Raw genomic sequence first — 56,760 nt, forward strand, 5'->3', positions numbered from 1 at the left:
TCACATCACCTATCTGGACGCCGGCCGGATCGCCGCCGAGGAGGGCGTGACCGCGATCGCACTGCACGGGCGCACGGCGGCCCAGCACTACGGCGCCCGCCCGGAGACGGGCGGGTGCACGTCCGGCGTGGCTCAGGCGGGCCGCTCGCTGCGGTCGCCGCCCCAGAGCGTGTGGAACGACCCCTCGCGGTCGACGCGCCGGTAGGTGTGCGCGCCGAAGAAGTCCCGCTGCCCCTGAATGAGCGCTGCGGGCAGCCGCTCGGAGCGCAGCGCGTCGTAGTACGCCAGCGCCGCCGAGAAGCCCGGGGCCGGCACACCCAGCTCGGCCGACGTGGCCACCACCCGCCGCCAGGAATCCTGCGCCGCGCCCAGGGCCACGGCGAAGTAGTCGGCGGTCAGCAGCGTCACGGGCTTGCGCTCCTGCGCGTACGCCTCGGTGATCCGGTTCAGGAACCGGGCGCGGATGATGCATCCGCCGCGCCAGATCCTCGCGACCGCGCCCGGGTCGATGTTCCAGTCGTACTCCTGGCTGCCCGCCTGGATCTGGTGGATGCCCTGCGCGTACGCCACGATCTTCGACGCGTACAGCGCCTGCTCCACATCGTCGGCGAACCGCTTCGCGTCCGCGCCCGTCAGCGCCTTCCCCGACGGCCCCGGCAGCCCCTGGGAGGCGTTCCGCAGATCCGCGTGGCCCGACAGCGAACGGGCGAACACCGCCTCGGCGATACCGCTCACCGGTACGCCCAGGTCCAGCGCGGTCTGGACGGTCCAGCGGCCGGTGCCCTTCTGCTCGGCCTGGTCGAGCACCACATCCACGAAGGGCTTGCCGGTCGCGGCGTCGGTGTGCCCCAGCACCTCCGCGGTGATCTCGATCAGATAGGACTCCAGCCGGCCGCGGTTCCAGGTGCGGAACACCTCGGCGATCTCGCCCGGCGCCAGCCCCAGCCCCCGCCGCAGCAGGTCGTAGGACTCCGCGATGAGCTGCATATCCGCGTACTCGATGCCGTTGTGCACCATCTTCACGAAGTGGCCGGAGCCGTCCGGGCCGATATGGGTGCAGCACGGGGTGCCGTCCACCTTGGCGGCGATGTCCTCCAGCAGCGGGCCCAGCGACTCGTACGACTCCTTGGAACCGCCCGGCATGATGCTCGGGCCGTGGAGCGCGCCCTCCTCACCGCCGGAGATCCCGGTGCCCACGAAGTGCAGCCCGCGCTCGCGCAGCGCGGCCTCCCGGCGCCGGGTGTCCTCGAAATGCGCGTTGCCACCGTCGACGATCATGTCGCCCGGCTCCAGCAGCGGGGCGAACTCGTCGATCACCGCATCGGTGGGCGCCCCCGCCTTGACCATCATCACCAGGCGGCGCGGACGCTCCAGCGAGGCCACGAACTGTTCGGGCGTCTCGGCGGGCACGAAGTGGCCCTCGTGACCGAACTCCTCCACGAGGGCCTTCGTGCGCCCGTACGTCCGGTTGTGCACGGCCACGGTGTGGCCGTGCCGGGCGAAGTTACGGGCCAGATTGCTGCCCATCACCGCCAGTCCGGTCACACCGATGCGAGCCTGCTCCGCCATGGTTGCCCACTCCTGCCTGTCGGTCGTCGTCAATGCCAGGACTGCCGGATCACCGGAAACGTGATCGTAACGGGCGCCGGTTCCTGTCGTGGTGCTGTGCGTGGTGCTGTCGGTCAACTCGGTATGCGCTGTGCGCTCGGCCTCTCGGGTACCCCGCCCGGCCGGGGCTCACGACCCGGATGCGGTGCGGGGTCGGTGCCGCGCGTACGAGGGTGGCGTCCCGGCCCGGACGGCACCCTCGTACGCGCGGCTGTCCCGTCGGCTCTCCTATCTCGGCATCTCCGCCGCCGTGCCGTTGACGGTGCCCGTGGCCCTGGTGGGGCGCTCCAGGATTCCCCGGGTGTCGGCGGGGGGTGGTTCGGAGGCGGTGGTGTGCTGCGGCGCCGAGGGCTCGGCGGAGCCGTTGGCGGTGCCGCCCGGCGGATGCGACGAGCCGTTGATCTTCTCGATCGCCTGCCGGGCCTGCTCACCGGGGGAGCGGGCCGCGAGCGGCGGCGGCGTGTGCGGGGCGGTCGCCGCGGGCTGGCTCCGCTCCTGCATGGGCTTGGCGTGGGCGCCGACGGCATGGGCCTGGGTGCGCAGCCGATGGCTGACCGCCTCGTCGAGGCTCACCGGCCGCTGCAACTGAGCCGCCAGCCGGCCGGCTTCCTGACCCAGCGCGGCGACGACGTCCCAGGGCAGATGGAGCACCAGACGGACTTCGGCATCGCCGTCCGGGAGCGCTTGGATGGGAGGGGTGAACCGATCGTTCATGTACGGGTCCTCCGGTCTCGGGGGTCGGCCCGTGCGGGACGACACGCGTCCGACTGCCAGGACGCACAGAGCCATACGGAGGACCGGTCCGTCGCGTTCACCCGTTACCACAAGGACTGACGCGGCTCCGCGTCAGGTCTTGCTGAGCAGGATCGTCACCGTGGCCAGGATGGCTGCGAGTACCAGCGCCGCGATGCCGTAGACCAGCCGCTGCGACCGCACGCCCGGAAGCAGTGCGTCGAGGGCGATCCGGCCCGATCCGGACAGCGCGAGTCCGGCCGCGCAGACGCCGATGAGCATCGGAAACTCAAAGCCGCCGAACCAGCCGAGCGGCCAGGCGGCGGCCACCGCGTTGGCCATCGTGCCCGCGACGGCGGCGCCGGCGAGCGGTGTGATCAGTCCCGCGGCGAGTGCGAGGCCGCCAAAGGTCTCGGCCAGCCCCGCGATCACGGCCATCGCCTTGGGGGCGGGGTATCCGAACTGGGCGAACGCCAGGGCCGTCTTGTTGATCCCCAGCCCGCCCCACCAGCCGAACAAATGCTGCGCGCCGCGCGCGGCGACGGTCAGCCCGACGGCGAGTCGTATGAGCAGCAGACCGGCGTCGTGGGCGGTGAACACGGCAGCCGAGGTTCTGGGCGAGGCCGGGGCCGAGGGGTATTCGTCCGGTGCGGAGGCGTTCTGGTGGTGGGATGCAGACATGGCGCCCTCGTCATGGTCGGGCTCGGCGTGACCGTCGAGCCGGATATCCGATATGCACCTTAAGTGTGTTTATTCCACCCGAATGGCGGGTTCAATCCGTATGCCACCTCCGGTCCGGTCCGGCCCGGTCCGGCGACCGGCCGCATCAGGCCACGCGCCGCCGGATGCCGAGACGCAGGGCCCCGGCCAGACGGCAGAGGCCGGCCGCCGTCAGGGCCGTGTCGGCGGCCGGGGCCGGGGCCGCGGCCGGGCCGCCGTGCGGGCCCGCGACCGGCCCCGACAGGACCACGCCCAGCGCCGCCGCGACCGTGATCGCCGTCTTGGTCACGCCGGACGCCTCGCCGGCGCGCTCGGGCCGGACGGCCCCGTGGGTGGCGATGAGCGTCAGGGCGCCCGCCACTCCGAGGGCCCGCCCCGCAGACCGCGGCGGCCGGCAGACAGGACAGCAGGGTCGTCATCGTGGCGCCGCGCACAGCCCCGCCGCGCCGGGGGCCAGGCATCCCGCCATCGCCCTGACCGCCCCCTCCGTACGGATCCGCCCGGCCACCGGCCTCGCCAGAGCCATCGCCGTGGCGGGGGGGGCGAGGAAGGCCGTCCGGGCGGCCGTCGCCGACAGCCCCCACGGGCCCTGGAGCGACAGGGGGACGACGAACAGGAAGACCACGGTCGCGGCGTTGGCCGCCGCCCCGGCGACAGCCCGGAGGAACGGCGATCGATCAGCGGCGGGGCGGCAGCCGGTGCAACTCCACGGCGGTGAGCCGCCCGTCCTCGATCGCGGCCGTCATCAACGTACAGTAGGGCTGTCTGCGCCGGTCGGTGGGGGAGCCGGGGTTGAGCAGCCGCAGCCGTCCGTCGGCCGTCGTGGAGTCCCAGGGGATATGGCTGTGGCCGAACACCAGCACATCCAGATCGGGGAACCGCTCCGCGCAGCGCCGCTCCCGCCCCTGCGCCGGCCCGGTCTCATGCACCACGCCGAGGCGCACCCCGCCCAGCTCGGCGTAGGCCACCTCCGGCAGCCGCGCCCGTAGCTCGGGCGCGTCGTTGTTGCCGTAGACGCCGATCAGCCGCCGCGACCGCGCCTCCAGGAGGTCGAGGGTGGCGGTGTCGACCCAGTCGCCCGCGTGGATGACGACATCGGCGCGCGGCAGCCGCTCGAGCAGTTCCTCGGGAAGCGCTTTGGCGCGCCGGGGCAGATGGGTGTCGGACATCAGCAGAAGACGCACGCGGTGACCGTACCGTGTGGATCACCATCGCCCCACACCGCGCAGGGAGAGACCATGGCCAAGCGCCCACCGCTTCCGCCCTTCACCCGGGAAACCGCCATCCAAAAGGTCCGCCAGGCGGAGGACGGCTGGAATTCCCGCGACCCCGAAAAGGTGGCGCTCGCCTACAGCGTGGACTCGCGCTGGCGCAACCGCTCGGAATTCCTTCAGGGCCGAACGGACATCGTCGCCTTTCTCGCCCGCAAGTGGGCGAGGGAGCTGGACTACCGGCTCATCAAGGAGCTCTGGGCATTCGAGGGCCATCGCATCGCGGTGCGCTTCGCCTATGAATGCCATGACGACTCCGGAAACTGGTTCCGTTCCTTCGGCAATGAGAACTGGCAGTTCGACGCCGACGGGCTGATGACACACCGCCATGCCTCCATCAACGACCTGCCCATCAAGGAGGCGGACCGCACATTCCACTGGCCGCTCGGGCCCCGCCCGGAGGATCACCCGGGTTTGAGCGACCTGGGATGGTGAGTTCCCCATCAAAAGGTCAATGTTGACGCGACGCGTGCCGCTACCACATCCAGGGAGCCGATCCCGTGCCGGCCCACGTGGCGAGCTCCTGCCCGTCGACACACAGGATTCCGCACTGAGCGGCGTAGTCGATGGCGGGACGTGGTCGAGGGCCGAGAGTGGTCATGGGCGGCAGTCCCTCTCACATGGCGGCATCAAGATCATTCATGCCACGTGCCCCGCCATGCCGCTTCCACACCGGACGCTCGGCGGCCACCTCCTCCAACGAGCGCCAGATGAGACGATGTCGTGGCGAAGGGTGGGTGACAGCGTGACAGCGGACGCGGTGAGCGACCGGTATCCACGGCCGCTGGTGACGGCGGAGGAGGCCGAGGGGATCTGGCGGCTGCTGTCCGTCGAGGCGCTGGAGGAGGGGGCGAAACCGGAGACCGTGCGGCTGGCCGTGGTGGTCGGCCTCGCCCGCGCCAGCGGCGCCCGGTACGGGGGTCTGCTGCGCTGCACCCTGCCGGCGCTGGATCTGGACGCCGGATGGGTGACGCTCGAACACGGCAAGCACCGCGTCCCGCGCCGACACGGTCTGGACCGGGGCGCGATCCTGGTCCTCCGCCGCTGGCTGCGGGTGCGTGAGGAGCTCTGCGCCGAGCTGGAGGGTTCGGTGCCGGACGCGCTGCTGCTGACCGTCCACCACACCCATGACAGCGGCGTGACCGTGGCCGCCGGGCTGCCCATCACCCGGCAGGGCCTGGTGCTCTCCTGGCGCCGCTTCGTCCACCGCACCAACGCCGCCCACGCCGCCCGCCGTCCCCCGCTGCCCACCCGCTTCGAACAGGTCCGCCGCGTCTGGGACGCCTGACGCCCGCCCCGGAGCGGGACGGAGGGCGGAGCGCTCGCGCGGCCCCGCCCTCGTGCCCGGTCGCCTACGCCGCGTCGGATCCCGCCGCCGCGCCGCGCGCCGTGACGGTGAAACGCGCCTGTGTGGACGCGCCGTTCACGGTCACCGCGAGGGTGGCCGTCCCCGGGCGCAGCGCGGTGAGCTTGCCGCTCACCGGGTCGAACGCCGCCATATAGCGCGGTCTGTGCCCGGCCTGGGCCGGGTCACCGATGTACAGATTCGGCGAACCGGTCCAGTCCGCGCTCACTGGGAAGCCGACCGGCACCCGGCGGGCGGCGGCCCCCTCGCCCTGGATGACGGTCGCCGTGACCCCGGAGGTCTGCCCGGCGCGCAGTTCGGCCGGGGCGGTGACCGTCAGCCCGTCCACATGCGCCCGGGTCTGCACGGACACCCAGTCCGGCCCGCCTCTCCACGGCGCGTGGCGGGCCTTTTCCTGCTCCCTCGCCGGGACATGGTCGACGCCGACCATCGACCAGCCGGTGAAGCCGCCCTGGTCGGCCGGGGTGGCCGGGTTCTTGCCCGAGTTGCCGTTGATCAGATAGGGGACGCCGTCCACACGCGAGGCATGGAAGGTGCCGACGTGGCTGCCGATGAACGCCGCACCCTTGCCCGTCGTACGGCGGAAGTCGGCGAGCCAGTCCTCCAGCAGGGCGGCCTCCTTACGGTCGCTCAGCCGGCTGCCCTGCTGCGGGGTGGGGTCGCGCGGCGGAACATGTTCGATCACCATGACCGAACCGATACCCGGGTCCGTGGCGGCCGCGTCCAGCTGCTTGCGCAACTCCTTGATCTGGTCGAAGCCGCCGCCGCGCAGTCCGAGGCTCGAGGTGTCGAGGGTGAGAAAGCGGGTGCCCCGGTGGTCGAACGTACGGTGCGCGGGCCCGAATTCGGCCGTGAAGTTGTCGATCCTGCCGCCCATCACCTCATGGTTGCCCGGCACGTAGTACCAGGGCAGGTCGTCGCCCAGCTCCTCCGTGAGCACGGTGCGGGCGAAGGAGAGGTCGGCGGGGGAGCCCTCGTCGACCAGATCCCCGTTGATCACCAGGAAGTCGGGGGTCGCCGCCTTGATCTCCCGCAGGGTGCGGCGGGCCTGGGCGACGATCGGGCTGTTCGGCTCGCGGGCCACGAACTGCGCGTCCGACATCACCGCGAACCGCCAGTCCCGCCCTTCGGTCCGCGCCGCCGTGCCGATGAGCGGATCCGGACGCACCGTCTCCGTGGGGAGATCGACGGCGGGCGGGACCTGCGCGGTGAGGTCGTCGAGCACCACGCTGCCGGTGTACTGGCGGGTGGCGGCCGTCTCGGCGAGATAGAAGCGGCTCACCTTCAGCGGATACGCGACCCCGGCCGGTACGGTGAAGTCGACATGTCGCCAGCCGGTCCAGGTCACATAAGGGCCGCGCAGCAACTGGTCCGAGCCCGCCGCGTCCTTCAGCTGCAGCGTGGGCCACGCCCCGTTCCCATCGCCCTTGATCCACAGGCCGAACGACTGCGGCTGCCCGTCCACCGCGATCTGCTGCGGCGGGGTGACATAGGCGGCGCGGGTGGCCGTGGACTGGGTGAAGTCGTACGTCAGCTTCAGCCCGGTGCCGGTGTGGCCGTCGGAGGTGGCCGCCGCCGAGCCGGAGGCGCGGGCCTGGCTGAAGGTCCACCGGTCGGCGTCGTCGAAGGACGCCTCCTGGCGCTCGGTCAGTCCGACGGTGATGGCCAGCACGGTGCTGACGCCCCCGACGGTGACCTTGACCTGCTTTGCGGCCTCGTCGCCCCGCGCGGTGACGGTGAAGTTCCCCGTCTTCGCGTCCGGGGCGATGTCGAACAGGGCGTGGTCGTAGTCGAGTCGGACATCGGACGGCTCGATGGGCGCGCTGGTGCCGTGCGCGTCCAGACCGACGATGCCGAAGCGGCCGGTGGCCTTGGCGTCGGCCAGACCGAGCAGCCGGGTGGTGGGCTGGATCCGGTCGAGTGCGTCCAGGACGGTCAGCTCAAGGGAGCCGTGGGCGGCGCCGCGCCGGGCCGAGACCGTGGTGCCGCCGCCGTGGCGTGCGGTGAAGGTGCCGTCCGCGTCGACCCGGCCGACCCCCGGATCGGCCGACCGCCAGTGCGGTGTGCCCGCGGCGGGGCCGTACGTCTCATCGTAACCGGCGGCGGTGAGACGGCGGGTGAGCCCCGGGAAGACCCGCTCGGGATGTCCGCCCCAGACGGGGTCGACGGTGGGCGCGGACCCGGCGTCGGTCGCCGTCTCCACCCAGAAGCCCTCGAGCCGGCCGCTGCCGTCGGGGGCGGTGAGGGCGAGGCCGTTGGGGACGGTGCGTTCGCTGCCGTCGGACGGGCTGTTCTCCACCCGCGCCGTATCGCTGCCGGGCGCGCGGGCGACAAGCGTGGACGAGCCGCCGCCGTCGAGGTTGAGCGCGCTGTAGGAGCCCGCGTCCTTCATCATCACGCCGAGTTCGGTGAGGGTGACCCCGCCGCTGTCGGCCTGCCGCCCGTCGACGGTGAGGATCCGCATCGTGCGGCCGTCCCGGGAGAAGCCGACGGCGGTGCGCGGGGCCGCGGTGTTGTTGCCCTCGCTCTCGTGGCCGACCGCCTTGCCGTCGACGACCAGCAGCTCCCGGCCGCCGACGGCGGTGCGCGGGATGTCGCCGCTGTCCGTCCGCGGCCGGTACTCCATCGTCACGGCGTCGCCGACGGCCAGCCGGGAGAGCGTGTCCGCCCCGGCGTCGCTACCCTCCAGCACGGTCGCCCCGGCCGGGATGGCGCCCTTGCCGGGCGCGGTGGCCGCCTGGGTGACCCTGCCGTCGACGACCGTGACCTCGGCGGTGCGCCGCGCGCCGTCCACGGTCTGGGCGCGGTCCGCCTCGCCCCACTGGGCGTTGTACGCCCCGATGCCACCGGCCGGGACGTTGGACGCGTTGAGCGCCGCGAGCGGATGCGGGCCGTCGGGGAGGGTCAGCGTGCCCTCGAAGTAGAGCTGGAGGACGCGGCCCGCCTCGGCCGGCCCCATGCCGACGGCCCGACTGGGCCCGGCCGCGGCGGCGGAGTTGACGATCCGTCCGTCGCTGATGCCGGTGCCTTCGGGGGCGCCGGTCTGGTTGATGTCGAAGAAGTCACCGTTGATCGCCGCGACCGTACGGCGCCCCGGCCCCGCGTCGTGCCCGGCGGCGAGCCGGGAGACGGCTTCGCGCTTGGCGACCTTGTCCGGGTGCAGATAGTCGACCTTCGTACCGCCGGCGAGATCCACCGACAGCGAGTCGACCCGCAGCCACTTGTCCGACTCCAGCCGGTCGTACGAGGTCAGCCGCACCCCGGGGGCGACGGGCCGCGAGGAGCGGGCGGTCTGTAACCCGTCGCCGTCGGCCACGGACAGGGGCCCGGGTGCGTGGCGGGCGGCGGGTGGTGCGATCGGCCGCAGCATCTCGGCCGAAGAGCGGGGCAGCGGTTCGGGCGCCGGGGCGGGGGTGTTGTTGGCGGTGGCCTGGCCGGCGGCGCCCAGCACAAGGGCGGACACCGCGGCCACAACCGCCATGGGTCTGGCGAACGCGACAGGAGGCACGGCAACTCCATGGGGCCATGGGACTCGCGTGGTTCACACGCACAGCGCCCCAGCATCGCGGCGGAGTTGACCGGGCACCAGAAGGCGTCGGCGACAATCATGGAGAACAAACGCCCGTTGCGGGCCGGGTCAGGGGAGGGAGTCCCCGTCCACGTACACCCACGCGCCCCCATCGCGCACAAAACGGCTGTTCTCGTGGAGCTCGCCCGTGCGGCCGCCCTCCGCGTAGTGCGCGCGGAATTCGACGGTGCCCGCCTGGTGGAACGCGGTGCCGTCCGTGCTGCCCAGGATCTCCAGCCGTACCCAGCGCAGCCCGGGGTCGAGCTCGACGCGCGGCGGCCGGGTGGTGGGGTGCCAACTGCGCAGCAGATACGCCTCGTCCCGGATGGCGAAGGCGCTGTAGCGCGAGCGCATCAGCTGTTCGGCGGTGGCCGCCTGCGCCTCACCGCGGTGCAGCCGGCCGCAGCAGGCGTCGTAGGTGGCGGGCAGCCCACAAGGGCAGGACGCCGGAGTGGGTCGGGCCGGCTGCGGGCGGCGCGTACGTCGGGACATGGCTCCATTGTGACGGGTGGGACGGGCGCGGTGGATGCGACGAGGACGTCCCGTGCGGCCGCGCCGCGAGACCGCCCGGCGCACCGCCTCCCGTGAGTACGGCTGACACGGCTGAGGGGCGGGCTCGCCGGAAAGAGGGGCGGCGGGGGGTGAGGGACGTCAGTAGTAGCCCTTTTCGCCGTCGATCAGTTCCCGGATCGCGTCCATGTGCCCGGCATGCCGAGCCGTCTCCTCGATCATATGGAGCAGGAGCCACCGCACATTGGCGGCCGCGGCGCGGAAGTCCGGGTGGCGGCCCACATCGTCCACGGAGTGGTCCGCGACGATCTCGTTGGACAGCGCGCACTGCCGGGTGTAGTCGGCGAGGAGTTGGGCGAGGGGGATGTCCTCGACCATCATGTCGGCGTCCTCGGGCCCCTCGAAATGCGGGCCCTCGGCCGGGCGGCCGAGAAGCATGATTTCGAACCACAGGTGTTCGACCCAGCGCATATGGGAGACGATGCCGGCCATGGTCATCAGGGGCGAGGCAGGGAGAAGGGCGCTGTGGGCATCCGCCTCCGACAGGCCCTCGCACTTCCACTGGATGATCGCGCGCTGCATATCGAGCCAGCCGACCAATTGAGTACGCTCATCGGCGGTGTACGGAGGGCGTATGCGGGGTGGCGTCATGGGCGGTGACGCTAGCTCAGGCAGCGGTCGGATCGCATCGGGTTATCGATGGCCCAGTACGTTGATCACGCGGCCGTTGGGATCGCGGACGAAGAAGCGGCGGACCCCCCACTCCTCGTCCTGCAGCGGATGCACGATCTCCGCGCCGCTCTCGCACATCACGGCATAGGCCGCGTCCACGTCGTCCACCTCGACGCTCATGTCGGGCGTGACCGGCGCGGTTTTGTCGCTGCTCATCAAGCTCGTCTGGGCGGTCGGGTGCGAGGGTGAGGCGAGGGTCATGATCCAACCGTGGTTCATCACCTCCTCGAAGCCCAGCAGCCCGTAGAACTCCCGGCTTTCCTCCATCGCTTCGGACCGGATGTTGGGCACGACACGGCGGATGGTCATCGAGGGCTCCTGGTGTCAGTCGTCGTTGGTGAGCACGGCGTCGAGATAGCCGGCTATGGCGTCCCGGTTGCGGGTCAGGCACCGGATGCGCTCGGTCATGCGATCACGCTCGTTCTCCAGCGTGGCGATCATCTCCGGTGGTATCGCGTCGGAGAAGTGGATGGTCCGGGGCTTGCCGAGGCACGGCAGGATCCGCTTGATGATCCGGGTCGGCAGTCCCGCGTCGAGCAGCCCCCTGATCTGGAGGACCCGGTCCACGAGCCGCTCGTCGTACGCACGGTAGCCGTTCGCACAGCGGTCGGGGATGATCAGCGCCTGCTCCTCGTAGTAGCGGAGCAGCCGGCGGGGTGTGCCGGTGCGCTCCGAGAGCTCTCCGATCCGCATGGGCTCGCCTCGTACCTTCCCGCTTGACCTTCAGAGCAATGTGATGGTTTGAGCGTACGCAGCATGCGAAACCACGAGCGGAAACTCTGCCGGCGCTCCTCGCGCCGGCCACGGCCGTCTTCATCACCAGTCTGACCGGGACGCTGCCCGCGGGTGTGCTTCCCGCGATGAGTGCCGATCTGAGGGTCGGCGAGTCCGTGATGGGGCAGTCGGTGACGATCTACGCCATCGGCACCGCGATGACGGCGATCCCGTTGTCACCGCATGAACGACTGCCCGCTGTACTGAGCGGGGAGTTTCCCGGGGAATAGGGCCAGGTGATTGAACGGAAGCCGCCGGTGCGCCGTACGGATAACGGCGGCTCCCACCTCCGGGCCGGGTCCGCCCTGCCACCACCGGGCCTCGCACGGAAGGATCTTCGGGTTGTCGCGCCACACGAGCTCTCGTCAGCTGCCGAATACGGACAAGGAAACCACCGAGGAGGGCACGCCGGAAGGGCCCTCGGACGACGGTGCCGCCGCGAGTGACGGCACCGGTGCGCGTGACGCCGCCGAGGGTGAGGCCGCCACGGGTGACGCCGTCGGGAGTGACGGTGCCGGCGTTGGTGAGGACGCCACCTCCAGTGGCGCCGCCGAGAGTGAGGCCCCCATGACTGAGGCTGCCTCAAGTGAGGCGGCCACGGGTGAGGCCACTTCGGGTGAGGCCACCGCCGGTGATGCCGCCGGGAGTGACGGTGCCGGCGTTCGTGAGGCCGCCTCGAATGAGCCGACCGAGGGTGAGGCCGAAACGGGTGAGGCCACCGCGGGAGATGCCGCCACGGGTGAGGCGACCGAGGGTGCGGCCGTCACGCGTGAGGCGGCCTCGGCTGAGGCAACTTCGGGTGACGCCGCCGCGAGTGACGGCACGGGTGAGGACGCCACCGGGGGTAAGGCAGCCTCGGGTGAGGACCCCACGGCTGAGGCCGCTACGGGTGAGGCCACCGCGGGTAAGGCTGCCTCGGGCGAGGCCGCCGCCGGTGAGGCCGCCACGGGTGATGCCACCGCCGGTGAGGTGGCCGACGGACGCCCGGACGACGATGTCGCGGTCGACATCACGGCAGCCGCCGGCGACGCCGGTGACGGGCCGGGCGAGGTCGTGGCGGGCGGCGGCTGGCGGCAGAGGTATCCGGTCGCGGCGCGGGCCGTGGCGTGGGGGACCACCGGCTTGGCCTGGGCGCTGGTGCTCTTCGCCCTTCTCATGCCGAACCAGCTCCCCGCCTTCAGGCCCGGCGAGTTCGCGCGTCTCCCGGGGGAGGCGATCTTCGGAGCCGGTCTGCTGCTCCTCCTGCCGCCGTTGGCACGGCGGGTGGCGGCGGTGCTCGCCGGAGGGTTCCTCGGCCTGCTGACCCTCCTGAACCTCCTCGACATCGGCTTCAACGAGTTCCTCGGACGCGGTTTCAACGTCGTGCTCGACTGGATACTTTTCGACGACGCCGAGTCGTACCTCGAGGACTCGATCGGCCACACGGCGGCGACCGGCGCCGTGATCGGGGTCGTGGTCCTTGTGCTCGCCGTGCTCGTCCTCATGGTGCTGGCGGTCCTCCGGCTCAGCAATGTCATGGCCCGGAACAGCGCCCTGGCGACCCGTACCACCCTGGTGCTCGGGACCGTCTGGGTCATGTTCGCGGCGCTCGGCGTGCAGGTGGCCGGGGTGCCGGTGGCTTCCAAGAGCACGGTCGCGCTCGTCAAGGACCGCGCCGAGCGGGTGCGCAAGACCCTGAAGGACGAGAAGGAGTTCGCCAAGGTGGCCGCCGTCGACGCGTACGGCGACACCCCGGGCGACCAGCTGCTGACCGGGCTGCGCGGCAAGGATGTCATCTTCACCTTCATCGAGAGCTACGGCCGCAGCGCGATCGAGGACCCGGGGATCGCACCCGGGGTCGACAAGACCCTCAAGAGCGCGACCAAGCGGCTGGGCGCGGCCGGGTACTCCGCCAAGAGCGGCTGGCTCACCTCGGCGACGTACGGCGGCAACAGCTGGCTGGGCCACTCCACCTTCCTGACCGGCCTGTGGATCGACAACCAGAACCGCTACCGCACCGTCACCGCGGGCAGTCATCTGTCCGTCACCAGCGCCTTCAAGCGCACCGGTGCCTGGCGGACGGTCGGCATCATGCCGGGCGTCCAGAAGAACTGGCCGGAGGGCAAGTTCTATGGCCTCGACCACGTCTACGACTCCCGGGAGCTCGGCTACAAGGGCCCGAAGTTCAGCTGGTCGACCATGCCCGACCAGTACGCCCTGACGGCCTTCCAACGCCTGGAGCACGGCAAGAAGCATGACAAGCCGCTGATGTCGGAGATCATCCTGACCTCCAGCCACCAGCCCTGGGCACCCATCCCCAAGACGATCCCCTGGAACAAGGTCGGGGACGGCTCGGTCTACAAGGGCATCCAGAAGGCGGGCAAGAAGCCCGCGGACGTGTTCTACGACTCCACCAAGGTGAAAACCGAGTACGGCAAGTCCATCCAGTACTCGGTGAAGAGCCTCACCGACTATGTGGTGAAGTACGGCAGCAAGAACACCGTGCTCGTCTTCCTCGGCGACCACCAGCCCCTCGCGAGGGTCAGCGGCAACCACGCCAGCCGCGACGTACCGGTCGCGATCGTCGCGCACGACAAGGCGGTGCTGGACCGGATCTCCGACTGGCACTGGCAGGACGGCCTGATGCCCGGTCCGAGCACCCCGGTCTGGAAGATGAGTTCCTTCCGCGACCGCTTCCTGACGGCCTACGGCCCGCATCCGGGGTCGAGCACCCCCGCGCCGAAGCGGTAGCTCCGAACGCGCGGAGGGGCCGGCCGTCAGTCCTCTTGAGTCTGGTGTGCCTGTTCTGCCTGTTGTCGTGCCTGCCGTGCCGCGATGCGCTCGCGCTGGGGAAGGACCGTGTACTTCGGATCCTCGGCCGAGCGCATTCCGGCGTGGAAGACACCGAAGCGCGTGCAGGCCGAGGCCGCCAGCAGCGCCGCGCCGCTGAGGGCCGCGGCGGTGCGGCCGCGGCGGCCGAGCAGGGCGCCGCCCAGGGCGCCCGCCACCGAGAGCGCCTCGGCCGCGCGCATGAGCCGGCCCGCCGTGCCCTCCCGGTAGGTCTCGGCGACCACCCCGAGGCGGTGTTTCATGGCCTGGACGGCGGCCGTCTCCAGCGCCGTGCCGAGCAGTGCGACATTCCGCGCCGGGGCGTTCTCGGCCACCGGCGAGGTGAGCAGGGCCATGCCGCCGGCCGCCGCCGCGGCCGAGCCGACGAACACGAAGGGCAGCTCGCGATAGCCGTCGTGCCAGCCGGGTACGGCCGTGTCGGCGGCCAGCACCGCCGTGTACGAGGCCACCGCCGGGCCCAGCAGCGCCGCCGCCGCGGTGGCCGCCCGGCCGGTACGTGGCAGCCTGCCGCCGAGGTCCAGCACGGCGGCGGCTCCGGCCGCCGGGCCGTACGCCGCCAGCAGCCATGAGCCGACGCTCATCGGCGAGGTCGGCTTGAACACCCGCAGCATGTTGGCGAAGCGCTCCGGGCGGCCGAGGTCGTGGACGAGGGCGGCGGCGGAGCCGGTGATGGCCACCAGCGAGGACACCTTGAGCGCGCGGGCCATGACCGGGCGGCCGGTCAGCTCGGCACCCGCCGCGGCCACCGACCCGGCCCCCGCGAGGCCGCCGAGGAAGAAGTAGCCCGCGATGTCCTGGGGCCGCCAGGTGGGCGGGTTGAGGACGGGCCTGCCGTAGTACGACGTGAACTCGGCCTGGGGAACCATCAGTTGCTCGCCCTTGCGGCCCCTGCGGCCCTTGCGCCCCTTGCGGTCACGCCGTGTTCCGCCGTCCCGCAGGCCCTGGCCGACCCGCGCGTCACGCCCCGGCCGCTCGCCGCGGATGCCGTCCCGGGTGACGTCCGACTCGCCCATCAGCGCTTCCTTCCCATGAGACCACGGCCGATACGGCGACGGCCCGTACGACCCTGGGCGGCGAACACGACGGCCACGCCACCGAGCAGGGTCAGCGCCGCGGCACCCGCGTGCCGCCACATCGAGGGCAGATCGCGGGTGGTGACGACCGGGTCCGGCGGCAGCCCGTACACCTCGGGCTCGTCCAGCAGCAGAAAGAAGGCGCCGTCGCCCCCGACGCCGTCCTCGGGGTCATGGCCGTACAGCCGGGCGTCGGAGACACCGACGCGGTGCAGCTCCTCCACCCGGGCGGCGGCGTGCTCGCGCAGCTCCTCCAGCGGACCGAACTGGATCGATTCGGTGGGACACGCCTTGGCGCACGCCGGTTCCTGGCCCGCGCCCAGCCGGTCGTAGCACAGGGTGCACTTGAAGACGCGGCCGTCCTCGGGGCGCTGGTCGATGACCCCGTACGGACAGGCCGGCACGCAGTACCCGCAGCCGTTGCAGATGTCCTCCTGGACCACGACGGTGCCGAACTCGGTGCGGAACAGCGAGCCGGTGGGGCAGACGTCCAGACAGGCGGCGTGGGTGCAGTGCTTGCACACGTCCGAGGCCATCAGCCAGCGCAGCTCGGTCCGCCCGTCCGGGGACGGCGGCGCGGGGGAGGTGGGTGTGATCGCCGCCTCCTCGGGCGGGGTGCCGGAGCCGCGCCCCGCGAGGGCGAGCACATCGACATCGCTGTGGTCGACGGCGGCCTCGGCATGGCCCAACGGCTTGTTCTGCTCGATGAAGGCGACATGGCGCCAAGTGGACGCGCCGAGGCCCTGGGAGTTGTCGTAACTCATCCCGGTGAACTCCAGCCCGTCCTCGGGGACGGCGTTCCACTCCTTGCACGCCACCTCGCAGGCCTTGCAGCCGATGCACACCGAGGTGTCGGTGAAGAAGCCGACGCGCGGCGGAGGTGACTGGTGTCCGGCGTCGCCGGCGGGGTCCGGTTCGCTACCGGCCAGCAGATTGCGGCCGATCAGCGAGCCCTTCGAGGAGTCGGTCATCCCCGGACCTCCGTTCCGGTGTGTTCCGTGATGCCGGCGCGCCGCCGATAGGTGTCGAGCAGGGTGGTCAGCTCGGGGCCGCGGGGGCGGCGGCCGGGGCGGATGTCGGCGGTCAGCGCCTTCACCTCCTGGATGTGCACATTCGGGTCGAGCGCGATGGCGGAGAGCTCATTGGCCGCGTCCCCGCGTGCGTAGCCATTGGGGCCCCAGTGGTAGGGCAGGCCGATCTGGTGCACCGTGCGGCCTCCGGCCCTCACCGGGGACATCCGCTCGGTGACCAGCACCCGCGCCTCGATCGCCCCGCGCGCGCTGACCACCGTCGCCCAGCCGGCGTGCTCAAGGTGCCGCTCGGCGGCCAGCTCGGGGGAGACCTCGCAGAACAACTCCGGCTGCAGCTCGGCGAGATACGGGGTCCAGCGGGTCATCCCGCCCGCCGTGAAGTGCTCGGTGAGCCGGTAGGTGGTGACCACGTACGGGAACACCTCGCTGCCCGGGTCGTCCCCGCTGGGGTGGAAGAGGTTGTGCTCATGCGGGAGGATCTCCCGTACGGGGCTGCGCTGCTGCTCGGGGTGGAGCGGATTGCGCACCGGTGAGTCCTGCGGCTCGTAGTGCACCGGCATCGGCCCGTCCACCAGCCCCGCCGGGGCGTACAGCCAGCCCTTGCCGTCGGCCTGCATGATGAACGGATCCACACCGCTGAGCGCGTCCGGGCCCTTGGCGTTCTTCGGCGGCCGGTACGAGGGCGCCCGGTCGGGGATGAAGTCGGGGATGTCATGGCCGGTCCATCGCCCCTCTTCGGCGTCCCACCACACCAGCGCCTTGCGCTCGCTCCATGGTTTTCCGGACGGATCGGCCGAGGCGCGGTTGTAGAGGATGCGGCGGTTGGCGGGCCAGGCCCAGGCCCATTCGGCGGCGATCCAGTCCTGCTCGGTGTGGGGCTTGCGCCGGGCGGCCTGGTTGACCCCGTCGGCGTAGACACCGCAGTAGATCCAGCAGCCACAGGAGGTGGAGCCGTCGTCCTTCAGCTCGGTGTAGGCGCTGAGCGGATCGCCTTCCGCCGTACGGCCGTTGATCTCGGCCAGGACCGCCTCGGCGCTGGGCTCGTCGAGCGGCCCCTCGGTGGGATAGGACCAGTTGAGATCCTGTACGAGGCGGTCCATCGGGTCGGCGGAGTCCCTCAGCCGCTCCTTGATCCGCCGGCCCAGGTGGTACATGAACCACAGATCGCTGCGCGCCTCGCCGTCCGGCTCCTTGGCGGCGAAATGCCACTGCAGCATGCGGTTGGTGTTGGTGAAGGAGCCCGCCTTCTCGGTGTGGGCGGCGGCGGGGAAGAAGAACACCTCGGTGGCGATGTCCTCGGTGCGCAGCTCCCCGGTGTCGATCTCCGGGCCGTCCTTCCACCAGGTGGCGGACTCGATGAGGGAGAAGTCGCGGACCACGAGCCATTCGAGGTTGGCCATCCCCAGCCGCTGCATCTTGGCGTTCGCCGAGCCCACGGCCGGATTCTCGCCCATCAGGAAGTAGCCCTTGCACACCCCCTCGAGCTGCGCCTTCACGGTCTCGTAGGTGCTGTGGGAGCCGGTCAGCCGGGGCAGATCGCCGAAGCAGAAGTCGTTGTCCGGGCGCGCCGCGTCGCCGAAATACGCCTTCAGCAGGCTCACGACGTAGGAGCGCATCTCGCCCCAGAAGCCCTTCTCGGTCTTTATGGCCCTGACGAACGTGTCCAGGTCCTCGTGCTGATGGGCATGCGGCATCGGGATATAGCCGGGGAGCACGTTGAAGAGGGTTGGGATGTCGCTGGAGCCCTGGATGCTGGCGTGGCCGCGCAGCGCCTGGATGCCGCCGCCGGGGCGGCCCATGTTGCCGAGGAGCAGCTGCAGGATGCAGGCGGTACGGATGTACTGGGCCCCCACCGTGTGCTGTGTCCAGCCGACCGCGTAGACGAACTCCGACGTGCGATCCGGGCCGGAGTTCTCCACCAGCGCGCGGCACACCTCCGAGAAGGTCTCGCGCGGAATGCCGCAGGTCTCCTCGACCAGCTCGGGTGTGTAGCGGGCGAAGTGGCGCTTGAGGATCTGATACACGCAGCGCGGATGCTGGAGGGTGCGGTCGGTGTGCGGATCGCCGTAGATGGCCGCGCCACCGGAGCCGTGGGACTCGGAGAGGGCCGCGGCGGCGACGCTCGCGCCGCGGCTGGTGCGCTCCTCGTACAGCTCGTCGGCCTCGCCCTGCGGCGCCTGGACCTGGGCGCCCTCGTAGTTCCAGCTGCCGATGTCGTAGTGGCCGGTCTCCTCGTTGAGGCCGGAGAAGATCCCGCCGAGGTCCTCGGTGTCCTGGAAGTCCTCACTGACGATCGTCGCGGCGTTGGTGTACTCCAGGACGTACTCGCGGAAGTCGTGGCCGCCCTCCAGCACATAGTTGATGATGCCGCCGAGGAAGGCGATGTCGCTGCCGGCCCGGATCGGCACATAGAGGTCGGCCAGCGCGCTGGTGCGGGTGAAGCGCGGATCGACGTGGATGACCTTGGCGCCGCGGGCCTTGGCCTCCATGACCCACTGGAAGCCCACGGGATGGGCCTCGGCGAAGTTGGATCCCTCGATGATGATGCAGTCCGCGTTCTGCAGATCCTGCAGAAAGGTGGTGGCGCCGCCCCGGCCGAAGGAGGTGCCGAGGCCTGCGACGGTGGAGCTGTGGCAGATCCGGGCCTGGTTCTCCACCTGGACCACGCCGAGCGCGGTCCACAACTTTTTGATGAGGTAGTTCTCCTCGTTGTCCAAGGTGGCGCCGCCGAGGCTGGCGAGGCCCAGGGTGCGGTTGACGCTGACGCCGTCCTGTTCCCACTGCCAGGTCTCGCGGCGGGTGCGGATCACCCGTTCGGCGACCATGTCCATCGCGGTCTCCAGGTCGAGCCGCTCCCATGCGGTGCCGTACGGGCGGCGGTAGAGCACCTGGTGGAGGCGGGAGTCGCCGGTGGTCAGCTGGAGCGTCGCCGACCCCTTGGGGCACAGCCGGCCGCGGCTGACCGGCGAGTCGGGGTCGCCCTCGATCTGCACGACCCGGTTGTCCTTGACATAGACGTTCTGGGCACAGCCCACCGCGCAGTACGGGCAGACGGACTTCACCACCTGGTCGGCGGTGACCGTGCGGGGCGCCAGGTTCCGGGTGGCCGCCGAGGTGGCGGCGGCGCCGCGCCCGAGCGGGTCGCTGCCGGTCAGCTGACGGTAGACGGGCCACTCCTGGACCCAGGTACGTACGCCCATGCCTGTCCTTTCGCGCCACTCGGCCCACGTCGGCCCGCCCGCGTGGTCAGATACGGCGCATGGGTTCCCCCGGCGATCTGTTTCACACCCCTCCCGCACCCGGATGCGCCGAATCGGCCGTCGTGGGGGTGGACGCCTGCCCCACCGGCTGGGTCGCCGTGACCCTGCGTGAGGGCGGCTTCGCCGGCGCCGATACGGCCAAGGGGCTGACCGAGCTGCTGCGCCGGGTGCCGGACGCCGCCGTGGTGGCGGTGGACATGCCGCTGGGGCTGCTGGCGGCCGGACGGCGGAGCGCGGACACGCTGGCCGTCGCCAAGCTGGCCCCGCACCGCTCCCGGGTCTTCCCGGTGCCGCCGCGTCAGGTCTGGGAGGAGGCGGACTACGCCGCGGCCAATCTGTGCTGCCGGCGGCTCACCGGCTCCGGAATGAGCCGTCAGTCCTGGGGGCTCGCGGCGAAGCTGCGCGAGGCCAACGCATGCCGTGACGGTGGCGACCACCGGCTGCACGAGGTCCACCCCGAGGTCTGTTTCGCCGCCATGAACGACTCGCTGCCCGTGGCCTGGAGCAAGAAGAGCTGGAACGGCCAGGCCGTACGGCGACGGCTGCTGCGGGACCAGGGCATCGTTCTGCCCGACGACCTCGGCCCGGCCGGCCGGGTGCCGCCCGACGACGTCCTGGACGCCGCGGCGGCGGCCTGGAGCGCGCACCGCATCGCGCTCCAGGCCGCCCGGAGCCTTCCCGACCCGCCCGAGACGGCGGACACGGGGCTCCCCGTCGCGATCTGGTACTGACTCCCGCGTGCGGATGGCGGGAGGCCGCCCGAGCCGTGCCTCGGGCGGCCTCCCCTTCCCCCAACCCCCCGGAATCGGACCGTGTGGCGTCAGGCGCTGACGCCGTGCGCACGCAGATACGCGAGCGGGTCGACGTCGGACCCGTAGCGCGGGCTGGTGCGCACCTCGAAGTGGAGATGTGGACCGGTGGTGTTCCCGGTGTTGCCGGACCGGGCGATCCGGCGGCCCGCGTCCACGGTCTGCCCGGTGCGCACCGTCAGCGCCGACAGATGCGCGTACTGGGTGTAGAGGCCCGCGGCGTGGCGGATGATCACCTGGTAGCCGAAGGCGCCGCCCCACCCCGCGGCCACCACGGTGCCCGGCGCGGCCGCGTGCACGGAGGTCCCGATGGGGACCGCGAAGTCTACGCCGGTGTGGTGGCCGCTCGCCCACCGTGAGCCGCGGATGCCGTACGCCGCGGTGACGGGCCCGCTGACCGGCGCCACATGGCGGCGCGCGGGGGACTTGCGGACGACCTTGTGGCTGGAGGCCGCCGACGCGCGCTTGGGCGTCGCCTTGTGCGGGTGCCGGGCGCCCGAGGGGAGGGCGAGCCGCTGCCCCGGGCGGATCACGTCGGGGTTCGCGCCGATGGTCCCGCGGTTGGCGTGGTAGAGCGCCTTCCAGCCGCCGCTGACGGACGTACGCGTCGCGATGCGGGATAACGTGTCGCCGCGGACCACCGCGTACGAGCCGGAGGCCGCCGCTCGCCGGGCGTGGTGCCTGTCGCGGTGGGTCGGGGCGGACTTGGCGGATGGTGTGGCCGGCTTGGCCGGCTTGGCTTGTTCGGCCGGGTGCTGGGGGGTGCGCTTCGGGGTGTGCTTGGCCGGCGGTTCGGCGCTCCGGGAACCGCCGCGGCTCGCCACCTCGGCGGACGGCCCGGACCGCGTCAGCCGGCCCCGGACGGAACAGACCGGCCAGGCGCCCGGGCCCTGCCGGCCGAGAACCGCCTCGGCCACCCTGATCTGCCCGGACTTGCTCGCCAGATCGGCCCGCGCGGCGTACGCGGTGCCGCCGAACGCCTCCCAGGTGTGCTGAGAGAACTGCAGCCCGCCGTAGTAGCCATTGCCGGTGTTGATGCTCCAGTTGCCTCCGCTTTCGCACTGGGCGACCTTGTCCCAGGTGTCGACCGGGGCCGCGTGGGCGACGCCGGTGCCGAGGAACGGCAGGACGATGCCGACGCTGCCCGCGGTCAGGGCGGCACACAGGGGGGAGACCCGGCTGGGCGATGCGGGGCGGCGGTGACTTCCTCGTACGGCCATGGGGCTGGTTCCTCTCCACAACGGCTCTCGACGTGCCCTCCGGAGGCCCGGCGGGCTGTATGAGTACCGCAGCCGCACTCCGCAGGTCACAAGGCGCAGGGGGCCTCATGGACCGCCGTGCGCCGCCGGATCCCACCCCCGGAAGTGACTGATGCTCCATCAGATGCGCATGGGCGGGCGCGTGGAGGGCCGGGGGCGCACGGACGTGAGCGGCGCGGGGCGGGGCGGCCGCCGGCCGGGCGCGGTGATCACGGTCCGCCGGCCGCCCCCGTACGGCGGGAAATGATTCTTCGGCGCTCTGTCGGCGGCAGCCGCTATTCCGCCGCATTGGTTTCCCGGTGATCGGTTAACGGTCTCGGCCGGACGGCCGGGCGAATTGCGCGCGGGACGGCGGCGGTTCGGCCGGGCCGGGGCCGCCGGTGACCCAATGCGGTGCCTCGTATCCGTCGGCCGCGTTGTACGCGATCTTCCTCGGCGCTATTGCGCCGGTGCCCGGCCAAGATCTTCTCTCTTGGCGGCCGGTCGGCGGCGGTCCGCGGCGGGCCGCGGTAACCGCGCGGCACCGGCCGGGAACCGGCCGCACCGGCCCGGGGCCGGCCCCGGGGAAAGGCGGGAAGCCGAGGGGGGTGAGGGAGAGCGGGAGGACGGGCAAATGGGAGGGTCTCGCGGCATGACGGGGTATGAGGGCGGGAAGCCGCCCGAAGGCCGCGGGCCCGGCCTGGAACTGCTCGCGGCCGAGGGAGGGATGAAACGTTCGCATCGGGACGGGCCGTCGCGCTGGCCGTACGGGGCCTGGGGGCCCGGGCCCGGCGCGGACGCCATCGCCGACGGTCCGGGGGATACGGGTCTCGGCCGAAACAACCCCGGCCACAACTCCTCGTCCGCCTCGCCCCGCTATGGCCCCGCAACAAGGGGGTGCGGCCCTCTGGCTTCGACCAACGCGAAGGTGACCCCAACGGACCTGACGTGTCGTTTTCCTTAACTGCCGCGGCGCATCGCCTCGCCGACCGCCGCGTACCGCGGCAGTTCTCCGAAAAGAGCCAGTTGTCATGGCGGTCGAGAACTGGCGGAGAATCACGCGGTCCCTGTATAGCGGGAACCGCGCCGCCGCGGATATCATTGACGCACATCGACTTCATCGCGGAGCCCGCTCGCAGGAGCGGCTCCGAATATCGCCCCCTCACCCCCTCACCCCCTCACCCCCTCACCCCGCACCGCCGGGACCCCGAGCGACGCCGAAGTCGTCATTTCCCGACGGCCTCGTCCGCCGCTGGCGTGGAAACGGTGAGTTGTGGGTTTATGTCCCCGGGGCGGCGCAGCGCGCCTACGGCGTATGCGGGTCGTCACCGATCACGCGCACTAGGCCAACTGTCGTACCCGGCCATACGCCGTACGGCTGGACGCCCGGCGGGGGGCGCATACCGCCGCGCAGCGTGCCGTGAAACGCCCGCCGGACACCGGGCAGTGCCCGGATCCGGCGGTCCGCCGCCCCTCGCCGCCCCGCCCCCGCCTGGCCGTGCGGCCGCCGTGGTCATCTTCCGACCGCCGACACGCCCGTGCGGTGAACCATCCGGGGCCGATGATCGTGTCGGCTACTGCGGACGAAAGACGTTGGCGGAAGAGGCGACGGTGGAATGTGAACAGGTACGCGTCGGGCTGGCGGCCCACGCCCTCGGCGGGCTGGAACCGGCCGAGGCGCAGGCCGTGGAGGACCATCTGGCGGGCTGCCCGGCCTGCGAGGCCGAACATGCCCGCCACGCGGGCGTGGCCGAGCTGATGGGTACGGTCCAGGCGTGGGAAGTGGCGCCCGACGCACCGGTCCGCGAAGCCGGCCCGGAGCGTTCCCTCGACGCCCTCCGCGCCCGCCCCCGCACCGAGCGCGACGAGCGGAGCTGAAGCGGCCCCACGCCGTGGTGGTATCGGAGCACGGGTAAGGTGCCGATGTGGCGACTGTCGTTGAGCTGATCTCTTATCCCATCAAGGGATGCGCGGGCGTATCCCTGGCCGACGCGCCGCTGACGGAGGCGGGCCTGCCGCACGACCGCAGCTTCATGGTCGTGGGCGAGGACGGTGTGTTCCGCAGCCAGCGGCGGTACCCCCGGCTCGCGGTCATCCGCCCCGAGGTCGACCCGGACGGGCAGCGGCTCACCCTGTCGGCGCCGGGCGCCGGCGAGGTGGGCTTCGGCATCGACGTGGCGTCCGCCCGGCGCGATGTGGAGCTGTTCGGCGCGCCGTATCAGGGCATCGACCAGGGCGAGGACGCGGCCGGGTGGCTGTCGGAGGTGCTCGGCGCGCCGAGCAGGCTCGTGCGGGTGCCACCGGAGCACGACCGGGTGACCGACGGATGGATACCGGGCACCTCCGGCTACGCCGACAGCAGCGCTGTGCACATCATCTCCCGGTCCACCCTGGACACCCTGAACCAGCGGCTCGCCGAAGCGGGCGGTGACCCCCTGCCGATGTCGCGCTTCCGGCCCAACATCGTGATCGGCGGTTGGGAGGAACCGTATCTGGAGGACCGGGTGCGCCGGATGGCCATCGGCAACGCCGAACTGGGCTTCGCCAAGCTCGCCGTGCGGTGTGCCGTCACCATGGTCGACCAGAGCACCGGAGCCAAGGCGGGCCCGGAGCCACTGCGCACCCTCGCCCGCTACCGCCGCGGGCCGGAGGGCGGCACCGTCTTCGGCGCGAAGTTCTCCGTGACGCGGCCCGGCGAGATGGCCGTGGGCGACGAGGTGGCCGTCACCGGCTGGGACGGCCCGCCGCCGGGGGAGTGACGTACGCGCCGGGCCCCTGCGGAGCGCGTACGCCACACCGTACGGCGGGACCGGCGGGTCACACCGTCGCGAGCACCTTGGCGAAGCCGTCGAGGAGCCGGCCGGCGCCCTCCTCGGCCTGGGCGCACTGCTCCTGAGAGGGGGCCGGCTGACGCAGCACCACCTCGGTCTTGCCGCCCAGATCGGCGAAGGCGGCGGTCAGGACCATGGCGCCGTCCGGAAGGTCCACGGTCCACACCAGCCGCTCATGGTCGGCCACCTCGCGGAAGACGCCGCCCATGGGCAACTCACCCGCCGGGGTGGCCACCGCGGCGCGCCAGGCGCCGCCCGGCCGGACGTCCAGCTCGACGGACTCGGGCGCGGCACCGAACCAGCGGGCGAAGTACTCCGGCTCGGTCCACACCCGCCACACCACCTCGCGCGGTGCGTCCAGAACCCGGGTGATCGTGATCTCGGTGGTGCTCATGGTGGTCTCCTCGGTGAGGGGAAGGCGTTGTCACCGGGTCAGACCGGGCCGGCGTACGAAACTCATCGGTCACCTCTCAGCGCCCGTCCGCAGCAGCCCCCCGTTCCGCAACCCCGGGAAGGACCCACGAGCACACGGTGCTCGCCCCGATCCCGGCCCGTACCGCCCTCACCGCCGGTCTGCTCCAGGCCCTGGCGGCGGACGCCTCGTAGCGCCGTGCGGACCGCCGCCGTGCCGGGCACGGCGGCGGTCGTGGCGAGGGAACACGGGGGACGGGTCAGGACACGAGGAAGTCGGCCTCGCCGGCCTTGGCGCCCCGGATGAACGCGATGATCTCGCTGCGGGTGTAGATCAGCGCCGGGCCGTCCGGATCGGTGGACTGACGGATGGCGACCCGCCCGTCGTCCAGCTTCAGGGCCTCGACGCAGTTTCCGCCGTTGCCACCGCTCCACGGCTTGCGCCAGCCCTCGCTGCCGAGGTCGGCCGCGCGCATGCCGTTGTGAATGCGATCCATCCAGATCAGAGCTCCTTGCGGAAATCACGGAGGATTTCCTTTGTGCGTCGTGCGGTTGCCGCCTGGGCCGCCATGCGGTCCATGGCCTCCAGATGAGAGGCCACCTCGATACGTTCATCGAGGTAGACGGCGCCGGTCAGGTACTCGACGTAGACCATGTCCGGCAGTTCGGGAACAGCGAAGCGGAAGAGCACGAAGGGGCCGTAGGTGCCCGGATGGTGTCCGGAGGAGAACTCCGAGATCTGCAGCGTGATGTGCGCCATCTCGGTGCTCTCCAGCAGCCGGTCGACCTGCCGCCGCATCACCGCCGGTGAGCCGACGCGTCTGCGCAGCACGGTCTCGTCCATCACGACCCACAGCCGCGGCGCGTCCGGGCGGGTGAGCAGCGCCTGGCGCTCCATGCGCAGCGCCACATGGCGCTCCACCTCCCTGGTGCCCGCCTGGCCGACGGCGCCGGTCTGCATGACGGCCCGGGCGTAGTCCTCGGTCTGGAGCAGCCCGGGGACGAAATGCGGCTCGTACGCCCGGATCATCTCGGCCGCGCCCTCCAGGCTGACATGCACGCTGAACCAGTCCGGAAGGATGTCGTGGAACCGCTGCCACCAGCCGGGCCTGTTGGCCTCTTCGGTCAGGGTGATGAACGCCTCGAGCTCGGCGCCGGTGATCCCGTAGGCGTGCAGCAGCATCTGCACATACGGGACCTTCAGCGCGACCTCTGCCGTCTCCATCCTGCGGATGGTGGCGGGCGCGACCCGCAGCACCTTCGCGGCCTCCTCGCGCCTGAACGCCGCCTTCTCCCGCAGATCCTGCAGACGCTTGCCGAGGACGACCTGGCCCACGGTCGGGGCCGAGCGCGGTTCGCTCACCTGAATCCCTCCCTGGCCTCCCCCTTGCTGATGCTCGCAGTGTGCCATGTCCAGGACGGCCCAGACACACTGCATGTGTGACTCTGCACAATTCAGAGTGCCGCTTGCCAAGTGTGTCGGGCGGTGCGCATAGTTGCGTCATGATCCCGTTAACGCGGCCGTGGCCGGCCTTCGGTGGCCCTGGTGTCCCGCTCCGGCCGTGCCGCCGCGGGACCCCTGCGCGGGAGCCGCTTCCACCCCGCTGATCCGCTGCCCCGGACCATGGCCGTGAGACCTCTGCCGCGTTGACCGCAGGCGCAAGCGGCCCGACTTTTGCGATGTGCCCGTAGATGACTCATGCCTTCGCCGGTGCGCTGACCGGCTTCGCCCGCGACCGGTTCAGGCAGCGCGGATCCCGTTCGGAACCCGGCGGCCGCCGTCTCCAGCTCCCGCCCGCCCTGCGGGCGGGGCGTGAGTACGACGCCGTGGGCGTGGCCGAGCGGCACGGGCCCCGGGTCATGGATCTGCTGCCCCGGGCGGGCTGTGTCCTCGCCGACGCGGGGCGCTGGTGGTGGATCGTGCCGCCGCAGTCGGACGTCGGGGTCACCTGGCCCCCGCTGGCCCGGTACGCGGTCGGGGCCCAGGTGACCGGCGCGTCCGAGGGACGGACCGGCCGCGCGGGGGAGGAACCACGGCTGGTGCACTGGCCCCGCGACAACGAGCCGTACACCCATCCGCTGCTGCTGCACATCGCCGTCTGCGCGGCGGCCGGGATCTCCCCGGCCTGGCCGCGCGAGGACCGACGGCCACGGTCATGACATGGTGTCGTCCTTCAGATAGGCGGCGGGGCTGGGATAGCGCCGCAGCGCCGGGGTGAGCCCTGTGGGCTCCTCGTCGGGCTGGGGGGCAGGGGGCTTGAGGTCCACGGGGTCGTAGACGATGGCCTGCGTCTGCTCCACCGGGGACGGCTCCGGTGTGACGGCCGCCGGCTTCTGTCCGTAGACGGGGATGTTGTCGACGGTCGTCTCTTCCGGAGACGTCCGCGGCTGGGCGTACGCGACGGCCGCCATCGGCGCCTGGGCCTGGACCACCGGGATCTGGGAGGTCTGCGCCAGTGCGTTCTGGAGCTGGGCGTCCTGGAGCCGCGCGCTCGGGAACTGGGCGCTCTGCGGCTGGGGCGCCATCTGCATCAGCGGCTGCTGCGCCTGCGGGGCCTGGCTCTGGGCCGGCTGGAGCTGCGTCTGGAACTGCTGCGCCTGCTGCGGGAACGCGGCCGGGGCCTGGTACGGGGCCGTTTGCACCGGGGGAGTGGCGACGTACGCGGGCGCCAGCTCCGCGAGCGGCTGCTGGGCGTATCCGGCCGAGCCACCCTGGAAGGACGTCGACCGCCCGTACGGATCCAGGATGCCCTGCGGCGGCGCCAGGGCGGTCGCCGAGTACATCGGCTGCTCCTGCGCCGCCGGGGCGGCGGCCAGCTGCGGCATCTGCTGGTACGGGTAGTCCAACGACTGCTCCTGCGGCGCCGAGTACATCGGTGTCTGCTGTGCGTAGCCGACCTGGGGAGCGTAGAAGGACGTCCCGTACAGCACCGTGCTCAGCCCAGTCAGCAGCCGCTGCACATCCGGCTGGGAGCGCACCACCAGACGCATGAACTGGCTGCTGCTGCCCAGCTTGTTGCCGCATTCGCGGACCAGCACCCCGTGCTGGGACAGCAGCTGGTCCCGGACCCAGGTGCCGTCGATGCCGCCCGGCAGCTTGATGAAGACGAAGTTGCCCTGGGAGGGGTAGACCGTGACCCCGGGCAGCCCGGTCAGCTGGGTGGTCATCTGTTGGCGGTCGAGGCTGATCATCCGCAGGCTCTCCATGTACTCCTGCCGGTAGCGCTTCAGCATGAAGACGATGACCTCGGCGAAGGAGTTGAGGTTCCACTTCGGCAGCCGGGAGCGGATCTGCACGGCGAGCCCCGGATTGGCGACCAGATAGCCGAACCGGACGCCGTGCAGCCCGAAGTTCTTGCCGAGGCTGCGCAGCACGATGACATTGGGGCGCAGCACCGCCTCGTCCACGACGCTCGGATACGACTCGGTGACCGCGAACTCCAGGAAGGACTCGTCGATCACGACCAGGTCGAGGTCGGAGAGGGCGTCCATCATACCGATGACGGCCTGGCGGGAGAGCAGTCCGCCGTCGGGGTTGTTGGGATTGCAGATCACGGCGACGCGTGAGCCCCGGGAACGTACGAAGGAGACGAACGCGGCCGGGTCGAGCGCGAAGCCGTTCATCTCCGGGAGTTGGAACATGTCGACCCGTTTGCCGGTCTCCATCGGCTGGTCGGTCCACCGCCCGAAGGTGGGGATCGGGACCGCCAGGCTCTCCTTCACCAGCAGATGGTCGATCCAGGTGATGAGTTCGGTCGAGCCGTTGCCCATCGCCATTGTCTGCGGCTGGAGCCCGAGCACATCGGCCAGCTCGGCGGTGATGGTCTCCGCGGGGCTCGGGTAGTACGTGAGGATGTCCCGCAGCCGGACCGCCATCACGGCGAACATCGCGGGAGTGGGGAAGTACGGATTGCAGGGGATGCAGAAGTCCACGAGCTCCTGTCCGCCACCCGTGACCCCGGCGCGGTTCAGCGCGAAGTACGACGGGCTGTGGGCGGTGCCACGGAAGAGCTCCATGGCATCACCGGTATTGCCGACTGCGGCAACAGTCACGGCGGGACCTCCTCGGTCGCGTGGGCCGCGTCGATGGGCTGACACGGCCGTTGCGGCTCGTCCCTCGAGCCTGACGCATGATCCCTCGAACGCGGGGCAGGTGAGCATTTTCGTGGGGTCTGTGAAGAGTTCGAGGACAAGTGCGCGCGTATCGAATAGAATGCCGCCCCTTACCCTGTTACTGAAGAGGGCGCCGCCCAGCTTCCGGCCCCAAGGGGCCGTCAGCCCGGAGGGTGCGGCGGGCGCTCGCCGTCGGCGAGCGCGGTCCGGTTCTGTTCCGCTACCCAGACCGCCACCTGTGCACGCGAGGTGAAACCCAGCTTGCTCGGAATGTGCTCAATATGGCCCTCGGCCGTGCGCTGAGCGACCACCGGTGCCGCGGCGATCTCCTTGTTGCTCAGCCCCCGCGCGACCAGTTGGGCGATCAATGCCCTGCGGCTCGCCGTCGGGCCGATCCGGCTGACGCTCTCGCTGTGCTCCGCCGACCGCGCGTTCCGGTGCGAGGTCGCCGACGAGGACCCCGGGCCGCCCCGGGTGCGCCGGGTGTGCGACGACGACGAGGGCGGGCGCGGGCTCCATCTGCTGGAGGGGCTCTCCCGCTGCTGGGGCAGCACCCGTACGGCGGCGGGCAAGGCCGTCTGGTGCGAGCTCACGCGTGCCCGGCGGCCCTGGAAGCCGCCTTGGAGGACTCTGCCGACCACACTGACCGACCGTGAGCCGGCGAAGGGAGATGTCATAGACGACTCCATGCCTCGTACCCACACAAGTGATACCGATCGGCCCGGGGACGGGATGGTGAACGCCCTCACCACGCCTTCCACCCTCGGGTCTGTGCTGTGATCAAGATTGATCGTCGTCGTCCGGTTCGTGTAGCCTGACGATTGCACTGCGTGCATACTTTTACGATATTTCGCAAATATCGTGGGCCGAGGGGGCTGTCGTGCTGGACCGGACCGACGCTTCCGGATTACCCGGCATGCTGGTCGGGCGCGCTGATGAGCTGGCGGCGTTCAGCGGCCACGCGGAGGCCGCCTGCGCCGGGCGGTCCGGCCTCGTGATCCTGTCCGGCCCCGCCGGAATCGGCAAGACGAGTCTGCTGCGTGCCTTCCTCGACGGCGACGCCTGCCAGAAGATGACCGTCCTGCACGGGAGCTGCGGTGAGGTCGGGGCCGGCGCGGGCTACAGCGGCGTACGCGCCCTCTTCGGCGGCCTGGGCCTTACGGCCAAGGACGCCCAGGACTCCCCGCTGCTGCGCGGCAGCGCCCGCCGCGCCCTGCCCGCCCTCATGCCCTGCCCCGGCGACGAGGAGCCGTCCACGGCCGCGACCGTCTACCCGGTGCTGCACGGCCTGTACTGGCTCGCGGCGAACCTGATGGCACAAGGCCCGCTCGCGCTCGTTCTCGACGATGTGCACTGGTGCGACGAGCGGTCGCTGCGCTGGATCGACTTCCTGCTGCGCCGGGCCGACCAGCTGCCGCTGCTCGTGGTGCTGGCCCAGCGCACCGAGGCGGAGCCGGTCGCCCCCGCGGCCCTGGCGGACATCACCGCCCAGGCCCGGACCTCGGTGATCCGCCTCGACCCGCTGACCGACGCCGATGTAGCCCAGATGGCGCGGCAGGTCTTCGAGGCACCCGTCGCGCCGTCCTTTGGCGAGCGCGCCGCCGCCGTCTGCGGCGGCAACCCCCTGACCGTCACCCGGCTGCTGAGCGAGCTGCGGTCCAAGGGCGCGCGGCCGGACGAGGAGGGCATCCGCGAGATCGCCGAGGTCGGCCAGTACGTGGTCGCCCTGTCGGTGCGCGCCCTGTTCGACCGTCAGCCCGACTGGGTGCGGGATGTGGCCACCGCCGTCGCGGTGCTCGGCGAGGAGGACGCGGAGCACATCGGCGCGCTGGCCCAGGTGCCCGCCGCCCGCGTCGAGGAGGCCGTGGCGCTGCTGCGCCGGGTCGAGGTGATGGCGCCGGACCGCGTGGATCTGGCCCATGACGTGGTGCGCTCGGCGGTGCTGGAGGCCGCGGGGGCCGAGGCGCCGGCCGGGCTGCGCGCCAAGGCGGCCCAGCTGCTCAGCGATATCGGCCGGCCCGCCGAGGAGGTCGCCAACCAGGTGCTGCTGGTGCCCGGCACCCCCGAGCCGTGGATGCGCTGGGTGCTGCGGGAGGCCGCCTCGCAGGCCGAGCACCGCGGCGCCCCAGAGGCCGCCGCCCGCTATCTGTACCGGGTCCTGGAGGCGGAGCCGGAGAGCGTGTCGGCCCATGTCCAGCTGGCCAAGGCGCTCGCGGAGACCAACCCGGGGGAGGCGATCCGCCTGCTCAAGCACGCGCTCACGCTCGCTTCCGACGTACGCACCCGGGCGCCGATCGCCGTGCAGTTCGGCATGACCTGTCTCACGGTGCAGCAGTCACCGGCCGCCGTACGAGTGCTCGGCGAGGTGCTCGACGAACTCGAAGCGGAACTCGGGCCCGAACCCGAGCCCCGTGACCGCGAGTTGCGCACCCTCGTCGAATCGGCGCTGCTGATCGCCGGGTCCGACGAGAAGGCGACGATCAACACCGTCCGGGAACGGTTCGCGCGGATGACCGAGCCTGCCGGGGACACCCCCGCACAGCGCCAGATGCTCGCCTTGATGACCGTACTGTCCGCGATGGAGGGCCGCTCACCGGAGCGGACGGTGCGCCAGGCCCGCCGCGCCCTGCACGCCCCGGGCGCCGCGCTCGGCAACTGGTCGCTGCTCTTCTCGGCGTTCGCCCTGTGTCTGGCCGACGAGGTCGAGGATTCGCTGGAGGTGCTGGACCGCTCGCTGCGGCACGGCCAGGAGAACGCCGCGGTGTGGTCGTATGTGATCACCCTGTCCACCCGCGCCCTGGTCCTGCGCGGCATCGGCGCGATCCCCGACGCGCTGGCCGACGCCCAGACCGCCGTGGAGATCATCGGCGAGGAGCGGTGGAGCGCCAATGTGACGATGCCCCAGACCTCCCTGGCGACCATTCTGATCGACCGGGGCGAGCCGGAGCGCGCCGAGGAGCTGCTGGCCAAGGTCACCCGGCCGAACCTGGAGGGGTTCGTCCTGGAGTACCACTACTATCTGATGGCCCGCGCGCGGGCCCGCTGGGCGCTCGGCGACGCCGATACCGCGCTGCGGCTGCTGCTGGACTGCGGCGCCTCCCTGGAGGAGACCGGGTTCGCCAACCCGGCGTTCGTGCCCTGGTGGGTCGAGGCCGCCTGCGTCCTCGCGGCGGAGAAGCGGGCCGGCCAGGCGCGGGACATCGTCGACCACGGCACCGAGCTGGCCCGGCGCTGGGGCACGCCCCGTGCGCTGGGACTCGCCGCCGTCGCCCGTGGCGTGACCACCCCGGGCGAGGCGGGCATCGACCTGCTCACCGAGGCGGTCGGACACCTCGCCGGCTCGCCCGCCCGCGCCGAGCACGCCCGTGCCGAACTTCTGCTCGGCGGGGCGCTGCTGGAGGCCGGCCTCCAGCGCGACGCGCGGGAGCGTCTGCGGACGGCCGCCGACCTCGCCCAGGGCTGCGGCGCGCTCGCGCTCGCCAGGGACGCCCGGCGCCGGCTGGTCTCCGCGGGCGGCCGGATGCGCGAGATCACCGCCTCGCCGGTCGATCTGCTCACCGGCACCGAGCGCAAGGTCGCCAAACTCGCCGCACGCGGGGCGGGCAACCGCGAGATCGCCGAGTCGCTGTTCGTCACCGTACGCACCGTTGAGATGCATCTCACCAGCGTCTACCGGAAGTTGAGCCTCAGCCAGCGCGCCGAGCTGGCCTCCGTGCTGAGCACCCCGGACGTCCCCGACCCACAGGCGCCGGCGTGGGTCTTCGCATCACGCGGCCGACGCTGAGGCCGACAGGGCGGCCCGGCCGCACCCCAGCGCTATGCACCCGGCTTATAGTCACACCATGCAGCTCAACGGGCTCCCGTTCCCCGGACGCGAACGAGAGCAGGCAACACTGGCCCAACTGGTCACCGACCTGGGCAAGGGCCGTCCGGCGATGGTGACGGTCACCGGCAGGCCCGGCTTCGGGAAGAGCGAGCTGCTGCGCTGGACGGCCGGGCTCGCCGAGGACCGCGGTCTGCGGGTGCTGCGTGCCCGGGCGACCCCGGGCGAGAGCGGACTGCGCTACGGCGTCGTGCAGCAGTTGCTGACCCCGATGGAAGGGCTCACCGACGCCTCGCTCCAGGTCCTGGCCGGAGGGGGACCGGAACGCGGATTACCGGGTCTGGCCGAGCTGCTGCGGACCGCCCGCGACCGGTCGACGCTCCTGGTCGTCGACGATGTGGGATGGCTGGACCCGGCCTCACTGCGCTGGTTCGAGGCGCTCGTTCGGCGACTGCCCGGCGCCCGGATCGCGCTGCTGACGAGCGGCACCGGCGTCGTCCACCCCGGCAGGTGCGGCATCGCCTCCTCGGGGCTGGTGCGCAGCACCCAGCTCGCGCTGGCCGCGCTCACCCTCCAGGACGTCGCCACCACCGTGGCGCTGATCTGTGGCAGGCCCGGCGAGGAACCCTTCACCGCGGCGGTGCTGGAGAACACCGTGGGCAACCCCGCGGTGCTGCGCGAGGCGCTCAGCCACTTCACCGACCACGGATACGAGCCGGTCGCCGCGCGGGTGCCGGAGCTGCGCGCGATCGCCGAGGCCGTCTGCGGCGAGTACGCCGGCCGCGCGCTCAGCGGGCTGTCCGACACGGCGGTCGACGTCGTGCGCGCACTGGCGGTCTGCGGTGAACTGGTGGACCTGCCCCTCCTGTACGCGCTGGCCGGGCCCCGCGCGGCGAGCGAGCCCGGGCTGCGCGTGGCGCTGGAGGCGAGCGGGCTCGCCACCGCCGGCGGCACCGGGCTGCGGCTGTGCTGCCCGCGGGCGCGGACCTGGATCCTCGCGGAGATGCCCGCCGACGAGCGCGCCGATCTGCACGCGCGCGCCGCCGAGCTGGCGTACCGGGCGGCCGTACCCGACGAGGACATCGCCCGGCTGCTCCTCGCCGCCCGCCCGGTCGGCGAGCCCTGGGCGATCCACACACTGCGCCGCACCTGCGCCGCGGCGCTGCGCGCGGGCCGGCCCGCGCACGCGATCGCCTGCCTGTCCAGGGCGCTGGAGGAGCCCCTGGAACCGGCGCCGCGCGCCCAGTTGAACCTTGAGCTGGCCGCCATCGAGGTGCTGACCGCCCCCGAGGCCGGAGACCGCCGGCTGGAGGAGATCATCCGGACCGGCGGCGACGAGCTGGCCCGGACCCGTACCCGCGCCGCCGACCTGGGGTTCGCCCGGGGCAGCGTCGAGGGGCTGCGCCGCGCGGTGACGAGCGCGCTGCCCGAGGCCCGGGGCGGCGAACGGGACGAGATGACCGCGCTGTTCTGGCTCTCCGAGGAGGACCGCCGGGACGACACCGAGCTGATGCTCCACGACATCCCCCCGCTGCCCGACGACCCCGCCTCCCCGACGCAGGCCGGCGCCCGCGCCTGGCAACTCGCGCTGCGCGGCGAGGATCTGGCCACGGCCCGGGCCCTGGCCCGCCGCGCCTTCACCGGCCAGGACAGCGGGACCGCGCTGATCCTGCCCCGGCTCGCGGCCGCCCGCGCCCTGTGTATGACCGATGACGTGGACGAGGCCGAGATCCGGCTGGACGTCCTCCACACCGAGGTGCGCCGGCGCCGCATCCGCGCGGCCGCCGCGATGGTGCTCGCCTTCCGTGGCGAGCTCAATCTGCGCCGCGGCCGGCTCGACATGGCCGAGCGGGACGTCGCCGCCGCCGAACGGGCGCTGCCGCACACCCAGTGGCACCCGCACTCCGCCCCCTATCTGACCGCCGTGAGGATCACCGTCGCCCTGGAGAGCGGCCATCACGACCAGGCCAGGGCGCTCGCGGCAGCGTCCGTCGCGTCGCAGGACGGCATGGCCTGGGCCTATCTGCTCTTCGCCAGGGGGACGGTGGCCTTCCTGGACGGCAGAGCCGCCGAGGCGGCGGAGCTGTTCCGGGCCGCCGGCCGTGAGCTGCTGCGCCGCGGGCATCTCAACCCCGCCCTGATGCCCTGGCGTTCGATGGCCGCCCGGGCCTGCGAGGTCCTCAAAGACCATGCGGAGGCGCGGCGGCTGAGCGAGGAGGAGGTCGCGCTGGCCCGGCAGTGGGGCGCGCCCAGCACGCTCGGCTGGGCCCAGTTGGGCGCCGGTCGGGTGGCCCGCGAGGACCGGGCCGGGCGGCTGCGCGAGGCGGTGCACACCCTGCGCGGCACCTCCGCCCGGCTGGCCTTCGCCGGAGCGCTGATCGAGCTGGCCGACGCCGAACTGGCCGCGGGGGACCGGCAGGCCGCCGCACCGCTGGTGGCCGAGCTGTCCACGTTCACCACCACCCACCGGCCCTCCAGCCGGCTGGCCGAACGGGCGCGCGCACTCGCCGGACGACTGAGTCGGCCCGCCGCCTCCGCCCTCGGTCCGCATCCGGAGTGGACCACGCTGACCGAGGCCGAGCGGCGGACCGCGATCCTCGCCGGGCTCGGCCACGGCAACCGGGAGATCGCCGAAATGCTGACGGTGACCAGGCGCACGGTGGAGCTCCGGCTCAGCGGCGCGTACAGAAAGCTGCGGATCGGCGGGCGCGCGGAGCTGCGCGTGCTGGTGCGGGCGACGGAGGGGTATGGAACGGATGTTGCTTGAGCGGGACACCGAGTCCGCACAGATGGCGGACGCGTTGCGGGCCGCCCGTAAGGGGAGCTCGTCGCTGCTGCTGCTGACCGGCCCGCTCGGCATCGGCCGGACCGCGCTGCTGCAGCATCTGCCCGCCCTGGCCGCGGGCGAGGAGGTCCGGATCCTGCGCGCCAACGCCGCGCCGATGGAACAGGACTTCGCCTTCGGGGTGGTCCGTCAGCTCTTCGACAGCCTGCTGACCGGCGCCCCGGAGGAACTACGCGAGCGCTGGCTGCGGGAACACGGCGGCTTCGCCCGTATGGTCTTCGCCGACGACGCCCTGCCCGCCGGCGAAGTCCGGTGCGCCGCCTCCGAGGCGGTCCTCCACGGTCTGCGCTCCCTGCTGGCCGACGTCAGCACGGACAGCCCACTGCTGATCCTCGTGGACGATCTGCAGTGGGTGGACGCCCCGTCGCTGCGCTGGCTCGCCTATCTGGCCAAGCGGCTGCACGGGCTGCGCGCCGTGCTCGTCTGCACCCTGCGCGACGGCGATCCGCGCGCCCGGGACCCCATCCTGCGCGAGGTCACCGACGCGGCGGAGCGGGTGCTGCGCCCCGGCCCGCTGACGCTCGGGGCTGTCAAGGGGGTGATCCGCGAGCAGTTCGGCGAGCCGGGCGACGAGGAGTTCGCCCGCGCCTGCCACGAGATCTCCGCCGGCAACCCGCTGTTCCTGAGGTCGGTGCTGATGGGCCTCGCCGTCAGCGGCCACCGACCGACCGCCGACCACACCGAGGCGGCCCGCGACATGCGCCCCTCCCAGCTGCGGGAGCGGTTCGCGGGCTGTATGCGCACCCAGCCGCGGCCGGTAAGGGACCTGGCCGCCGCCATCGCGGTCTTCGGCGACCAGGGTGAACCCGAGCTCATCGCGCGGCTCGCGGGCCTCGACCCGATCGGATTCGCCGCGGGGCTGCGCGCCATCCACCAACTGGGGCTGCTCGCCGCAGAGGAGGAGCCGCGCTTCGTCCACCGGGTGGTGTGCGACGCCGTCGAATCCTCGATGACGGTCGCCGAGCGCGAGCGGCTGCACGACGCGGCGGCGGCGCTGCTGTACCGCAACGGATGCCCCGCGGAGCTGGTCGCAGCCCAGCTGATGGCCGTCACCACCTCCCATCACCCCTGGTCGGTCGAGGTGCTGCGGGCCGCCGCGGACACCGCGCTGCGCCGCGGAGCGCCGGACATCGCCGCCCGCTATCTGCGCCGCGCGCTGCTCGACGGCTCCCTGTCGGGCGAGGCCCGGGCCCGGCTGCTGATCGATCTGGCCACCGCGGAGCGCGGCTTCGACCCCGCCGCCTGCGAACGCCACATATCCCAGGCGATACCCCTGCTCACCACCGCCAGGCACCGGGCCGCCGCGGCGCTGCGGATCTCCCCGACCATCGTGGGCCTGGCGCCCCCGTCGGTCATCGATCTGCTGCACCAGGTCGCCGAGGACCTCGGTCCCGCGTCGTCGCTGGAGGGCGCGGCCCGCGATGTGGCCCTGCGGCTGGAGGCGCGGCTGCGGCACGCCGGGCACGAGGACCCGGCGGAGCTGGCCGCGGCGGTCGAGCGGCTGACCGGGATGGGACACGAGCCGCCGCTCGGCTCCGCGGCCGAGCGAGAGCTGCTGGCGGTGCTTCTCACCTCGGCCACCGTCACCACCCGGCTGCCCGCTGCCGAGGTCACCCGGTTGGCCCACCGCATCCTGGAGCGTGAACCGGCCACCTCCGCCCGGGTGCACTCGGCACTGCCGCTGGTGGCGATCGCCCTGGTCGCCGCCGACTCGGTCCAGGGCATCAGCTCCTGGCTCTCGCTGGAACAGCACACCCGACGGCAGGACGCCACCGTGGTGGACGCGCTCGTCAACGTCGAACAGGCGATGGTGCTCACCGCGCGCGGGCGCGCCGCTCACGCCCGCGAACACGCCGAGCGCGCCGTACGGCTGGCCGATACCCACTGGCAGGAGGTCGGGGTGATCTCCACCGTCGCCCTCACCGGGGTCGCCCTGGAACTGCACGACCCCGAGCTGGTCGAGTCGATCCTCGACGGCCCCGGGCGGCGCCGGTCCTCGAGCCTGGCCCTGACCGCGGCGCTGCAGATCCTGGGGGCGTCCCAGGACGCCGGGAAGGGCCGCTGGACCAGCGCCCTGGAGACCCTGCTGGCCTGCGGCCGGCAACTGGAGGCGTCCGGCTGGCGCAACCCCGTGCTCTTCCCCTGGCGGCCCCTGGCGACCGCCCTCCAGCGGCGCGTCGGTGACGAGCGCGCGGCGCTGGCGCTCGCCGAGGAGGAGCACGAGCGGGCGACGGCCTGGGGAGCGCCCGTCGCGCTCGGCCGCGCGCTGCGGATGAAGGGCCGGCTGTACGGCGGCGAAAGCGGAATCAGTCTGCTGCGTGAAGCGGTCGACGTCCTGCGCGCGTCGGCCAATGAGCTCGAACTCGCCCGTGCGCTCGTCCTGCTGGGCCGGCGGCTGAAGGGAAGCGACGAGGCGGACGCCGTACTACGGGAGGCCGCGGCCCTCGCCTCGGCGTGCGGCGCGTCCTGGCTCGTCGAGCGGGCCCGCACCGCCGGCGGGCGCGGCACCGCCGCCATACGGCCGGAAGCCACCCTCACCCGCACCGAGCGCACCGTGGTCTCCCTCGTCGGCCGGGGGCTCACCAATCAGGAGATCGCCGATGAGCTGGGGGTGACCTCCCGCGCGGTCGAGAAGCACCTGACCCATGCGTATCGCAAGCTGGACATCTCCGGCCGGCGCGAGCTCATCGAGCTGCTGCCGCGCATGGATGCGTAAACGGAACGTTAACGGCGCTAATTCAACGCGCAGAGAAGTGCTCTCCGAACCCCTTGTGAACCGACCGTACCGACCCACCGAAACCCTGTGGTGCGGACCGTACCTTCGGGACCCCCGACCACAGGATTGGGCGGCCAGGGCCCTGTTGACGTTGACTCCCGTGCTCAGGGCTACTTAGTCTCAAATCTGGAAATCATTCGAAATTGAATAGCACGCTATTCGTTTCGCGTAATGAGAAATTCAGGAAGGGATGGCAGTCCCTTGGCAATGTCCGTACTAGCAGATTCGGCTCGGCCAACCCCCCAAGAGCTCGGATGTGACCAGACCGAGTACGCGGATCTTCTGCGCCAGTTCGACCAGCCCGGGGTATGTGTCGTCTGCCTCGACCCGTCCTTGACGGTCCAGCAGGCCAACCGGGAATTCTTCCGGCAGTTCGAGGACTCCTCGACGGACGTCTGGGGCCGCGACTTCTGTGACCTGGTGCACCCCAGCGTCCAGCAGGCGCTCAGACGGCAGTTCAGCCGGCTGGTCGACGGGACGCGCCACCGCTTCGCCGCCCATGCGGCCCTCGTCGGAGCGCAGGGCTCGGCCTTCACCAGCGCGCTCACGGCCGTCGCCGTGCGTGAGGGCAGCTCCCATGTCGCCTCGGTCCTGGTGGTGCTGCGTCCCACGGCGGGCGGCGGCGAAGTGGACATGGTCACCAACCGCAAGAAGATCGTCACCGAGATCGAGGCGCGCATTCTGGAGGGCATCGCCGCCGGGCTCTCGCGTGCCCCTCGCCTCACGGCTCTATCTCAGCCGGCAGGGCGTCGAATACCACGTGACGCGCCTGCTCCGTAAGCTGCGGGTCCCCAACCGGGCGGCCCTCGTCTCCCGCGCCTACTCCATGGGTGTGCTCAATGTGGGCTCCTGGCCTCCGAAGGTCGTCGAGGACTTCGTCAAGTGAGCTCCGCCCCAGGCGTGGCGAGGACGCGTACGGCGATGGCCGACCCCGACCGGGTCGGCCATCGCCGTACGCGTCAGGACGGCGCGGCGGGGCCGCGGGACAGCCGCAGCACGCTGAAGGCGGTGAGCGCGACATGCAGTTGGGTGCGCTGCTCGCCCGACTCCAGATCGCAGCCGAGCAGCCGCTCTATCGCGTGCAGCCGCTGATAGAACGCCTGCCGGGACAGATTCGCGCGCTTGGCGGCCACCGTCTTGTTGCCCGCCGCGTCCAGATAGGCGTGCAGAATGGCCAGCAGATCGGTGCCGTGCCGCTCGTCGTAGTCGACCAGTCGTCCCAACTGCCGCTCCACATACTCCTGGAGCCGCACATCACCGCGCAGCGCGTACAGCAGCTGCCGCAGCCCGATATCGCACAGCTCGTGGAACGGCTTGTCCGGTGTGCCCGGAACGGCGGCGTCCGCGACCCGTGCCGCCTCCTGGAAGGAGCGGGCGGTCTGGGACAGATCCGCCACCTCGGAGCCGACGCTGACGACCGCCTCCGGACGGGACTCGCGTACGGACCGGCTCAGCCGCTCCACCAGCGGCCGCCAGGGCGTGGAGGGATGGAAGGCGAGCAGAACGCCGATGTGGTCGCCCGGCACCGCGCCTATCAGCACGGCGGCACCGGCCGCCCCCAGCTCGTCCGTCAGCCGGTCCTCCAGCTCGGTCGTCTCCCCGGCGCCGGGGCCGGGGGTGATCAGCACGACGATCAGCCTCCGGCCCAGGACCGGCATGCCCAGCGCCTCGGCCCGGGCGCGGGCCTCACCGGTCGAGCGGCAGCGCTGTTCGACCAGGTCCAGCAGCAGCGTGCGCTGCGCCCGCCGCTCCCAGCGGATGTGATGGGTGAGCCGGGCGATGGTCAGGGCCGTGGCCGTACGCTCCAGGACCATCGCGTGCTCGGGGCCGACCGCCGGGGCACCGTCGGCGTCCGGGAGCATCAGCAGCCGGCCCCAGCGCTCGCCCCGGTACTCCACCGCGGTCACCAGCCAGTTCTCCGGGCCGCTCAGCTCGGTGCGGTCGGGCGAGGCCGTGGCGCGCGACCGCCGCTCCCAGCCGGTCAGCACCCCCTCCGCGCCCTGGCCCAGGGCGCCGCAGATCACGGCCTGGTGGACCAGGTTCTCCAGCACCACCGGATGCCCGCTCAGCTCGGCCGCCATGCCCACCACCTCGTCGGGCTCGGCGCCGCGCAGGGTCAGCGCGGTGAAGGTGTCATGGACGTCCTGCGCCCGGCGCAGGCTCTCGATCCGGCTGCCGATGATCAGGGAGTGGATGATCTGGGTGACCTCCACGAAGTTGACGGTCTTGGAGAGCAGGACGAGCGGGAAGTCCCGGGCCTGACACGCGCGCACCAGCTCCGACGGCGGCCGGTGGTAGCGCCGCACCAGCTCGATGACCAGGCCCGCGGCGCCGACGTCCGCCAGCTCGTCGACGTAACGGCGCACCACAGAGGGGTCCTCGGGCAGCGGCATACCGGTGGTCAGCACCAGCTCCCCGCCCTTGAGGAAGGACGCCGGGTCGAGCAGCTCGGTGATGTGGACCCAGCGGACCGGCCGGGACAGCTGACCCTGGCCGGAGACCACCTCCGGCACCCCGGCGGCCAGCACCGGCAGCCGCAGCACATCGGCGAGGACGAGCGGCGCCCGCCGCGCGGCGGAGTGCTGCCCCGGCTCGGCGGGGAGCGGGGGCGCCTGGGCGAGCGGAAGGGCCGACTGCCGCGCCGCCTGCCCCCCGGCAGCGTGGGATGCGGTGCCGCCGGAGCCGTTCATGCAGATCACTGTGGCAAGCCGGCACGCCGTGCGCAACCATGCCTCGACCGGCCCTGCCCTGCGGTTTCGCCGGGGCAGGGCCTGGCGGGAGCGGTTCGGTCACCGAGGGCGGCGGCCTCGGGAGGGGCACGGTGGACACAGTGTCCACCCGGCCCCAGTTGACAGATCGTCCATACCGATCACCTCCGGGCGACACAATGATCATTGTCTTTCCCCGGCCCGCTCCACCACGCTCGAAGAGTCCGTGCATTCGCCGACCTGTGGGTGTGGGAGAGAACCATGACCAATCTGTCGCCGCAGCTGCGCCAAGCCACTCCGGTGGTCGCCGTCCGTGGAGAGGGCGCCTATATCGACGGTGAGGACGGCCGGCGCTATCTCGACTTCACCGCGGGCATCGGCGTCACCAGCACCGGACACTGCCATCCGCGGGTCGTCGCCGCGGCCCAGGAGCAGGTCGGGACCCTGATCCACGGCCAGTACACGACGGTCATGCACCCGCCGCTGAAGCGGCTCGTCGACAAGCTCGGCGAGGTGCTCCCCGAGGGGATCGACAGTCTGTTCTTCACCAACTCCGGCAGCGAGGCGGTGGAGTCGGCCCTGCGCCTCGCCCGTCAGGCCACCGGCCGGCCCAACGTCCTCGTCTGCCACGGCGGTTTCCACGGCCGTACCGTCGCCGCCGCGTCCATGACCACCTCCGGGACGCGCTTCCGCTCCGGCTTCTCGCCCCTGATGAGCGGCGTCGTGGTGACCCCGTTCCCCACGGCCTACCGGTACGGCTGGGACGAGGAGACCGCGACCCGCTTCGCGCTGCGCGAGCTGGACTACGTCCTGCAGACCATCTCCCCGCCCGACGACACCGCGGCGCTCATCGTCGAACCGGTGCTGGGCGAGGGCGGCTACGTACCCGCCACCGAGGGATTCCTGCAAGGGCTGCGCGAGCGGGCCGACCGCCATGGCTTCCTGCTCATCCTGGACGAGGTGCAGACCGGTGTCGGCCGCACCGGACGGTTCTGGGGCCATGACCACTTCGGCATCCGCCCCGACATCCTGGTCACCGCCAAGGGCCTGGCCAGCGGCTTCCCGCTGTCCGGCATCGCCGCCTCCGAGGAGCTGATGAGCAAGGCGTGGCCCGGCTCCCAGGGCGGCACCTACGGGGCCAACGCGGTGGCGTGCGCCGCGGCCACCGCCACCCTCGACGTGGTCCGTGACGAGAACCTCGTCGCCAACGCCGACGCCATGGGCGCGCGGCTGCGCGCCGGCCTTGAGGACGTGGCCGCGAAGACCCCGGCCATCGGCGACGTCCGCGGCCTCGGCCTCATGCTGGCCAGCGAGTTCGTCACCGAGGACGGCGAGCCGGACCCGGCGACCGCCGCCCGGGTGCAGCGCGCCGCCGTGGACGAGGGGCTGCTGCTGCTCCTGTGCGGGGCCTGGAACCACGTCGTGAGGATGATCCCCGCCCTGGTCGTCGACGAGACGGCGATCGACGAAGGGCTGCGGGCCTGGTCCGCCGCCGTGAGCGCCGGGACAGCGGCCTCCTGACCGCCGCACTTCACCCACGGGAGCCATCGGCCGCCGCCGCCCCGAACCTCGGGCGGCGGCGGCCACGAAGGAGATTGCCGCGATGTCCACCCCCTCGTTTCCCGCCGCGGACGACGTCCTCGCGACGGTGTCCAAGAAGCTCTACATCGCCGGGTCGTGGTCCGCCGCGGCCGGCGGTCTGACCATGCCGGTCGACGACCCGGCCACCGGTGAGGTGCTGTGCGAGGTCGCCGACGCGAGCCCCGCGGACGGGCAGCGCGCCCTGCTCGCCGCCCAGGACGCCCAGGAGAAGTGGGCCGCCACCGCACCCCGCGCGCGCAGCGAGATCCTGCGCCGCGCCCATGAGCTCATCCTGCAGCGCGCCGACGCGCTCGCCGCGCTGATGACGGCCGAGATGGGCAAGCCGCTCGCCGAGGCGCGGGGCGAGGCCGCCTACGCCGCGGAGTTCTTCCGCTGGTTCTCCGAAGAGGCCGTCCGTATCGACGGAGGCTTCTCCACGATGCCGGACGGCAAGAACCGCATGCTGCTCATGCGCCGCCCCGTCGGGCCTTGTCTGCTCATCACCCCGTGGAACTTCCCGCTGGCCATGGGCACCCGCAAGATCGGCCCGGCGATCGCCGCGGGCTGCACCATGGTGCTCAAGCCCGCCCCGCAGACCCCGCTGTCCAGCCTCGCCCTCGCCGGAATCCTGGAAGAGGCGGGGCTTCCGGCCGGGGTACTGAACGTGGTGACCACCTCCCGCGCGGGTGAGGTCGTGGAGCCCCTGCTGACCGGCGGACACATCCGCAAGCTCTCCTTCACCGGGTCCACCCAGGTCGGGCGCACCCTGCTCGCCCAGTGCGCGCCCGCGGTGGTCCGTACCTCCCTGGAGCTCGGCGGCAACGCCCCCTTCATCGTCTTCGACGACGCGGATCTGGACGTCGCGGTCGAGGGCGCCATGACCGCCAAGATGCGCAACATGGGCGAGGCCTGCACGGCGGCCAACCGCTTCTTCGTCCACTCCTCCGTCGCGGCCGAGTTCGCCGACCGGCTCGCCCGGCGCATGGGCGCCCTGGTCGTCGGCCCCGGCAGCCGGCCCGGTGTCGACGTGGGCCCGCTCATCGACCAGGCGGGCCGCGCCAAGGTCGAGGAGCTGGTCGCGGACGCCGTGGCACGCGGCGCCGAGGTCCTCGTCGGCGGCAGCACACCCGAGGGGCCCGGCTGCTTCTACCCGCCGACCGTGCTCACCGGGGTGTCCCCCGCGAGCCGGCTGATGGAGACGGAGATCTTCGGACCGGTCGCGGCTGTCCTCACCTTCGACGAGGAGGACGAGGTCGTCGCCACCGCCAACAGCACCGAATGGGGCCTGGTGGGCTATGTGTTCACCAAGGACCTGAACCGCTCGCTGCGGGTGAGCGAGCGGCTCGAGGTCGGCATGGTCGGCCTCAACACCGGTCTGGTCTCCAACCCGGCCGCCCCCTTCGGCGGCGTCAAACAGTCCGGGCTCGGCCGCGAGGGCGGCCGCGTGGGCATCGACGAATTCCTTGAGTACAAGTACGTCGCGGTCCCGGTCTGACCCGTGGACGGACCTCTCACGCCCGCCCCGGACCCCCGGTCCGGGGCGGCGCCGTGCGGCGGTCGGAACCGTCGGCCCTGCCCGGCCGTTGCTCTAAGGGGCGCGGTGGTGAGGAGCGGACATGGGAGAGTTGGTCCCGGGCGGCAATCAGGCGCTGCCGGACGGCGCGTTGACGATCCGGGTGCCGGGGCCCTTCGATCTGTCGGCGCTGATCACCGGCGAGGACGGAAAGGTCGCGGGCGACGGCGACTTCGTCTTCTTCAACCAGCCCTCCGCACCCGGCGCCCGGCTGCACGGCGACACCGTCACCCTGCACCCGCGCCGGCTGCGCCCCGGCGCCGACCGGGTCACGGTCGTCGTGAGCCCCGCCGACCCGGGCACCCCGCTGGGCCGGCTGCCGGTGCCCGTGCTGAGCGTCCTGGCCGACGGGGGAGGGCTGCTCGCCCGGTTCACCCCGCCGCGTCCGGCGCGGGAGACGGTGCTGCTGCTCGCCGAGATCTACCGGCGCGGCGCCCAGTGGAAGGTGCGGGCGCTCGGCCAGGGGTACGCGGACGGACTGGCCGGTGTGGCGCGGGACTTCGGCGTCGATGTCGCCGACGACGGCGCCCCGCCCCCGCCCCCGGTCCTGCCCTCGTCTCCCGCCATGCACTCGTCCCCGCCCGCCGGTGCCGGGGCCGGTGGCGGGGCCCTCGGGGTGGTGAACGCCGCGCGGTCGCGGGCCGGGGCCGCGCCCGTGGCCCTCGACGGGCGGCTGACCGCGGCGGCCGAGGCGCATGCCGGGGCGATGGCCGCCCACGGCCGGCTCGGGCTGGAGAGCCCCGACGGGACCTCGCTGTTCCACCGGATCGCCGCCCAGGGCTATGTCTGTCTCACGGTCGCCGAGCACCTCGTTTCCGGGCCACGCGCCCCTGAGGAGTTCCTGGACTACTGCCTGGCGGGCCACGAGCGGAGCGGCCCGTTCCGGGATCCGGCCGTCGTCCATCTGGGGATCGGCCGGGCGGTCGGCCCCGCCACCGGGGATGTCTACTGGACGGCGGTGTGGGCGCGGCCGTTCACGGCGGACGCCCTGATGCGCCTGGCGTCCGAGGTGGTCGCGCTCACCAACGCCGAGCGGGCCGCCGCCCGGCTGGCACCGCTGGCCCCCGATCCACGGCTGACGACGGCCGCACAGGCACACAGCGACGACATGGTCGCCCGCGACTTCTACGCCCACACCGGCCCGGAGGGACATCAGCCCTGGGACCGGGCCAGGGCAGCCGGAGCCCCCCACCGCGGCATCGGCGAGAACATCGCGTGCGGCCAGCGCTCCCCGGCGGAGGTGGTCCGCGGCTGGATGGACAGCCCGGGCCACCGCGCCAACATCCTCAAGCCCGACTTCACCCATATCGGCGTCGGTTACGCCACCGGCAGCCGCGCCGGCACCTACTGGACCCAGGTCTTCGGCGCCGCCGGATAGCGGCGCCCGGGATCATGCCTGCCCGGGGCGCCGCGTCAGGTGCGGGACTCCAGGTCGCGCCGCGTGGCGTCCCCGTACACCCCGTTCGCGTCGCCGCGGATTCCGTACCACACCTGGAAGCGGGACACGGCCTCGGCGAGGGTCTGGTCGTACTGGCCGTTGACCTGCCCGCCCTGATAGACGTTCGGAATCCGCAGCAGACGCGTCTGGAGCTCGGTGACCAGCGGGCCGGTGTCCCCGAGGGTCAGCACATGGCCCTGCCCGCCCTGTTGCTCCCCGCCGCCCGGCGCCTGTGAAACGGGCGCGCTGGGGGCCACGGGTGTGCTGGAGGTCACGGGTGCGCTGGGCGTCACGGACACGGTCGCGCCACCGGATGCCGAGGCCGACGCGCCGCCGCCCGCCCCGGGCCGGGCCACGCCGGTCGCCGCGTCACGGGGCAGCATCAGCACGAGGGAGAGGGCGATGCCCGCGCCGAGCCCGGCCATGAGAGTGACGGCGGTGCGGGGATGGCGCCATACGGCCGGTGCGGGCGGCGCGGGCGGAGCGTCCTCCGGGATCCACGCGTCGGCCGCCGCCGGGCTGCCTTCGATCTCCTGGGTGTCCTCATCGGCCAGGGATCGGGCCTGCGGCGGGAGAGAGGCGCCTGGCGGCCGGAAGAGATGGAGTTCCTCCATCCACTCCGCCACCGGCAGGTCCGATGCCCCGCCGGGGTCCAGCACCGGGCGGAAGACCGCGGTCGGCTCGATCACCTGACGCCCGGTCGGCCGGTCGGGATCGGGTTCGGCTGCCATACAGACCTCCTTCTGCGCCCCATACCGTCACGCGGGGATACGGACGCGAGCCCGGGACGACTCAAGCCGATCGCCATCCGGCGGCCGGGGAAACCCGGATTTCACCCGTCCGGTTTTCCCTGTCCGGATTTCGCCCACCCCGATTTCGCCCACCCGGATTCCGCCCGTCCGGATTTCGCCCCCTCCGCCCCGGCCGGGCCCCGGTGCGGTGGTGCGGCGTGGCGCCGCTGGGTACCCATACCGGGATGTTGCCCTGGCCTCGGGGACATCGAAGGGAGCGCATGTGATGGAGCGGACCACGTGTTGTGTGGTGGGCGGCGGCCCCGCCGGGATGGTCCTCGGCCTGCTGCTGGCGCGGGCGGGCGTGGAGGTCACCGTCCTGGAGAAGCACGGGGACTTCCTGCGCGACTTCCGCGGCGACACGGTGCATCCGAGCACCCTGGCGCTCCTGGAGGACCTGGGCCTCGCCGAGCGGTTCGCCGCCCTGCCGCAGCGGCATGTGCACTCCATCCAACTGCCCCTCGGTCCGGACGGGGAGCTGTTCACCGTCGGCGACCTCGGCTCACTGCCGGGCCCGTACGACTACGTGGCGATGGTGCCGCAGTGGGATCTGCTCAATCTGCTGGCGGACGAGGCCGCGCGGGAGCCCTCCTTCTCCTTGCGGATGAATACCGAGGCGACCTCCTTCCTCATGGAAGGCGGCCGGGTCACCGGGGTGTGCTACCGCGACCGCACCCCGGGCGGCGGCACCGGTGAGCTGCGGGCGACCCTCACGGTGGCCTGCGACGGCCGTGGCTCGCTGGCCAGGGCCCTGCCCGAACTGGGCCTGCGGGAGTTCGCTTGCCCGATGGACGCGTGGTGGTTCCGGCTGCCGCGGCACGAGAGCGATCCCCGCGGGCTGGTGGGTAACGTCGGCGACCGCTTTGTGACGGCCATGATCGACCGTGGGGACTACTGGCAGTGCGCCGTGCTGATCCCCAAGGGGGCCGACGCCGAGCGCCGCGCCGACGGGCTGGACCGGTTCCTGTCCGCGTTCGCGGACGCCACCCCGTGGATCGCGGACCGCAAGCCGGAGCTGTTGGACTGGGACGAGGTGAAGCTGCTGGACGTACGGATGGACCGGCTGCGGCGCTGGCACCGCCCCGGGCTGTTGTGCATCGGCGACGCGGCGCACGCGATGTCGCCCGTGTTCGGGATCGGCATCAACCTCGCCGTCGAGGACGCCGTCGCCGCCGCCCGGTATCTCGCCGGACCGCTGCACGACGGGGTCGTCGGCCTCGGTGACGTACGCGCCGTCCAGCGCCGCCGGTGGCCGACCGCCGCCGCCACGCAGGGGCTGCAGCGCGTCGCCCACGCCCGGGTCATCGAACCGTTGCTGGCCGGACGGGCGCCGGCCGGTGGACGGGTACGGCCGCTGCGGCTGGCCGAGGTGCTCAGCAGAGCGCCGTGGCTGAAGCGGGCACCGGCGTACTTCCTGGCCTACGGCGCGATGCGCGAGCGGCCGCCGGCCGCGTCGCTGCGCCGCCGGTGAGCCCGCCGACCGCGCGGAGCCGGGTGCGGAAGGTTTCCGCACCCGGCTCGGCAACGGGCCGTCCCCCACGGCCAGTTCAGACGATGCCCTCCGCGATCTCCGCCTCCTCACGGGCGGTGCCGTAGGCGGAGGGGGTGTGGTACGAGCGGCGCGCGACGAACCACCAGATGGTGGCCAGGATCAGCACCACGGCCAGCGCGATCGAGGCGTAGTTCATCGAGTCGACCGTCACCGGGCTGGACTGCGGCAGACAGAACAGCACCGTCACCAGCGCCACCCAGGACACCGCGACCCAGCCCACCGGCTTGCTCCAGCGGCCCAGGTGCCACGGCCCCCGCTGGAACCGGTCCCCGGCGCGCAGCCGCAGAAAGACGGGGATGGCGTAGGCGGGGGTGATCCCGATGACATTGATGGCCGTCACCGCGCCATAGGCGGTCTCGGAGTACAGGGACGGCAGGGCGAGCAGACCCGCGACACCGACCGACAGCCACACCGCGAGCACCGGGGTCTGGGTGCGGGCGCTCACCCGCCGCCACAGCCGCGACCCCGGCAGCGCGCCGTCCCGGCTGAAGGCGAACACCATCCGGCTGGCCGCCGCCACCTCCGCGTTGCCGCAGAACAGCTGCGCCACGATGACGATGAGCAGCATGGCCGTGGCGCCGCCCGTCCCGAGGGCGTCGATAAGGATCTGAGCCGGCGGCACCCCGGTGCCGCTCTTCTGCGTACCGGCGTAGTCCTGGATGGCGAAGGTCAGCCCGGCCAGCAGGACGAAGCCGGCGACCCAGGACACCCAGATGGCGCGGACGATGCCACGGGCGGCCATGACGGAGGCGTTGGAGGTCTCCTCGGACAGATGCGCCGAAGCGTCGTAACCGGAGAAGGTGTACTGGGCGAGCAGAAGCCCGATCGCGGCCACATAAAGGGGGTTCGACCAGCCGGTGTCATTGACGAATTCGGTGAACACGAATTCCGGCGACTGATGGTGGGAGGGCACGAGCGTCAGCGCGCCGACGATGATGGCGACACCCGCCAAATGCCACCACACACTGATCGAGTTGAGCACGCTGACCAGCCGCACCCCGAACAGGTTCAGCACGGCGTGCAGCAGCAGAATGCAGACGAAGATGACCATCGTCGATTCCGGGGTGGGGTCGAATCCCCACTGCAGGTTGAACAGGGCGCCGGTGAACAGGGCCGCACCGTAGTCGATTCCGGCGATCGCGCCCAGCAGCCCGAGCAGATTCAGCCACCCCGTGTACCAGCCCCAGGCCCGGCCGCCGAGCCGGTCGGCCATGTAGTACAGGGCGCCGGAGGTGGGAAACGCGCTGGTCACCTCTGCCAGGGCGAGCCCGACGAACAGCACGAAGAGACCAACCCCCGCCCAGCCCCACATCATGACCGCCGGGCCCCCGGTGTCCAGACCGAAGCCGTAGAGCGTCATACAGCCGGACAGAACGGAGATGACCGAGAAGCTGATGGCGAAATTGCCGAAACCTCCCATACGACGGGCCAGAACCGGTTGATAGCCGAGCTCACGCAGTCGCTGTTCTTCGTCCCGCTGGGGAGCGGAATCCGAACTCGACCATGCCGTGGACATGAAGGTACCTCCGGAATGATAAAGGCGAGGGCGGTGGACAGAGGTGAGGGAGGAACAAGGGCAGCACAGGGGCGCCGGTCACCGGTTCGCCCCCGGTCTCGGCTCCCGGGCGTCGGCCAGTGAGCGGATCCGGGCGCGCAGGAACATGTCCTCGGCGAGGGCGCGGTCACTGGGGTCGGAGGTGCGATAGGCCCAGGGCAGCGGGGTGAAGTACGACCCCAGCGCCTCGAAGACCCGGGCCGCCTCGGGAAAGTCGAGCGCGCCCCACAGGGCATGCGCCAGATGGCTGAGATCGAGCAGCGAACTCGTCGTCCGGTCGGCGTGGTCGAACCAGCCGTGCAGCGCCTTCCGGGCGTCCCGGGCCGCGTCCTCGGTGGCCCAGTGAAGGTCCAGCGCCTTGTCGTAGCCCCGCTCCTCCCGGTAGCGCTCGACATGCACATACAGCGGCAGCACCCGCAGCGGCGATCCCTCGGGCGCTCCCGAGACCACCCACTGCACAAAGTTGACCGCCTCGGCCAGCGAGCCGCCGGCCCGTCGCGCGTACACGAACTGCAGCATCCGGTGGTACGCCTCGCGGTTGTAGGGGTCCCGCCGGTCGGCCTCCGTCAGCAACCCCCACGGGCCGGGGAACAGCAATGGCCCCGGCGGGCTCATCCGGTGCTCCTGCTGCAGCTGCTCCTTGTCCAGCTGTGCCAGGGCCAGCAGACACACCCAAGGAACCGGATCCGCCGGGGAGTTGTGCGCGGCGAGTCGGCAGGACTGCCACGCCTCCCGCCACAGCTCCCGGGTGCGCGGATGCCCCTCGCGATGGGCACGCACCGTCCGCTCCACCACGACCCGGGTGTGCATCACCAGCGCGGCGACACTCTGGGGCTCCTCGGTGCGCCACGCGTCCACCACATTGGATCCGGCGGCCGCCGCGGCCAGCACCTGGGTGCGCTGGGTCCACTGCGACCACGTCGGCGTCTCGGCCAGCAGATCGCGCATGGAGATCCAGCGGCCGGTGCGCAGATCCTGCAGCGCGATACGCAGTCCGCCGTCATAGCCCGCGGGGTGGTAGACGGGCCGGAACTCTTCCTCGGGCATCGGATGACTTTCGTACGGAGCTGACGTACCGGACGCGAGATCGAGGGGACGGCTGACCGTGCGCCAGCCGCGAGCACGCCGCGTCCTCCCGCTCATGGGTGCGCTCGGCGAACTGGTGATTGAGTGGATCTTATAGGCATCGCCCGACGGCTCAAGGGGGCCTCTGTCGTCCGCCCAGGTGGCGGGGCACCGGGCAGGGGTGGTCTTGACGCCGTCCCGCGGCTGCACCAGGCTTTCGGAAAAGATCTACGAAATCGGCAGCGAAGAACGGGACATGCAGCCTGCAGAGCCTCGCCACCGCACCACCGCCCGTCCCACGACCGGCCCGGTGCTCGCCGTCGACCAGGGCACTTCGGGCACCAAGGCATTGGTGATCTGCCCGGAGCGCGGGGTGATCGGCTCGGGCGCGGCACCCGTGCGCCCCCGCTATCTGTCCGGCGGACTGGTCGAGGTGGACCCCGCCGCGCTGCTCGCCTCGGTCCTCCACGCCGGACGCCAGGCCCTCGCGGCGGCGGGCGAGCCGGTCGCGGCCGTCGGCCTGGCCAACCAGGGCGAGACCGTGCTCGCCTGGGACCCCGTCACGGGCCACCCGCTGACCGACGCCCTCGTCTGGCAGGACCGGCGGGCGGAGACGGTGTGCGCGGACCTCGCTTCCCATGCCGGCCTCCTGCGCGAACTCACCGGACTGCCGCTCGATCCCTACTTCGCGGCGCCCAAGATGGCGTGGATCCGCCGCCATCTGACCCGCGAGGGCACCGTCACCACCAGCGACGTATGGCTGATCCATCAGCTCACCGGCGCGTTCGTCACCGACGCCGCCACCGCCGGCCGCACCCAGCTGCTCGATCTCGACCGGGTCGAGTGGTCCCCGAAGGCACTGGACCTGTTCGGCCTGAGCGACGAGCGGCTGCCCCAGGTCGTCGACGCCGACACCACGGTCGGGACCACCACCGCCTTCGGCGCTGAGATCCCGCTCACCGGGCTGCTCGTCGACCAGCAGGCCGCCCTGCTGGCGCAGCGCGTGACCGAGCCGTCCACCGCCAAGTGCACCTACGGCACCGGTGCGTTTCTGCTAGCCCAGACCGGGACCCGGCCCCGCCGTGGCACGGGCGGCCTGGTCAGCTGCGTGGCCTGGCGGCTTCGCGGACGGACCAGCTACTGCCTCGACGGACAGGTGTACACCGCCGCCTCCGCGGTGCGCTGGCTCAGCGACCTCAACGTAATCGGCGGACCCCAGGACCTGGACCCGGTCGGCGCGACCGTGGCCGACACCGGGGGAGTCACCTTCGTCCCGGCGCTCGCCGGACTCGCGGCGCCGTGGTGGCGCGGCGACCTTCGGGGTTCGCTGACCGGGCTCGGCCTCGACACCACCGCCGGCCATCTGGTGCGGGCGCTGTGTGAGGGCATCGCCGCCCAGGTCGTCGAGCTCGCCGCCGCGGCCGCCGCCGATCTGGGCGGGCCGCTGACCGTCCTGCGGGTCGACGGCGGTCTGACCCGCTCGGCACTGCTCATGCAGACCCAGGCCGATCTGCTGCAACGCCCCATCGAGGTATCGGCGCTGCCGGATGTCACCGCGCTGGGCGTGGGCGCCGCCGCCCGTCTGGGGCTCGACCCGGGGCTCACGGTCGAACAGGCGGTCCCGGTGTGGGAGCCGGCCGCCGTCTACGAACCGCGGATCACCGCGGACGAGGCCGCCGAGCGCCTGGCCGGCTTCCGCTCGGCCGTGGCCGCGCTGCCGGCCCCCACACCGCCGACCGCCTCCCACCACTGAGCACCAGCAGGACGGAGCAAGGGACCAGCATGACCGTAACGACCACGGGTGACCTCCCGGACGAGGTCTACGACGTGGCCATCATCGGCGCCGGGGTGGTCGGCGCCGCCATCGCCCGCGAACTGGCCCGGTACCCGCTGCGGGTCGCCCTCGTCGAGGCGTCCGACGACGTCGGCGACGGCACCTCGAAGGCCAACACCGCGATTCTGCACACCGGTTTCGACGCCACGCCCGGCACCCTGGAGGCCCGGCTGGTGCGCGAGGGCTACCAGCGGCTGACCGCCTACGCCGCCGAGGCGGGCATCCCGGTCGAGCCGCTCGGCGCGCTGCTCGTCGCCTGGGACGCGGAACAGCTCGCCGCGCTGCCGTCACTCGCCGAGAAGGCCGGCCGCAACGGCTGTCACGAGACGCGGATCCTCGACGCGGACGCGGTGTACGCCCGCGAGCCGCGCCTGGGACCGGGCGCCCTCGGGGCGCTTGACGTCCCCGGTGAGAGCATCATCTGCCCCTGGACGACGACGCTCGCCTACGCCACCCAGGCGGTGCGCACGGGCGTCGATCTGCATCTGAACTGCGCGGCCGGGGCCATCACCGCCGGCGAGCACCACCACGACATCGCCACCACCCGCGGCCCGTTGCGGACCCGCTTTCTGGTCAACGCCGCGGGGCTGTACTCGGACGAGATCAACCGGCGGCTCGGCCATACGGAGTTCGGCGTCACCCCGCGCCGCGGCCAGCTGATCGTCTTCGACAAGTTCGCGCGCGGCCTGGTCGGCCACATCCTGCTGCCGGTGCCCACGGCGCTCGGCAAGGGCGTGCTGGTGGCGCCGACCGTCTACGGCAATGTGATGCTCGGCCCCACCGCCGAGGACCTCGACGACAAGACCGCCACCGGTTCGTCGGCCGACGGGCTGGCGTCGCTCCGCGACAAGGGCGCCCGGATCATGCCGGAGCTGCTGGAGGAGGAGGTCACCGCGGTCTACGCCGGACTGCGCGCCGCCACCGAGCATGCCGACTACCAGATCCACGCCCACCCCGAGCAGCGCTATGTCGCCGTCGGCGGCATCCGCTCCACCGGACTGACCGCCTCGATGGCGATCGCCGCCCATGCCGTGGAACTGCTCACCGGCTGCGGCCTGGACCCCGGGCCCGCACGGGAGCTCGAGCCCGTGCGGATGCCGAACATCGGCGAGGCGTTCCCGCGCCCCTACCAGCGCGCCGACCTCATCGCCGCCGACCCCGCGTACGGCACCGTCGTCTGCCACTGCGAGCGCGTCACCCGCGGCGAGATCCGCGACGCGCTGACCGCCACCGTGCCGCCGGGGTCGCTGGGCGGCCTCCAGCGCCGCACCCGTGCGCTCGGCGGCCGCTGCCAGGGCTTCTACTGCGGAGCCGCCGTACGCGCCCAGTTCGAGCGGTCCGGCGCGGCCACAGACCGGACGGAGGCCCGGCGATGACCACCACGGACCGTCAGCACCGCGCCGACCGCGCCGACCGCGCCGACTGTGCTGACCGCACCGACCGCACCGACTGTGCTGACCGCACCGACTGTGCTGACTGCACCGACCGTGCTGACTGCACCGACTGCACCGACTGCACGGACTGCACCGACCGCACCGACTGTGCTGACCGCACCGACCGTGCTGACCGCACCGACCGTGCTGACCGCACCGACCGTGCCGTCGACGTACTGGTCATCGGCGCCGGGCCGGCCGGACTCGCCGTCGCCGCCCGACTGGCCGCCGCCGGGGTCGACCGGGTAGAGGTCCTCGACCGCGAAGAGCACGCGGGCGGCATCCCCCGCCACTGTCACCACACCGGATTCGGGCTGCGCGAGCTGCGCCGGATGATGACCGGCCCGGACTACGCCCGCCACCACATCGCCGCCGCGACCGGGGCCGGAGCTCGCCTGCGTACGGCCGTCACGGCCACCGGCTGGGCGGGGCCCCGTACCGTGGACGTCACCGGTCCGACGGGTCTGGAACGGATCACCGCCACGGCCGTCGTCCTCGCCACCGGCGCCCGTGAACGCCCCCGCAGCGCCCGGCTGATCCCCGGCGCCCGGCCGGCGGGCGTGCTGACCACCGGACAGCTGCAACAGGCCGTCTCCACGCATCACCAGAGCGTCGGCCGCCGCGCGGTGGTCGTCGGCGCCGAGCACATCAGCTACTCCGCGGTGCTCACCCTGCGCCACGCCGGGGCCGAGGTGGCCGCGATGGTCACCGATCTGCCACGCCATCAGACCTACCGCGCGTTCGACCTCGGCGCCCGGCTGTGCCATGGCGTTCCGCTGCTCACCGACGCTACCGTGACCGAGCTGACCGGCCGCGGGCGGCTGGAGGGCGTGCGGCTGCGGCACCGGGACGGCAGGACCGCGACCATCGGCTGCGACACCGTGGTGTTCACCGGCGACTGGATCCCCGACCACGAACTGGCCAGAAGCGCGGGAATCGCGCTCGACCCCGGCACCCGCGGTCCCGCGGCCGACGCCGAATTCCGCACCGGCGAGCCGGGAGTCTTCGCCGTGGGCAACCTGCTGCACCCCGTCGAGACGGCCGACATCGCCGCCCTGGACGGCCGGTTCGCCGCCGCGCCGGTGCTGCGCTATCTCACCGATCAGCGCTGGACCGCGGGTCCGGTGCCGGTACGGGTCGAGGCGCCGCTGCGCTGGGTCGCGCCCAACCGGATCGACCCGGACGGCCCCCGCCCGCCGCTCGACCGGTTCTCGCTGCGCACCTCGCGGTTCCTGGCCCGGCCGGTCCTCACCGTCAGCCAGGACGGCCGGACGCTGCACCGCCGGCGTCTCGCGCGCACCGTGGCGCCGACCCGGCCGCTCCATCTGCCGGCCGACTGGATCGCCAGGGCCGACGCGCACGGAGGCCCCGTACGGATCACGGTCGAGTGACCGGTGACTCGCTCACAGGCCGCGCAGCCGCTCGATCTCGCGCCGGTCGCGCTTGGTGGGACGGCCCGTGCCACGGTCGCGCAGCGCGATCGGCACGGTGTGCTCGCGGGGCGGCGGGGGAGGGCTGTTGTCGACAAAGCACTCACCCGCGACGGCCGCTCCGACCCGCTTGCGCACGATGCGCGAGACGACGACGATCCGGTCCCGCCCGGCGTGGCGCAGCCGCACCTCGTCCCCGGCCCGCACCGCGTGGGCCGGTTTGACCCGTTCGCCGTTGACGCGAACGTGGCCGGCGCGGCAGGCCGAGGCCGCCATGGAGCGCGTCTTGGTGAGCCGTACGGACCAGATCCAGCTGTCCACCCGTACGGACCCCTCGTCTGAAGCCATACCCCGACTCTAATGTCTAAGGTGCGACGCATGAGCGCACATTTTGACGTCGTGGTCCTGGGGGCGGGGTCGGGCGGCTATGTCGCGGCGATCCGCGCCGCGCAGCTCGGTCTGACCACGGCCATCGTCGAGGAACGGTACTGGGGAGGCGTCTGCCTGAACGTGGGCTGCATCCCTTCCAAGGCCCTGCTGCGCAACGCGGAGCTGGCCCATCTGTTCATCCATGAGGCCAAGACCTTCGGCATCCGGGTGAACGGTGAGGTGACCGCGGACTACCGGACGGCGTTCGAGCGCAGCCGGAAGGTGGCGGACGGCCGGGTCAAGGGCGTCCACTATCTGATGAAGAAGAACAACATCACCCAGTACGACGGCCAGGGCAGCTTCACCGGCCCGCATGAACTGCGGGTCACGCTCAACGACGGCCGGACGGAGCCCCTGACCTTCGGCCACTGCGTCATCGCCGCGGGCGCCACCACCAATCTGCTGCCCGGCACCTCGCTCAGCGAGCGCGTGGTGACGTACGAGGAGCAGATCCTGACGCCGGAGCTGCCCGGCAGCGTGCTGATCGCGGGCGCGGGCGCCATCGGCGTCGAGTTCGCGTACATCATGCACAGCTACGGGGTGCAGGTGACGCTGGTGGAGTTCCTGGACCGGATCGTGCCGCTGGAGGACGAGGAGGTCTCCGCCGAGCTGACCCGCCGCTACCGCAGGCTCGGCATCAACGTCCTGACCTCCACCCGGGTCGAGGCGATCAACGACGCGGGCCCCGCGGTCAAGGTCATGGTGACCACGGGCGGCCAGCGGCAGACCCTTCAGGCCGGCCGGGTGCTCCAGGCGATCGGCTTCCAGCCGCGGGTCCGGGGGTACGGCCTGGAGAACGCCGGAGTCCGGCTGACCGACCGGGGCGCCATCGACGTCGACGGCCGGTGCCGCACCAGCGTGCCGCACATCTTCGCGGTCGGCGATGTGACCGCCAAGCTGATGCTCGCGCACGCGGCGGAGGCGATGGGCATCGTCGCGGCCGAGACGATCGCCGGCGCGGAGACCATGGAGCTGGACTATGTGATGATCCCCCGCGCGACCTTCTGCCAGCCGCAGATCGCCAGCTTCGGCTGGACCGAGGCCCAGGCGC

45 protein-coding genes and 2 pseudogenes (1 of these 47 only partly in view) are annotated in these 56,760 nt (G+C 72.2%); 22 read left to right on the top strand and 25 right to left on the bottom strand.

The genetic code is table 11. From position 1 onward, the window contains the following. A pseudogene (locus ABZS71_RS11660) lies at positions 1-94 on the top strand (tRNA-dihydrouridine synthase); the annotation flags it as partial. 38 nt (positions 95-132) lie between these two features. Here the strand turns inward: ABZS71_RS11660 and gndA are convergent. The 6 genes from gndA to ABZS71_RS11690 form a co-directional block, all read right to left on the bottom strand. Further along, a complete protein-coding gene (gene gndA, locus ABZS71_RS11665; RefSeq protein WP_355844019.1) occupies positions 133-1,569 on the bottom strand; it encodes an NADP-dependent phosphogluconate dehydrogenase in 1,437 nt (478 codons plus the stop codon). 267 nt (positions 1,570-1,836) lie between these two features. Further along, positions 1,837-2,322, bottom strand: coding sequence for a hypothetical protein (locus tag ABZS71_RS11670; RefSeq protein WP_355844015.1), 486 nt, complete (start codon positions 2,320-2,322; stop codon positions 1,837-1,839). A 132-nt stretch (positions 2,323-2,454) separates the two neighbouring features. Continuing rightward, a complete protein-coding gene (locus tag ABZS71_RS11675) occupies positions 2,455-3,021 on the bottom strand; it encodes a DoxX family protein (protein ID WP_355844012.1) in 567 nt (188 codons plus the stop codon). 145 nt (positions 3,022-3,166) lie between these two features. Next, complete coding sequence (locus ABZS71_RS11680) at positions 3,167-3,421, bottom strand: hypothetical protein (RefSeq protein WP_355844009.1); 255 nt, start codon at positions 3,419-3,421, stop codon at positions 3,167-3,169. Positions 3,422-3,475: 54 nt separating this feature from the next. After that, positions 3,476-3,685: a hypothetical protein gene (locus ABZS71_RS11685; RefSeq protein WP_355844006.1), complete on the bottom strand. Its 210-nt coding sequence runs from the start codon at positions 3,683-3,685 to the stop codon at positions 3,476-3,478. Positions 3,686-3,737: 52 nt separating this feature from the next. Next, complete coding sequence (locus ABZS71_RS11690) at positions 3,738-4,244, bottom strand: metallophosphoesterase (RefSeq protein ID WP_355844003.1); 507 nt, start codon at positions 4,242-4,244, stop codon at positions 3,738-3,740. A 54-nt stretch (positions 4,245-4,298) separates the two neighbouring features. Here ABZS71_RS11690 and ABZS71_RS11695 point away from each other — a divergent pair, with 54 nt between their 5' ends. Next, the gene (locus ABZS71_RS11695) at positions 4,299-4,766 is read left to right on the top strand and encodes a nuclear transport factor 2 family protein (RefSeq protein ID WP_355844000.1); all 468 of its coding nucleotides are present in this window, start codon (positions 4,299-4,301) and stop codon (positions 4,764-4,766) included. Between the two features lie 310 nt (positions 4,767-5,076). Next, positions 5,077-5,619 (top strand): tyrosine-type recombinase/integrase, encoded by a 543-nt coding sequence (locus ABZS71_RS11700; protein ID WP_355843997.1) that lies wholly within the window; start codon positions 5,077-5,079, stop codon positions 5,617-5,619. Between the two features lie 64 nt (positions 5,620-5,683). Here the strand turns inward: ABZS71_RS11700 and ABZS71_RS11705 are convergent, their stop codons facing one another. From ABZS71_RS11705 to ABZS71_RS11725, 5 genes are all read right to left on the bottom strand, one after another. After that, positions 5,684-9,178: a phosphodiester glycosidase family protein gene (locus ABZS71_RS11705; RefSeq protein WP_356209277.1), complete on the bottom strand. Its 3,495-nt coding sequence runs from the start codon at positions 9,176-9,178 to the stop codon at positions 5,684-5,686. Positions 9,179-9,334: 156 nt separating this feature from the next. Continuing rightward, positions 9,335-9,757, bottom strand: a complete 423-nt coding sequence (locus ABZS71_RS11710; protein ID WP_355843994.1) for a YchJ family metal-binding protein — start codon at positions 9,755-9,757, stop codon at positions 9,335-9,337. Positions 9,758-9,916: 159 nt separating this feature from the next. After that, a complete protein-coding gene (locus ABZS71_RS11715; protein ID WP_356209046.1) occupies positions 9,917-10,426 on the bottom strand; it encodes a DinB family protein in 510 nt (169 codons plus the stop codon). A gap of 42 nt (positions 10,427-10,468) precedes the next feature. Continuing rightward, entirely contained in the window at positions 10,469-10,816 is a 348-nt protein-coding gene (locus tag ABZS71_RS11720) for a VOC family protein (RefSeq protein ID WP_356209049.1), read from the bottom strand. Positions 10,817-10,831: 15 nt separating this feature from the next. Next, positions 10,832-11,200, bottom strand: coding sequence for a MerR family transcriptional regulator (locus ABZS71_RS11725; protein WP_356209052.1), 369 nt, complete (start codon positions 11,198-11,200; stop codon positions 10,832-10,834). Positions 11,201-11,286: 86 nt separating this feature from the next. Here ABZS71_RS11725 and ABZS71_RS11730 point away from each other — a divergent pair. Both ABZS71_RS11730 and ABZS71_RS11735 read left to right on the top strand, forming a co-directional pair. Continuing rightward, a pseudogene (locus tag ABZS71_RS11730) lies at positions 11,287-11,460 on the top strand (MFS transporter); the annotation flags it as partial. 388 nt (positions 11,461-11,848) lie between these two features. Beyond that, positions 11,849-14,011, top strand: coding sequence for a sulfatase (locus ABZS71_RS11735; RefSeq protein ID WP_356209054.1), 2,163 nt, complete (start codon positions 11,849-11,851; stop codon positions 14,009-14,011). Between the two features lie 26 nt (positions 14,012-14,037). Here the strand turns inward: ABZS71_RS11735 and nrfD are convergent, their stop codons facing one another. From nrfD to fdh, 3 genes are read right to left on the bottom strand one after another with little or no spacing between them, the layout of a single operon-like run. Beyond that, positions 14,038-15,123, bottom strand: coding sequence for an NrfD/PsrC family molybdoenzyme membrane anchor subunit (gene nrfD / locus ABZS71_RS11740; RefSeq protein ID WP_356209056.1), 1,086 nt, complete (start codon positions 15,121-15,123; stop codon positions 14,038-14,040). Next, a complete protein-coding gene (locus tag ABZS71_RS11745; RefSeq protein WP_356209059.1) occupies positions 15,123-16,154 on the bottom strand; it encodes a 4Fe-4S dicluster domain-containing protein in 1,032 nt (343 codons plus the stop codon). Before ABZS71_RS11745 ends, nrfD begins: the two co-directional genes overlap by 1 nt. Further along, complete coding sequence (gene fdh / locus ABZS71_RS11750) at positions 16,151-19,414, bottom strand: formate dehydrogenase (RefSeq protein ID WP_356209062.1); 3,264 nt, start codon at positions 19,412-19,414, stop codon at positions 16,151-16,153. The genes ABZS71_RS11745 and fdh overlap by 4 nt, the downstream gene beginning before the upstream one ends. Positions 19,415-19,473: 59 nt before the next feature. On the opposite strand from fdh, the gene ABZS71_RS11755 reads away from it, so the two are divergent. Then, entirely contained in the window at positions 19,474-20,205 is a 732-nt protein-coding gene (locus ABZS71_RS11755) for a DUF429 domain-containing protein (RefSeq protein ID WP_355843979.1), read from the top strand. Positions 20,206-20,294: 89 nt separating this feature from the next. Here ABZS71_RS11755 and ABZS71_RS11760 read toward each other — a convergent pair whose 3' ends face one another. Further along, positions 20,295-21,503 (bottom strand): transglycosylase family protein, encoded by a 1,209-nt coding sequence (locus ABZS71_RS11760; RefSeq protein WP_356209064.1) that lies wholly within the window; start codon positions 21,501-21,503, stop codon positions 20,295-20,297. Between the two features lie 1,629 nt (positions 21,504-23,132). On the opposite strand from ABZS71_RS11760, the gene ABZS71_RS11765 reads away from it, so the two are divergent. Together ABZS71_RS11765 and ABZS71_RS11770 are read left to right on the top strand one after the other, a co-directional pair. Beyond that, positions 23,133-23,399: a zf-HC2 domain-containing protein gene (locus ABZS71_RS11765; protein ID WP_356209066.1), complete on the top strand. Its 267-nt coding sequence runs from the start codon at positions 23,133-23,135 to the stop codon at positions 23,397-23,399. A 47-nt stretch (positions 23,400-23,446) separates the two neighbouring features. Beyond that, entirely contained in the window at positions 23,447-24,280 is an 834-nt protein-coding gene (locus ABZS71_RS11770) for an MOSC N-terminal beta barrel domain-containing protein (RefSeq protein WP_355843971.1), read from the top strand. Positions 24,281-24,338: 58 nt separating this feature from the next. On the opposite strand, the gene ABZS71_RS11775 is transcribed toward ABZS71_RS11770, so the two are convergent. The 3 genes from ABZS71_RS11775 to ABZS71_RS11785 form a co-directional block, all read right to left on the bottom strand. Further along, positions 24,339-24,746 (bottom strand): SRPBCC domain-containing protein, encoded by a 408-nt coding sequence (locus ABZS71_RS11775; protein ID WP_356209068.1) that lies wholly within the window; start codon positions 24,744-24,746, stop codon positions 24,339-24,341. A 277-nt stretch (positions 24,747-25,023) separates the two neighbouring features. Continuing rightward, positions 25,024-25,260 (bottom strand): DUF397 domain-containing protein, encoded by a 237-nt coding sequence (locus ABZS71_RS11780; RefSeq protein WP_355843965.1) that lies wholly within the window; start codon positions 25,258-25,260, stop codon positions 25,024-25,026. Positions 25,261-25,265: 5 nt separating this feature from the next. Then, positions 25,266-26,126 (bottom strand): helix-turn-helix transcriptional regulator, encoded by an 861-nt coding sequence (locus ABZS71_RS11785; protein WP_356209071.1) that lies wholly within the window; start codon positions 26,124-26,126, stop codon positions 25,266-25,268. Between the two features lie 329 nt (positions 26,127-26,455). On the opposite strand from ABZS71_RS11785, the gene ABZS71_RS11790 reads away from it, so the two are divergent. After that, positions 26,456-26,923: a hypothetical protein gene (locus tag ABZS71_RS11790; protein WP_356209074.1), complete on the top strand. Its 468-nt coding sequence runs from the start codon at positions 26,456-26,458 to the stop codon at positions 26,921-26,923. Here the strand turns inward: ABZS71_RS11790 and ABZS71_RS11795 are convergent. Beyond that, on the bottom strand, positions 26,918-28,780 hold the full coding sequence (locus ABZS71_RS11795) for an aminotransferase class I/II-fold pyridoxal phosphate-dependent enzyme (protein ID WP_356209280.1): 1,863 nt from the start codon (positions 28,778-28,780) through the stop codon (positions 26,918-26,920). The two genes, ABZS71_RS11790 and ABZS71_RS11795, sit on opposite strands and share 6 nt — an antisense overlap. Positions 28,781-29,037: 257 nt before the next feature. Next, positions 29,038-29,553 (bottom strand): LuxR C-terminal-related transcriptional regulator, encoded by a 516-nt coding sequence (locus ABZS71_RS11800; RefSeq protein ID WP_356209076.1) that lies wholly within the window; start codon positions 29,551-29,553, stop codon positions 29,038-29,040. 203 nt (positions 29,554-29,756) lie between these two features. On the opposite strand from ABZS71_RS11800, the gene ABZS71_RS11805 reads away from it, so the two are divergent. The 5 genes from ABZS71_RS11805 to ABZS71_RS11825 all read left to right on the top strand — a co-directional run bounded on the left by ABZS71_RS11805 (position 29,757) and on the right by ABZS71_RS11825 (position 39,206). Continuing rightward, positions 29,757-32,660 carry an AAA family ATPase gene (locus ABZS71_RS11805; RefSeq protein ID WP_356209079.1) on the top strand — a complete coding sequence of 968 codons (2,904 nt, stop codon included), beginning with the start codon at positions 29,757-29,759 and terminating at the stop codon, positions 32,658-32,660. A gap of 58 nt (positions 32,661-32,718) precedes the next feature. Beyond that, positions 32,719-35,466 (top strand): AAA family ATPase, encoded by a 2,748-nt coding sequence (locus tag ABZS71_RS11810; RefSeq protein ID WP_356209082.1) that lies wholly within the window; start codon positions 32,719-32,721, stop codon positions 35,464-35,466. After that, on the top strand, positions 35,456-38,260 hold the full coding sequence (locus ABZS71_RS11815; RefSeq protein ID WP_356209282.1) for an AAA family ATPase: 2,805 nt from the start codon (positions 35,456-35,458) through the stop codon (positions 38,258-38,260). The genes ABZS71_RS11810 and ABZS71_RS11815 overlap by 11 nt, the downstream gene beginning before the upstream one ends. 267 nt (positions 38,261-38,527) lie before the next feature. Then, on the top strand, positions 38,528-39,100 hold the full coding sequence (locus tag ABZS71_RS11820) for a PAS domain-containing protein (RefSeq protein ID WP_356209085.1): 573 nt from the start codon (positions 38,528-38,530) through the stop codon (positions 39,098-39,100). Next, positions 39,081-39,206 carry a hypothetical protein gene (locus ABZS71_RS11825; protein ID WP_356209087.1) on the top strand — a complete coding sequence of 42 codons (126 nt, stop codon included), beginning with the start codon at positions 39,081-39,083 and terminating at the stop codon, positions 39,204-39,206. The genes ABZS71_RS11820 and ABZS71_RS11825 overlap by 20 nt, the downstream gene beginning before the upstream one ends. 73 nt (positions 39,207-39,279) lie before the next feature. Here ABZS71_RS11825 and ABZS71_RS11830 read toward each other — a convergent pair whose 3' ends face one another. Next, positions 39,280-41,010, bottom strand: a complete 1,731-nt coding sequence (locus ABZS71_RS11830) for a PucR family transcriptional regulator ligand-binding domain-containing protein (RefSeq protein WP_356209090.1) — start codon at positions 41,008-41,010, stop codon at positions 39,280-39,282. 279 nt (positions 41,011-41,289) lie between these two features. Here ABZS71_RS11830 and ABZS71_RS11835 point away from each other — a divergent pair, with 279 nt between their 5' ends. From ABZS71_RS11835 to ABZS71_RS11845, 3 genes are all read left to right on the top strand, one after another. Then, positions 41,290-42,549 (top strand): aminotransferase class III-fold pyridoxal phosphate-dependent enzyme, encoded by a 1,260-nt coding sequence (locus ABZS71_RS11835; protein WP_356209092.1) that lies wholly within the window; start codon positions 41,290-41,292, stop codon positions 42,547-42,549. Between the two features lie 82 nt (positions 42,550-42,631). Then, entirely contained in the window at positions 42,632-44,104 is a 1,473-nt protein-coding gene (locus ABZS71_RS11840) for an NAD-dependent succinate-semialdehyde dehydrogenase (protein WP_355843946.1), read from the top strand. 121 nt (positions 44,105-44,225) lie between these two features. Then, positions 44,226-45,560, top strand: a complete 1,335-nt coding sequence (locus ABZS71_RS11845) for a CAP domain-containing protein (RefSeq protein WP_356209094.1) — start codon at positions 44,226-44,228, stop codon at positions 45,558-45,560. Between the two features lie 35 nt (positions 45,561-45,595). Here ABZS71_RS11845 and ABZS71_RS11850 read toward each other — a convergent pair whose 3' ends face one another. Further along, a complete protein-coding gene (locus tag ABZS71_RS11850; RefSeq protein WP_356209097.1) occupies positions 45,596-46,351 on the bottom strand; it encodes a peptidoglycan-binding domain-containing protein in 756 nt (251 codons plus the stop codon). A 286-nt stretch (positions 46,352-46,637) separates the two neighbouring features. On the opposite strand from ABZS71_RS11850, the gene ABZS71_RS11855 reads away from it, so the two are divergent. Next, a complete protein-coding gene (locus ABZS71_RS11855) occupies positions 46,638-47,882 on the top strand; it encodes an FAD-dependent oxidoreductase (RefSeq protein WP_356209099.1) in 1,245 nt (414 codons plus the stop codon). 76 nt (positions 47,883-47,958) lie between these two features. Here the strand turns inward: ABZS71_RS11855 and ABZS71_RS11860 are convergent, their stop codons facing one another. Together ABZS71_RS11860 and ABZS71_RS11865 are read right to left on the bottom strand one after the other, a co-directional pair. Further along, positions 47,959-49,479, bottom strand: a complete 1,521-nt coding sequence (locus ABZS71_RS11860) for an amino acid permease (RefSeq protein ID WP_356209101.1) — start codon at positions 49,477-49,479, stop codon at positions 47,959-47,961. 78 nt (positions 49,480-49,557) lie between these two features. Then, a complete protein-coding gene (locus tag ABZS71_RS11865; RefSeq protein WP_356209103.1) occupies positions 49,558-50,565 on the bottom strand; it encodes a hypothetical protein in 1,008 nt (335 codons plus the stop codon). 274 nt (positions 50,566-50,839) lie between these two features. On the opposite strand from ABZS71_RS11865, the gene ABZS71_RS11870 reads away from it, so the two are divergent. From ABZS71_RS11870 to ABZS71_RS11880, 3 genes are read left to right on the top strand one after another with little or no spacing between them, the layout of a single operon-like run. Continuing rightward, positions 50,840-52,336, top strand: coding sequence for an FGGY family carbohydrate kinase (locus ABZS71_RS11870; protein WP_356209106.1), 1,497 nt, complete (start codon positions 50,840-50,842; stop codon positions 52,334-52,336). Between the two features lie 29 nt (positions 52,337-52,365). Continuing rightward, positions 52,366-53,793 (top strand): NAD(P)/FAD-dependent oxidoreductase, encoded by a 1,428-nt coding sequence (locus tag ABZS71_RS11875; protein WP_356209109.1) that lies wholly within the window; start codon positions 52,366-52,368, stop codon positions 53,791-53,793. Next, positions 53,790-55,241 (top strand): FAD-dependent oxidoreductase, encoded by a 1,452-nt coding sequence (locus ABZS71_RS11880; RefSeq protein ID WP_356209111.1) that lies wholly within the window; start codon positions 53,790-53,792, stop codon positions 55,239-55,241. Before ABZS71_RS11875 ends, ABZS71_RS11880 begins: the two co-directional genes overlap by 4 nt. A 12-nt stretch (positions 55,242-55,253) precedes the next feature. Here the strand turns inward: ABZS71_RS11880 and ABZS71_RS11885 are convergent, their stop codons facing one another. Continuing rightward, a complete protein-coding gene (locus ABZS71_RS11885) occupies positions 55,254-55,628 on the bottom strand; it encodes an RNA-binding S4 domain-containing protein (protein ID WP_356209114.1) in 375 nt (124 codons plus the stop codon). A gap of 30 nt (positions 55,629-55,658) precedes the next feature. On the opposite strand from ABZS71_RS11885, the gene lpdA reads away from it, so the two are divergent. Beyond that, positions 55,659-56,760 carry the 5' portion of a dihydrolipoyl dehydrogenase gene (gene lpdA / locus ABZS71_RS11890; protein ID WP_356209116.1) on the top strand. The gene runs 299 nt beyond the window's last position, so the window shows 1,102 of its 1,401 coding nt (coding positions 1-1,102); it begins with the start codon at positions 55,659-55,661; its stop codon lies off the right edge, out of view.

The sequence above is a fragment of the Streptomyces sp. NPDC005393 genome (assembly GCF_040606675.1).
Lineage (GTDB): Bacteria > Actinomycetota > Actinomycetes > Streptomycetales > Streptomycetaceae > Streptomyces.

Excerpts from the sequence above, each read along its gene's own strand:
- ABZS71_RS11745 (WP_356209059.1), bottom strand. The coding sequence starts at position 16,154 with ATGACCGACTCCTCGAAGGGCTCGCTGATCGGCCGCAATCTGCTGGCC.
- ABZS71_RS11720 (WP_356209049.1), bottom strand. The coding sequence starts at position 10,816 with ATGACCATCCGCCGTGTCGTGCCCAACATCCGGTCCGAAGCGATGGAG.
- ABZS71_RS11810 (WP_356209082.1), top strand. The coding sequence starts at position 32,719 with ATGCAGCTCAACGGGCTCCCGTTCCCCGGACGCGAACGAGAGCAGGCA.
- ABZS71_RS11775 (WP_356209068.1), bottom strand. The coding sequence starts at position 24,746 with ATGAGCACCACCGAGATCACGATCACCCGGGTTCTGGACGCACCGCGC.
- ABZS71_RS11815 (WP_356209282.1), top strand. The coding sequence starts at position 35,456 with ATGTTGCTTGAGCGGGACACCGAGTCCGCACAGATGGCGGACGCGTTG.
- gndA (WP_355844019.1), bottom strand. The coding sequence starts at position 1,569 with ATGGCGGAGCAGGCTCGCATCGGTGTGACCGGACTGGCGGTGATGGGC.
- ABZS71_RS11820 (WP_356209085.1), top strand. The coding sequence starts at position 38,528 with ATGTCCGTACTAGCAGATTCGGCTCGGCCAACCCCCCAAGAGCTCGGA.
- ABZS71_RS11705 (WP_356209277.1), bottom strand. The coding sequence starts at position 9,178 with ATGGCGGTTGTGGCCGCGGTGTCCGCCCTTGTGCTGGGCGCCGCCGGC.
- ABZS71_RS11755 (WP_355843979.1), top strand. The coding sequence starts at position 19,474 with ATGGGTTCCCCCGGCGATCTGTTTCACACCCCTCCCGCACCCGGATGC.
- ABZS71_RS11855 (WP_356209099.1), top strand. The coding sequence starts at position 46,638 with ATGGAGCGGACCACGTGTTGTGTGGTGGGCGGCGGCCCCGCCGGGATG.
- ABZS71_RS11835 (WP_356209092.1), top strand. The coding sequence starts at position 41,290 with ATGACCAATCTGTCGCCGCAGCTGCGCCAAGCCACTCCGGTGGTCGCC.
- ABZS71_RS11885 (WP_356209114.1), bottom strand. The coding sequence starts at position 55,628 with ATGGCTTCAGACGAGGGGTCCGTACGGGTGGACAGCTGGATCTGGTCC.
- ABZS71_RS11800 (WP_356209076.1), bottom strand. The coding sequence starts at position 29,553 with ATGACATCTCCCTTCGCCGGCTCACGGTCGGTCAGTGTGGTCGGCAGA.
- ABZS71_RS11780 (WP_355843965.1), bottom strand. The coding sequence starts at position 25,260 with ATGGATCGCATTCACAACGGCATGCGCGCGGCCGACCTCGGCAGCGAG.
- ABZS71_RS11790 (WP_356209074.1), top strand. The coding sequence starts at position 26,456 with ATGACTCATGCCTTCGCCGGTGCGCTGACCGGCTTCGCCCGCGACCGG.
- ABZS71_RS11760 (WP_356209064.1), bottom strand. The coding sequence starts at position 21,503 with ATGGCCGTACGAGGAAGTCACCGCCGCCCCGCATCGCCCAGCCGGGTC.
- ABZS71_RS11845 (WP_356209094.1), top strand. The coding sequence starts at position 44,226 with ATGGGAGAGTTGGTCCCGGGCGGCAATCAGGCGCTGCCGGACGGCGCG.
- ABZS71_RS11715 (WP_356209046.1), bottom strand. The coding sequence starts at position 10,426 with ATGACGCCACCCCGCATACGCCCTCCGTACACCGCCGATGAGCGTACT.
- ABZS71_RS11695 (WP_355844000.1), top strand. The coding sequence starts at position 4,299 with ATGGCCAAGCGCCCACCGCTTCCGCCCTTCACCCGGGAAACCGCCATC.
- ABZS71_RS11710 (WP_355843994.1), bottom strand. The coding sequence starts at position 9,757 with ATGTCCCGACGTACGCGCCGCCCGCAGCCGGCCCGACCCACTCCGGCG.
- ABZS71_RS11870 (WP_356209106.1), top strand. The coding sequence starts at position 50,840 with ATGCAGCCTGCAGAGCCTCGCCACCGCACCACCGCCCGTCCCACGACC.
- ABZS71_RS11830 (WP_356209090.1), bottom strand. The coding sequence starts at position 41,010 with ATGAACGGCTCCGGCGGCACCGCATCCCACGCTGCCGGGGGGCAGGCG.
- ABZS71_RS11725 (WP_356209052.1), bottom strand. The coding sequence starts at position 11,200 with ATGCGGATCGGAGAGCTCTCGGAGCGCACCGGCACACCCCGCCGGCTG.
- ABZS71_RS11795 (WP_356209280.1), bottom strand. The coding sequence starts at position 28,780 with ATGGAGCTCTTCCGTGGCACCGCCCACAGCCCGTCGTACTTCGCGCTG.
- ABZS71_RS11675 (WP_355844012.1), bottom strand. The coding sequence starts at position 3,021 with ATGTCTGCATCCCACCACCAGAACGCCTCCGCACCGGACGAATACCCC.
- ABZS71_RS11865 (WP_356209103.1), bottom strand. The coding sequence starts at position 50,565 with ATGCCCGAGGAAGAGTTCCGGCCCGTCTACCACCCCGCGGGCTATGAC.
- ABZS71_RS11875 (WP_356209109.1), top strand. The coding sequence starts at position 52,366 with ATGACCGTAACGACCACGGGTGACCTCCCGGACGAGGTCTACGACGTG.
- ABZS71_RS11860 (WP_356209101.1), bottom strand. The coding sequence starts at position 49,479 with ATGTCCACGGCATGGTCGAGTTCGGATTCCGCTCCCCAGCGGGACGAA.
- ABZS71_RS11670 (WP_355844015.1), bottom strand. The coding sequence starts at position 2,322 with ATGAACGATCGGTTCACCCCTCCCATCCAAGCGCTCCCGGACGGCGAT.
- ABZS71_RS11850 (WP_356209097.1), bottom strand. The coding sequence starts at position 46,351 with ATGGCAGCCGAACCCGATCCCGACCGGCCGACCGGGCGTCAGGTGATC.
- ABZS71_RS11840 (WP_355843946.1), top strand. The coding sequence starts at position 42,632 with ATGTCCACCCCCTCGTTTCCCGCCGCGGACGACGTCCTCGCGACGGTG.
- ABZS71_RS11735 (WP_356209054.1), top strand. The coding sequence starts at position 11,849 with ATGACTGAGGCTGCCTCAAGTGAGGCGGCCACGGGTGAGGCCACTTCG.
- nrfD (WP_356209056.1), bottom strand. The coding sequence starts at position 15,123 with ATGGGCGAGTCGGACGTCACCCGGGACGGCATCCGCGGCGAGCGGCCG.
- fdh (WP_356209062.1), bottom strand. The coding sequence starts at position 19,414 with ATGGGCGTACGTACCTGGGTCCAGGAGTGGCCCGTCTACCGTCAGCTG.
- ABZS71_RS11880 (WP_356209111.1), top strand. The coding sequence starts at position 53,790 with ATGACCACCACGGACCGTCAGCACCGCGCCGACCGCGCCGACCGCGCC.